The 57,671-nt window shown below is 65.5% G+C and carries 42 protein-coding genes (1 of these 42 running past the window's edge); 13 read left to right on the top strand and 29 right to left on the bottom strand.

What is annotated here, in order from left to right; translation table 11 throughout:
* The 6 genes from ACQR03_RS24380 to ACQR03_RS24355 form a co-directional block, all read right to left on the bottom strand.
* Positions 1 to 1,110: the 5' portion of a PepSY-associated TM helix domain-containing protein gene (locus ACQR03_RS24380; RefSeq protein ID WP_316175874.1), read on the bottom strand. It extends 21 nt beyond the left edge of the window; the window shows 1,110 of its 1,131 coding nt (coding positions 1–1,110); the start codon lies at positions 1,108 to 1,110; its stop codon lies beyond the left edge, outside the window.
* A gap of 339 nt (positions 1,111 to 1,449) precedes the next feature.
* Positions 1,450 to 2,901: an aldehyde dehydrogenase gene (locus ACQR03_RS24375; protein WP_316202736.1), complete on the bottom strand. Its 1,452-nt coding sequence runs from the start codon at positions 2,899 to 2,901 to the stop codon at positions 1,450 to 1,452.
* 8 nt (positions 2,902 to 2,909) lie between these two features.
* Positions 2,910 to 3,659: an ABC transporter ATP-binding protein gene (locus ACQR03_RS24370; RefSeq protein WP_434841994.1), complete on the bottom strand. Its 750-nt coding sequence runs from the start codon at positions 3,657 to 3,659 to the stop codon at positions 2,910 to 2,912.
* Positions 3,652 to 5,319 (bottom strand): branched-chain amino acid ABC transporter ATP-binding protein/permease, encoded by a 1,668-nt coding sequence (locus ACQR03_RS24365; RefSeq protein ID WP_315752512.1) that lies wholly within the window; start codon positions 5,317 to 5,319, stop codon positions 3,652 to 3,654. Before ACQR03_RS24365 ends, ACQR03_RS24370 begins: the two co-directional genes overlap by 8 nt.
* Complete coding sequence (locus ACQR03_RS24360; protein WP_315752511.1) at positions 5,316 to 6,191, bottom strand: branched-chain amino acid ABC transporter permease; 876 nt, start codon at positions 6,189 to 6,191, stop codon at positions 5,316 to 5,318. Before ACQR03_RS24360 ends, ACQR03_RS24365 begins: the two co-directional genes overlap by 4 nt.
* 77 nt (positions 6,192 to 6,268) lie before the next feature.
* Positions 6,269 to 7,483: an amino acid ABC transporter substrate-binding protein gene (locus tag ACQR03_RS24355; RefSeq protein WP_315752510.1), complete on the bottom strand. Its 1,215-nt coding sequence runs from the start codon at positions 7,481 to 7,483 to the stop codon at positions 6,269 to 6,271.
* Positions 7,484 to 7,645: 162 nt separating this feature from the next.
* Here ACQR03_RS24355 and ACQR03_RS24350 point away from each other — a divergent pair, with 162 nt between their 5' ends.
* Positions 7,646 to 8,596, top strand: coding sequence for a helix-turn-helix domain-containing protein (locus ACQR03_RS24350; protein WP_315752509.1), 951 nt, complete (start codon positions 7,646 to 7,648; stop codon positions 8,594 to 8,596).
* Positions 8,597 to 9,658: 1,062 nt separating this feature from the next.
* Entirely contained in the window at positions 9,659 to 12,727 is a 3,069-nt protein-coding gene (locus ACQR03_RS24345) for an ATP-binding protein (RefSeq protein WP_315752508.1), read from the top strand.
* An 8-nt stretch (positions 12,728 to 12,735) separates the two neighbouring features.
* Here ACQR03_RS24345 and ACQR03_RS24340 read toward each other — a convergent pair whose 3' ends face one another.
* The 3 genes from ACQR03_RS24340 to ACQR03_RS24330 all read right to left on the bottom strand — a co-directional run bounded on the left by ACQR03_RS24340 (position 12,736) and on the right by ACQR03_RS24330 (position 18,314).
* Positions 12,736 to 15,855 carry an NAD(P)-binding protein gene (locus ACQR03_RS24340; RefSeq protein WP_434841995.1) on the bottom strand — a complete coding sequence of 1,040 codons (3,120 nt, stop codon included), beginning with the start codon at positions 15,853 to 15,855 and terminating at the stop codon, positions 12,736 to 12,738.
* Positions 15,856 to 16,212: 357 nt separating this feature from the next.
* A complete protein-coding gene (locus tag ACQR03_RS24335; protein ID WP_315752601.1) occupies positions 16,213 to 17,592 on the bottom strand; it encodes a sensor histidine kinase in 1,380 nt (459 codons plus the stop codon).
* Complete coding sequence (locus tag ACQR03_RS24330; RefSeq protein ID WP_315752505.1) at positions 17,592 to 18,314, bottom strand: response regulator transcription factor; 723 nt, start codon at positions 18,312 to 18,314, stop codon at positions 17,592 to 17,594. Before ACQR03_RS24330 ends, ACQR03_RS24335 begins: the two co-directional genes overlap by 1 nt.
* Positions 18,315 to 18,728: 414 nt before the next feature.
* On the opposite strand from ACQR03_RS24330, the gene ACQR03_RS24325 reads away from it, so the two are divergent.
* Positions 18,729 to 21,008, top strand: a complete 2,280-nt coding sequence (locus ACQR03_RS24325) for a polysaccharide biosynthesis tyrosine autokinase (RefSeq protein WP_316202730.1) — start codon at positions 18,729 to 18,731, stop codon at positions 21,006 to 21,008.
* A gap of 66 nt (positions 21,009 to 21,074) precedes the next feature.
* On the opposite strand, the gene ACQR03_RS24320 is transcribed toward ACQR03_RS24325, so the two are convergent.
* The 3 genes from ACQR03_RS24320 to ACQR03_RS24310 all read right to left on the bottom strand — a co-directional run bounded on the left by ACQR03_RS24320 (position 21,075) and on the right by ACQR03_RS24310 (position 23,848).
* Positions 21,075 to 21,335 carry a hypothetical protein gene (locus tag ACQR03_RS24320; RefSeq protein ID WP_315827765.1) on the bottom strand — a complete coding sequence of 87 codons (261 nt, stop codon included), beginning with the start codon at positions 21,333 to 21,335 and terminating at the stop codon, positions 21,075 to 21,077.
* 119 nt (positions 21,336 to 21,454) lie between these two features.
* Positions 21,455 to 22,489, bottom strand: a complete 1,035-nt coding sequence (opgC, locus tag ACQR03_RS24315) for an OpgC domain-containing protein (RefSeq protein ID WP_315827764.1) — start codon at positions 22,487 to 22,489, stop codon at positions 21,455 to 21,457.
* Positions 22,490 to 22,657: 168 nt separating this feature from the next.
* Entirely contained in the window at positions 22,658 to 23,848 is a 1,191-nt protein-coding gene (locus ACQR03_RS24310; protein WP_434841996.1) for a WecB/TagA/CpsF family glycosyltransferase, read from the bottom strand.
* Between the two features lie 312 nt (positions 23,849 to 24,160).
* On the opposite strand from ACQR03_RS24310, the gene ACQR03_RS24305 reads away from it, so the two are divergent.
* On the top strand, positions 24,161 to 25,552 hold the full coding sequence (locus ACQR03_RS24305) for an O-antigen ligase family protein (RefSeq protein WP_315729371.1): 1,392 nt from the start codon (positions 24,161 to 24,163) through the stop codon (positions 25,550 to 25,552).
* A 30-nt stretch (positions 25,553 to 25,582) separates the two neighbouring features.
* Here ACQR03_RS24305 and ACQR03_RS24300 read toward each other — a convergent pair whose 3' ends face one another.
* On the bottom strand, positions 25,583 to 27,634 hold the full coding sequence (locus tag ACQR03_RS24300; RefSeq protein WP_316193680.1) for a right-handed parallel beta-helix repeat-containing protein: 2,052 nt from the start codon (positions 27,632 to 27,634) through the stop codon (positions 25,583 to 25,585).
* 181 nt (positions 27,635 to 27,815) lie between these two features.
* Between ACQR03_RS24300 and ACQR03_RS24295 the strand changes: the two genes are divergently transcribed.
* The 3 genes from ACQR03_RS24295 to ACQR03_RS24285 all read left to right on the top strand — a co-directional run bounded on the left by ACQR03_RS24295 (position 27,816) and on the right by ACQR03_RS24285 (position 31,090).
* On the top strand, positions 27,816 to 28,766 hold the full coding sequence (locus tag ACQR03_RS24295; protein WP_316170935.1) for a glycosyltransferase: 951 nt from the start codon (positions 27,816 to 27,818) through the stop codon (positions 28,764 to 28,766).
* A 76-nt stretch (positions 28,767 to 28,842) separates the two neighbouring features.
* Positions 28,843 to 30,114, top strand: a complete 1,272-nt coding sequence (locus tag ACQR03_RS24290; protein ID WP_316170936.1) for an acyltransferase family protein — start codon at positions 28,843 to 28,845, stop codon at positions 30,112 to 30,114.
* Positions 30,115 to 30,313: 199 nt separating this feature from the next.
* On the top strand, positions 30,314 to 31,090 hold the full coding sequence (locus ACQR03_RS24285) for an SDR family NAD(P)-dependent oxidoreductase (protein WP_316170937.1): 777 nt from the start codon (positions 30,314 to 30,316) through the stop codon (positions 31,088 to 31,090).
* 46 nt (positions 31,091 to 31,136) lie between these two features.
* On the opposite strand, the gene asnB is transcribed toward ACQR03_RS24285, so the two are convergent.
* The 11 genes from asnB to ACQR03_RS24230 all read right to left on the bottom strand — a co-directional run bounded on the left by asnB (position 31,137) and on the right by ACQR03_RS24230 (position 44,981).
* Entirely contained in the window at positions 31,137 to 33,077 is a 1,941-nt protein-coding gene (gene asnB / locus ACQR03_RS24280) for an asparagine synthase (glutamine-hydrolyzing) (protein WP_434841997.1), read from the bottom strand.
* A gap of 112 nt (positions 33,078 to 33,189) precedes the next feature.
* Positions 33,190 to 34,221: an NAD-dependent epimerase/dehydratase family protein gene (locus tag ACQR03_RS24275; protein WP_315717399.1), complete on the bottom strand. Its 1,032-nt coding sequence runs from the start codon at positions 34,219 to 34,221 to the stop codon at positions 33,190 to 33,192.
* Positions 34,218 to 35,276 carry a Gfo/Idh/MocA family protein gene (locus ACQR03_RS24270; RefSeq protein ID WP_316200841.1) on the bottom strand — a complete coding sequence of 353 codons (1,059 nt, stop codon included), beginning with the start codon at positions 35,274 to 35,276 and terminating at the stop codon, positions 34,218 to 34,220. The genes ACQR03_RS24275 and ACQR03_RS24270 overlap by 4 nt, the downstream gene beginning before the upstream one ends.
* The gene (locus ACQR03_RS24265) at positions 35,276 to 36,616 is read right to left on the bottom strand and encodes a glycosyltransferase family 4 protein (protein ID WP_316200840.1); all 1,341 of its coding nucleotides are present in this window, start codon (positions 36,614 to 36,616) and stop codon (positions 35,276 to 35,278) included. The genes ACQR03_RS24270 and ACQR03_RS24265 overlap by 1 nt, the downstream gene beginning before the upstream one ends.
* Before the next feature lie 101 nt (positions 36,617 to 36,717).
* Positions 36,718 to 38,217, bottom strand: a complete 1,500-nt coding sequence (locus ACQR03_RS24260) for a lipopolysaccharide biosynthesis protein (RefSeq protein ID WP_316200839.1) — start codon at positions 38,215 to 38,217, stop codon at positions 36,718 to 36,720.
* 187 nt (positions 38,218 to 38,404) lie between these two features.
* On the bottom strand, positions 38,405 to 39,562 hold the full coding sequence (locus ACQR03_RS24255; RefSeq protein ID WP_316200838.1) for a glycosyltransferase: 1,158 nt from the start codon (positions 39,560 to 39,562) through the stop codon (positions 38,405 to 38,407).
* A gap of 61 nt (positions 39,563 to 39,623) precedes the next feature.
* Positions 39,624 to 40,943, bottom strand: coding sequence for a DUF4910 domain-containing protein (locus ACQR03_RS24250; protein WP_316200837.1), 1,320 nt, complete (start codon positions 40,941 to 40,943; stop codon positions 39,624 to 39,626).
* A gap of 24 nt (positions 40,944 to 40,967) precedes the next feature.
* Positions 40,968 to 41,936 carry a phytanoyl-CoA dioxygenase family protein gene (locus tag ACQR03_RS24245; RefSeq protein WP_316200836.1) on the bottom strand — a complete coding sequence of 323 codons (969 nt, stop codon included), beginning with the start codon at positions 41,934 to 41,936 and terminating at the stop codon, positions 40,968 to 40,970.
* Between the two features lie 103 nt (positions 41,937 to 42,039).
* On the bottom strand, positions 42,040 to 42,582 hold the full coding sequence (locus ACQR03_RS24240) for a dTDP-4-dehydrorhamnose 3,5-epimerase family protein (RefSeq protein ID WP_315752493.1): 543 nt from the start codon (positions 42,580 to 42,582) through the stop codon (positions 42,040 to 42,042).
* A gap of 41 nt (positions 42,583 to 42,623) precedes the next feature.
* Positions 42,624 to 43,886, bottom strand: coding sequence for a methyltransferase domain-containing protein (locus ACQR03_RS24235; RefSeq protein WP_434841998.1), 1,263 nt, complete (start codon positions 43,884 to 43,886; stop codon positions 42,624 to 42,626).
* A 57-nt stretch (positions 43,887 to 43,943) separates the two neighbouring features.
* Positions 43,944 to 44,981 carry an NAD-dependent epimerase/dehydratase family protein gene (locus tag ACQR03_RS24230; RefSeq protein WP_315717391.1) on the bottom strand — a complete coding sequence of 346 codons (1,038 nt, stop codon included), beginning with the start codon at positions 44,979 to 44,981 and terminating at the stop codon, positions 43,944 to 43,946.
* A 378-nt stretch (positions 44,982 to 45,359) separates the two neighbouring features.
* Between ACQR03_RS24230 and ACQR03_RS24225 the strand changes: the two genes are divergently transcribed.
* Positions 45,360 to 46,460, top strand: coding sequence for a hypothetical protein (locus tag ACQR03_RS24225; RefSeq protein ID WP_315717390.1), 1,101 nt, complete (start codon positions 45,360 to 45,362; stop codon positions 46,458 to 46,460).
* 97 nt (positions 46,461 to 46,557) lie between these two features.
* Here ACQR03_RS24225 and ACQR03_RS24220 read toward each other — a convergent pair whose 3' ends face one another.
* Together ACQR03_RS24220 and ACQR03_RS24215 are read right to left on the bottom strand one after the other, a co-directional pair.
* Complete coding sequence (locus ACQR03_RS24220) at positions 46,558 to 47,211, bottom strand: PIG-L deacetylase family protein (RefSeq protein ID WP_315717389.1); 654 nt, start codon at positions 47,209 to 47,211, stop codon at positions 46,558 to 46,560.
* Positions 47,208 to 48,005, bottom strand: coding sequence for a glucose-1-phosphate cytidylyltransferase (locus tag ACQR03_RS24215; protein WP_315717387.1), 798 nt, complete (start codon positions 48,003 to 48,005; stop codon positions 47,208 to 47,210). Before ACQR03_RS24215 ends, ACQR03_RS24220 begins: the two co-directional genes overlap by 4 nt.
* Positions 48,006 to 48,509: 504 nt before the next feature.
* On the opposite strand from ACQR03_RS24215, the gene ACQR03_RS24210 reads away from it, so the two are divergent.
* The gene (locus ACQR03_RS24210; RefSeq protein WP_315752488.1) at positions 48,510 to 49,982 is read left to right on the top strand and encodes an undecaprenyl-phosphate glucose phosphotransferase; all 1,473 of its coding nucleotides are present in this window, start codon (positions 48,510 to 48,512) and stop codon (positions 49,980 to 49,982) included.
* A gap of 207 nt (positions 49,983 to 50,189) precedes the next feature.
* Here ACQR03_RS24210 and ACQR03_RS24205 read toward each other — a convergent pair whose 3' ends face one another.
* Both ACQR03_RS24205 and ACQR03_RS24200 read right to left on the bottom strand, forming a co-directional pair.
* Positions 50,190 to 50,573: an H-NS histone family protein gene (locus ACQR03_RS24205; RefSeq protein ID WP_316170943.1), complete on the bottom strand. Its 384-nt coding sequence runs from the start codon at positions 50,571 to 50,573 to the stop codon at positions 50,190 to 50,192.
* Positions 50,574 to 52,418: 1,845 nt separating this feature from the next.
* A complete protein-coding gene (locus tag ACQR03_RS24200; protein ID WP_434925368.1) occupies positions 52,419 to 52,703 on the bottom strand; it encodes a hypothetical protein in 285 nt (94 codons plus the stop codon).
* Between the two features lie 689 nt (positions 52,704 to 53,392).
* On the opposite strand from ACQR03_RS24200, the gene ACQR03_RS24195 reads away from it, so the two are divergent.
* From ACQR03_RS24195 to ACQR03_RS24180, 4 genes are all read left to right on the top strand, one after another.
* A complete protein-coding gene (locus ACQR03_RS24195) occupies positions 53,393 to 54,502 on the top strand; it encodes a polysaccharide biosynthesis/export family protein (RefSeq protein WP_434841999.1) in 1,110 nt (369 codons plus the stop codon).
* A 223-nt stretch (positions 54,503 to 54,725) separates the two neighbouring features.
* Complete coding sequence (locus ACQR03_RS24190; RefSeq protein ID WP_434842000.1) at positions 54,726 to 55,028, top strand: hypothetical protein; 303 nt, start codon at positions 54,726 to 54,728, stop codon at positions 55,026 to 55,028.
* 118 nt (positions 55,029 to 55,146) lie between these two features.
* Entirely contained in the window at positions 55,147 to 56,028 is an 882-nt protein-coding gene (locus ACQR03_RS24185; RefSeq protein ID WP_434842001.1) for a sterol desaturase family protein, read from the top strand.
* Positions 56,028 to 56,918: an alpha/beta hydrolase family esterase gene (locus ACQR03_RS24180; protein ID WP_315717379.1), complete on the top strand. Its 891-nt coding sequence runs from the start codon at positions 56,028 to 56,030 to the stop codon at positions 56,916 to 56,918. The genes ACQR03_RS24185 and ACQR03_RS24180 overlap by 1 nt, the downstream gene beginning before the upstream one ends.
* Before the next feature lie 62 nt (positions 56,919 to 56,980).
* On the opposite strand, the gene ACQR03_RS24175 is transcribed toward ACQR03_RS24180, so the two are convergent.
* Positions 56,981 to 57,400 carry a DOPA 4,5-dioxygenase family protein gene (locus ACQR03_RS24175; RefSeq protein WP_316164856.1) on the bottom strand — a complete coding sequence of 140 codons (420 nt, stop codon included), beginning with the start codon at positions 57,398 to 57,400 and terminating at the stop codon, positions 56,981 to 56,983.
* Positions 57,401 to 57,671: the final 271 nt, after the last annotated feature.

Raw genomic sequence — 57,671 nt, 5'->3', positions numbered from 1 at the left:
CGCTGCCGATGTCACGACGCCAGACACCTTCCTGCGGAAGCCCCAGCGCTTGGCGGCCCACAGATAGAGTCCGCTGCACAGCACGATGATCGTGATGAGATCGAGAACGGCCCAGATGATCTTCAGCGGCAGTCCGCCGTAGTCACCGAAGTGCAGCGGCCGCGACACCTGCAGCGCGGTGAGATACCAGGCGAGCTCGGGCGCGACCATCTTGCTGCTGTCCTGGGCGTCGACCAGGACCGGCTTGAACATGCGCGCGGTGAATGGCGTGCGGCCCTTGGTCCAGATCATCAGATGCTGCGGGCTGCCGAACCGCGTCGTCGTCGGCAGGGTGATGGACGTCACCAGCCGATCCGGAAACGCGGTGCGGACGGCGCCAACGGCGGCCTCGATCGATTTTGCTTCCGCCAGCGGCTTGCCCTGATAGGGCGCGAGGAGTGCCGGCATGGTCTTCGCGCGCCAGAGGTCGAACAGCGGCACCGCCAGCGTGTTGATGGTGCCGGTCAAGCCGACCGCGAGCGCCCAGCTCACCGTGACGATACCGAGCAGATTGTGCAGGTCGAGCCATTTGAGCCGCGCCGAGCGATCCCGCACCGTGCCGAACTGCAGGCGACGCATGAACGGCCAGTATACGACGACGCCCGAGACGATGGACGCTGAGAACACCAGTCCCATCAGTCCGAGAAAGAGCTCGCCTGGCAGGCCGGTGAACATGTCGCGGTGGATGCGCAAGATCACGTCCATGACGTCCTGATGCGGCGCTTCCTCGCCGAGAACGACGCCGGTGCGCGCATCCACGGTGAGCCGATGAAACTGCCCAGGCACCGGAATGGCGGTCGGCGACATCGCGACCACGATCAGCGGCTCCGCCTGCTTCAGGCTCACGAACAGCGCATGCTGCTCCGGCAACTGCTGCTTGGCCGCCGCGATCAGGCGGTCGAGCGGCAACAGCGGCGTGTCGGCCGGCATCGCCGGCGCGGCGATCTCATCCTCGAAGAGATGATCGATCTCCTCATGGAAGATCAGCGGAAGCCCGGTCAGGCACAGTATCAGCAGAAAGATCATGCTGATCAGCGACGTCCACGTGTGAACCTGAACCCACAGCCGCATGCGCCCGAACCCACCCTTCGTCATCGACGTTGCACGTGATGAGCCGAACGTCCGGCAAGAGAAGGGCCGCAGCAAACTGAATCGGTCTAAAGCCGTTGGAATTTCTTTAAGGTAGCGCGCCTGTCCGCCGCAACCAGCGGAGCTGCAACGTGAATTTCGATCGCACCTCGCACCGTCGGTGCTCACGGACGGCGCGTGTCGCCGCCGTGAGGGCGCGCGCCGAAGTCGCCCTTGCGCGATGCCCGGATACATATGGAATCGCTTCCGCGTGGCCGCGCGGAATACGACCGGCTCTGGCTGCATCCGACGATGCGCCAGGGCCGGGCCGCAAACGCCATCTCAGAATGGATAGTGCCGTTCGCCAGTCTGCACCGTGATCCAGCGCAGCTCGGTGAACTCGTCGATCGCGGCCTTGCCACCGAAGCGGCCATAGCCGGAGGCCTTGACGCCGCCGAACGGCATCTGCGGCTCGTCATGCACCGTCGGCGCGTTGACGTGGCAGATACCGGACTCGATTCGCTTGGCGACAGCGAGCGCGCGGGCGATGTCGCGGCCGAACACCGCCGACGACAGGCCATATTCGGTGTCGTTGGCGACGCGCACGGCCTCGTCGACGCCGCTGACGCGCACGATGGTGACGACGGGACCGAAGCTCTCCTCGCCATAGATGCGCATCGCCGGCGTGACGTGATCGACGATGGTCGCGGGCATGATCGTGCCGCTGCCGCGGCCGCCGGCGGCCAACACGGCACCCTTGGCCACCGCGTCCTCGATCAGGCCGCCGACACGGTCGCAGGCGGCGGCGCTGACCAGCGAGCCCAGCACCACATCGCCCTTGCGCGGATCTCCGTAAGGCAGGCTGTTGGCCTTGGCCGCGAACTTTGCGACGAATTCATCCGCCACCCTGTCGTCGACCACGATGCGCTCGGTCGACATGCAGATCTGGCCCTGGTTCATGAAGGCGCCGAACGCGGCGGCATTCACCGCGGCGTCGAGATCGGCATCGTCGAGAATGACCAGCGGCGCCTTGCCGCCGAGCTCGAGCAGCGCGCGCTTCAATTGCCTGGCACAGGCCATGGCGATGAGACGGCCGACGCGGGTCGAGCCGGTGAAGTTGACGCGCCGGATCGCGGGATGGGCGATCAGCGCCTCGACCACGGCCTGCGCATCCTCGGGCGCGTTGGTCACGACATTGACGACGCCGTCACCGAGACCGCCTTCGGCCAGGCACGCGCCGATCAGCCGGTGCACGCCCGGACTCATCTCCGAGGCCTTCAGCACCACGGTGTTGCCGCAGGCGAGCGGCATCGCCACCGAGCGGACACCGAGGATGACCGGCGCGTTCCACGGCGCGATGCCGAGTACGACGCCGACCGGCTGGCGATGCGCCAGCGCAATGTTGTCGGGCACGTCGGTCGGGATCACCTCGCCCGCGATCTGCGTCGTCATCGCCGCGGCCTCGCGCAGCATGCCCTCGGCGAGATGCACGTTGAAGCCGGCCCAGCCCGCGGTGGCGCCGGTCTCGGCCATCATCAGCGCGATGAACTCCGGGGCGTTGCGCGCCAGCGCATCCGCAGCCGCATTGAGCCGCTTGCGGCGCTCGCCCGGGCCGAGCCGGGACCACGCCGGAAACGCCGCCGCGGCGGCATCGGCGGCGCGCAGCGCGTCATCGATCGACGCCGCCGCAACGATGGTTGCGATCTCGCCGCTGATCGGATTGAGCCGCTGGAAGGTGCGCTGATTGGTGGCGGACTGGTCCTTGCCGCCAATCAGGAGATTGATCGCGTTCATGGGCGCTCCTAGGTCGATGGGGTTGTTGCGGTTGCGGAAGCCGGGGCGCGCGACTGGCCGAGATAGGCGCGCTGGATGTCGGGATTGTTCTTCATCTCGGGCGCCGGCCCCTCGCCGGCATTGCGTCCCTGCTCGATCAGGTAGACGCGGTCGGCGATGTCGAGGCTGGCGCGGGCGTTCTGCTCGACCATCAGGATGCCGACGCCGTCGCCGCGGATCGTCCTCAGCGCCCGGAACACCTCGCGGCTCAAGAGCGGCGACAGGCCGAGCGACGGCTCGTCGAGCAGCAGCAGATCGGGCCGCGACATCAGCGCGCGGCCGATCGCGACCATCTGCTGCTCGCCGCCGCTCATGGTGCGCACCGCCTGCCCCATGCGCTCGGTCAGGCGCGGAAACAGCGCGAGCACGTGCGCCAGCCGCGCGGCCTCGCCGTCGCGGGCGCGCGAAGGATAGGCGCCGAGCTGGAGGTTCTCGGCGACGGTGAGATCGCCGAACACGCCGCGGCCTTCCGGCACCAGCGCGATGCCGCGCTCGACGATCAGATGCGGCGCGAGCGAGCCGATGTCCGTCCCGCCGAGCCGGATCACGGCTCCGGGCGACGGCTGGATCAGTCCCGCGATCGCCTTCAGCAACGTCGACTTGCCGGCGCCATTGGCGCCGAGGATGGCGACGATCTCGCCGCGCGCGACCTCGAGCGCGACATCGGTGAGCGCCCGGTGCTTGCCATAGGCGTGCGACAGCCGCTTGATCTCAAGCATCGGGCTCTCCGAGATAGGCTGTGATCACCGCGGGATCGGCGAGCACCTCGTCCGGCGTGCCGCGCGCGATCACGACGCCCGCGCTCATGACGACGCAGCGGTCGCACAGCGCGCGGATCGCATCCATCACATGCTCGACCATCACGATGGTGATGCCGCGGTCGCGCAGCGAGGCGATCAGCCTGATGCCGGTCTCCAGCTCGGTCGGATTGAGCCCAGCCAGCCATTCGTCGAGCAGCACAAGCCGCGGATGCAGCGCCAGCGCGCGGGCGAGCTCCAGCCGCTTCTGGTCGATGTAAGTGAGATCGCCCGCCGGCATCTCCGCCATGCCATCGAGGCCGACCAGGGCGAGCAGCTCATGGATCGATTCTGCGGCCGCACCGGTCTGGCGCGTGCGGAACAACGCCGCCGCCGCGACATTCTCGGCGACCGTCAGGTCCGGCATCACCCGCACCAACTGGAAGGTGCGGGCAAGCCCGAGCCGCGCGATCCGGTGCGCCGCGAGGCCGCTGATGACGGTGCCGCCGAAGCGGATCGTGCCGGCCGAGGGCACGAGCGCGCCCGAGAGCATGTTGAGCAGCGTCGTCTTGCCCGAGCCGTTGGGGCCGATGACGCCGAGGATCTCGCCGGCGCGGACGTCCAGGCTGACCTGGTCGACGGCGCGCAGGCCGCCGAAGGATTTGCCGACAGTCTCGGCCGTGAGCAGCGTTCCGCCCTGCTCCGGTTTGGCGCCGACCACCTTGGGCTCGCGCCGCCAGACCCGATCGACCAACCCGATCACGCCCCTCGGCAGCACCATCACGATGCCGATGAAGATGAGGCCGAGCACGATGCTGAAATGGTTGGGCAGCGCGGCTGTCAGCACCTCGAACAGCAGCACAAGCGGGATGACGCCGAGCACCGGGCCGATCAGCGAGCCGGCACCGCCGAGCAGCGCCATGATCACGACCTGGAACGAGATCATCGGGTTGAACGCGATCGCCGGATCGATATAGGTCCAGCGCGGCGCCATGATCGCGCCGGTCACCGACATGAACACCGCGCTGAGGATGAAGACCCCGAGCTTCACCGCGGTCGCATCGATGCCGGAATGGCGCGCGGCGGTCTCGTCGGCGCCGATCGCGCGCAGCGCGAGGCCATAGCGCGAGCGCGTCAGCAGAAAGCCGGCGAGGAAGACCAGCGCCGTCAGCGCGCAGAGTTGCCAGTACAGCATCTCCTGGGTGATGTCGCTGAACAGATAGCGGCCGACCGATTTGTGGATGTTGACCTCGTACCAGATCACGAGCTGGCGGATCAGCTCGGCCAGGCCGAACGAGAAGATGATGAAGTAGATGCCGGACAGCCGCAGCGTCGACAGGCCGGTGATGGCCGCGACGACAGCGCCGACACCCGCGGCGGTCATCAGTTGCAGCGGCCAGCTCAGCGTCTCGCCGGTCACCGCCGCCGTATAGGCGCCGATGCCGAAGAACGCAGCGGTCGCCAGCGAGACGTAGCGGGTCGGCCCGGAGAACATGGCCCAGGCGGTTGCCAGCACGGTGAAATAGAGAATGCTGATGCCGAGCGCGAGATAGTAGCCGTTGGCATAGAGCGGCAGCGTGACCGCCGCGGCAACGCCGACGAGCCCGATGCACCAGGCCAGAATCTTGCCGGGGCTGATCACGACGCCGCCTTTCCGAACAGTCCGGTCGGCCGGATCAGCAGCACGGCGAGAAACATCGCAAACGTCGCGGCCAAGGTCAGCCCGGGATCGACCAGCCGCGCCACCGCGGTCTCGACGACGCCGAGCAGCAGCCCTGCGGCCAGCGCGCCCATGACGTTGCCGACGCCGCCCATGATCACGACCACCAGCGCCTTCATCGTGAATACGACGCCCATCGAGGCGTTGAAGGTGAGGAACATGCTGACCAGCACGCCGCCGGCCGCGACCAGTCCGCCGCCGAACGCAAACGCCAGTCCTGCGAGCCAAGCGACATCGATGCCGACCAGCCGCGCGGCATTGGCATCGACCGCGACGGCGCGCACGGCCGTGCCGATCCTTGTCCGCGTCAGCGCGAGATAGACGCCGGTGCCGATCAGTGCGGCGAAACCAAGCGCGACCAGCCGGTTCACCGCGAGCGTCGAGCCGAGCACTGTCACGGGAATGGAGAGATAGCTGTAGCTGTAATACTGCCCGCCGAAAGCGACCAGCATGATGCCCTGGATCACGAACAGCACGCCGAAGGTGACGAGGATGCTGTCGACCTCCTGGGCACCGGCGTCCTTGCCGCGGCGGATCAGCCGCTGCAGCAACAGCCTGTAGAGCAGCCAGTTCAGCAGTCCCGCGGCGGGCATCGCGAGCAGCAGCGCCAGCAGCGGACTCAGTTGCAGCCCGGAATAGAGCGACAGCGTGCCGAACGCGGCCGCGACCAGCGACTCGCCATAGGACAGGTTCATGATGCGCGCCACGCCATATTGCAGCGTCAGGCCGAGCGCGATCAGGGCATACATGCCCCCCAGCACCAGACCGGGCAGCAGGATGTCGAACAGCAACATGGGATGGTGCCTCTTGCGCGAGGCCCGCGGACGCGCGCGCCTTGACGCGCGTCCGCAAGCTCACGACCTCGTTCCGGCTATTTCCACTCGGGCTTCGGCACGACCGCGGCGCGTGCGCCGGGCAGCGAGGCCGGCGCCACGGCGTAGAACTCGCCGTTCTGCCACTGGCCGACGCTCCAGACCTCCTGCAGCAGGCCGTCCTTCAGCTTCACCTTGCCGATGATGGTGTCGAAAGAGCCCTCGCGGATCTCCTTGGCGACCGCGGCACGGTCGACCTTGCCGACCTTTTCGATCGCCTGCTGCAGCACCTGCAGGCTGGCATAGGTGATCGGGCTCGCCCAGCGATCCGGCTCCTGCCCGGTCGCCGCCTTGTGGCGGGCGAGATAGTCCTTGAGCGCGGGCGAGTCGGCGTTCCAGCCGCCGATGCCCATCACGCCGTCGCTGCCTGCCCCGAACTTGCCCTTGAACAGCGGGAACGCCGTGCCGACGCCGACATAGAAGACCTTCGGATTGTACTTGAGCAGTTGCGCCTGCTCGGTCAGCCCGATCGTATCCGGCGGATAGCTGAAGGCGACGAAGGCATCGGCTTTGCTCGCGATCGCATCCTTGAGCAGCGGCTGCAGGTCCTGCGAGCCCATCGGATAGGTCTTGTCGTAGGCGACGGTCAGTCCGGCCTTCTTGAAGGCCTCGCGCCCGGCGGCGGCCAGCTCGATGCCGAACTGGTCGGCCACGCTGACCATCGCGACGGTGCCGCCGATCTTGCCTTCGCTCTTCAGCTTGCCGAGCAGTTCGGCGAGCCCATTGGAGATCTGCGCCGACGTGCCGAGCCAGAAGGTGGCATTGGCCCAGCGCTTGGCGAGTTCTGGCGCCTTGTCGGTCACCGACGTCACCGCGAGATGCGGATAGCCGAGCCGGTTCAAGGTCGGACCGACCGCAAGGTTGAGACCGGTGCCCCAGGGCGGCAGGATGAAGTCGACCTTGTCCTGGTTGGCGAGGCGCTCGATCGCCTTCACCGCCTCTTCCGACGAGCTGCGGTCGTCATATTCGACGATCTCGATCGGCAGCCGCTTGTCGCCGAGCTTGATGCCGCCGGCCGCGTTCACGTCCTTCACCCAGAGCTGATAGTTGGGCAGCGTGGTGATGCCGGCGCCGCCGGCATAGGGGCCGGTCTTCGAGATCGCATAACCGATGCGGATCTTGTCCTGCTGGGCCTGGGCGGCCGATACGGCAAAGCCGGCTGCGATCGCCGCCCCCGCGATCCGCAACACCTGACGACGGTTGGTCGAAGTCATCTCTCTGTCCTCCTCCCATGTTCACGCGCGCGGACCGCGCGGGTGAATCGGTGACGTTCCTCTGCCCCGGCGTCGTCCGCGGTTTTTTGTTTGCGGTCGTCGGGACTTGACGAGGGAAACACCGCAGGCTTGGGTGGCGCAATGGACAGTTCCGGTAAAAGAGTGCACTTTTCTGGGGCGACGACCGCGCGTAACGCCGCGCCTCGGACGCTGCCGCCGGCGGCCCGTGGCACCCCGGCAGCGCTCGGGGCCGAAGCCATCCCCTCGCATTTCGAGGCACGGCGCTGGGCCCTGCGCTCGGATGCCGCGCGGCCGTTCGTCCACCTGCTCTGCCTGACCGCCGGAACGGCCTCGGTGCGCTTCGCCGAAGAAGAAATCCAGATCTGGGCCGGTGCGGCGCTGGTCTGGGTACCGGCGGGAGGGGCCGAGCATCTCGACGTCGCGGCAGGTTCCGCCGGGCATCTCCTGCGGCTGCGCTCCGGGCTCTGGCACCGCCACCTGCCCTCCTCGGCCGAGCCCGCCTATCTCGACCTCGCAGGCACCGAGGCCGTCCTGGCCTTCTCCGTCACGGCTGAGTTCGCCGCGGTCATCGCGCGCTCGATGGCGGCGATTGCAGCGGAGATCGAAAATCCCTCACGGCGCGGCGCGGCCTCGATCATGTCATCGGAGCTGACCCTGTGCGTGCTGCGCTTCTGGCGGCTGTTTGCCGACGAGAGCGCCGGCGAGGCACAAGGCTCCAGCGCCGAGATCCTGAGCCGCTTTCGCCGGCTCGTCGAGGAACGCTTTCATCAGCAGTTGCGGGTCGCCGACTACGCTGCGCTGCTCGGCGTCACGCCGGATCGCCTGCACGCGCTGTGCACCCGGGTGCTGCAGCGGTCACCGAGCGCGCTGATTCAGCAGCGCGTCATTCAGGAGGCGGCGACCCGGCTCGAAACCACCACCGCGACGATCAAGCAGATCGCCTTCGCGCTCGGCTTCAAGGACAGCGCCTATTTCAACCGCTTCTTCGTCAGGCACACCGGTCAATCACCGGGCGCCTGGCGCAAGGGTGTTTCGTCGCAGCGGACCAAAGGCCAGTCACGGACCATGCTCAACTTCGCCGACTGGCCGTGACGGTGCGGCGCGGCCAAGCGCCTCGGTCATCCTCTTTGTCAGTCCAGGACGACGTGTCAGCGTCGGACCAGCAAATCCCGAGTTCGGACGGGCGGCGCAACCGCTGGATGCTCAGTGCGCCGGGAAACTGATTTCCGCTGCGCGATCAAGCTGATTTGGCCTGTCCAGTCCCCGCGCCGAAAATATTTCTCTTTCGTTTTTCCGGAAATCATGGTTCTATTCCCGCATCCCGTCTCGAGCTGAGGGGCGTATCGCGGTCGTCACGAGACGCGAGGCGGGGAGCGGTGGGCGTGGTGGATTGCAGCGCGGGTTGCTCGCGCCGACGAACAATTCGCCACGCACGGTCAAGTCGCGCGGTCCTGATATCCCGATGCTGATATCAACTCACGTTGAGGCTTCGCTTCGCGTGGGGATGGTGGCCAGAAAGCCCGGCGCACCAGGGAGAACGCGAAGCAGCCGTTCAGCCGTCGCGCAGGGAGGGCCGGGTTTCCGGCTGACCTGTGGTACCTGCCGCCTGCATTTTTTTCGCAGGCGGGCCACGGGCCTCAGTCGAGGTCCGGCCTTCCCTGCGCCCTCACGCGTCGCGAGGGCTTCACGATGCATCACCCGGACGGGTCGCCCGCCGCGGGATCGCGCGATCACGCGCGCCTGTCCGCAAGGGAGGCGACCTGATGTTTCACATTGATGTCAAATCGTCGCAGGCTTGAACGGTCCCGCCAGCATCGAGGACACCCGGGGGAGCCGTCCGATATCGTCCCCGCTCCCCGGAGCCATCGCGAGTATGGCGGCACCGTTGCTACCCTGCCACGAATGCGCTATGAGTTGAATATGATCAGCCGGTCCTGGTCGCACGCGAAATGCCAGTACCGCAAACCGATGCTTCGCGCTCGGCGCGCGACGTCGGTCGATACGGGCGCCGCGATCGCGCCCGCATCGCCAGCTCCGCGCTTCGCGCTCATTCGCATTCCGTAGCCGTGTCCGGGAGCCCGAACGCAGATGGATTGTGAAACCTGTGGCCGGCCCAATCCACCGGGCTCGGATGTCTGCGGCGGGTGTGGCGGGGTGTTGCGACAGCCGTCATCCGATACGACGACGAGTTCGCGCCTGCTCGGCATGCATCGCGCCGAGCGGCGGCAGGTGACGGCGCTGATCTGCGATCTCGTCGGCTCCGTCTCGCTCACCGTCAGGCTCGATCCGGAAGATATGACCAGCGTCATCGACGCCTTCCTGACGACCTGCGAAAACGTCATCGGCCGCCATGGCGGCGCCATCACGCAATATGCCGGCGACGGCGTGCTCGCTTATTTCGGCTATCCGCGTGCGGGGGAAGACGATGCGGCCACCGCGATCCGCGCCGCCATCGCGCTGCGCGACGCCGTCGGCCGGCTCGATGCCGCGCAAGGCCAACCACTGCGTCTGCGCATCGGCATTGCCACCGGCCTCGTCGTGGTCAGCGACCTCATGCCCCGCGCCGACGGCCGCCCGGTCGACATCGTCGGCGAGACGCCGAATCTCGCGGCGCGGCTGCAATCGATCGCCGCCCCCGACAGCATCGTCGTGGCCCGGACGACCGAGCGCATCGCGCGCGGCATGTTCGACTTCCGCGATCTCGGCACGTTCGCGCTGAAGGGATTCGCCGCACCGGTCGAGGCGTTCGAGGTGCTGGAAGAAGCCGCCGTCGCGAGCCGTTTTCACGCCCGCATTCGCGGCGAAAGCTCCCCCCTGGTCGGACGCGACCAGGAGCTGGCGCGTCTGTTCGATTGCTGGGCGGCGGCGCGGTTCGGCAGCGGACAGGTGGTGCTGCTCCATGGCGAGCCGGGCATCGGCAAGTCGCGGCTGGTCGAGGAGCTGCGGCGGCGCGTGGCCGACGTCTCCCAGCTGCAGATGATCTGGCACTGCAGCCCCACCCGTTGTGACAGCGTGCTGTATCCGATCTCGGAACAGCTCGCGCTCATCGCCGGCTTCGACCGCACCGACGGCGCAGCGACGCGTCGCGACAAGCTCGATCGCTTCATGAACGCGCACGGCGTCACCGACACCACCGCGCGCGCCGTGCTCGCCGACGTCCTTGGCGTCGCGCCCGAACCGGACAATCCGCTGCAGACGATGACCGTCGAGAAGCGCTCGGAGGTCACGCGGGAGACGCTGCTCCGGCTGATCGACATGATGGTGCCGACCGGGCCCGCGCTGCTGGTGCTGGAAGACGCGCATTGGAGCGACACGACCACGCTCGAGCTGCTCGATCGGGCGATCCAGCGCGCCGCACAACGCCGCTGGCTGATCGTGGTCACGGCCCGGCTCGAATATGAGCCGCCCTGGGCCGCGAGCCCGAAGGTCACGCGGCTCCCGCTCGGGCGATTGAGTCAGGGCGACGCCGAGCGGATCTGCACCCATGTGGCCGCTTCGGCCGCGCTGCCGGCAGCGACGCTACGCCAGATCGTCAACCGTGGCGAAGGCATTCCGCTGTTCCTGGAGGAGCTGGCGAAGTACGTCGTCGAAGCCTCCGCGGCGCCCGCACGGGACGGCCATGCGAGCGTGGCCATTCCCGCCTCGCTGCAGGACTCCCTGGTTGCGCGGCTCGACCGATTGGGGCCGGCGCGCCGGATTGCCAATCTCGGTGCCGCCATCGGCCGCCGCTTCAGCTACGATCTGTTGTCGGCCATCGTGGCGGAGCCCGAAGCCAGGCTCGGCGAGAGCCTGGATCAGCTCGTCAAGTCCGGCCTCGTGGAGAGCAGCGGCGCGCCGCCCGACAGCCTCTACACGTTCAAGCACGCGTTGATCCGCGACGCCGCCTACGAGTCCCTGCTCCGGCGCGAACGCCAGACATTGCACGGCAGGATCGCCGCGGTGCTGCGCGATCGCTTTCCCGAGACGCGGGACACCGAGCCGGAGTTGCTGGCCTATCATTTCACCGAGAGTGGCGCGATCGCCGAAGCCATCCCGCTATGGGCGGACGCGGGCCGGCGCGCCGCCTCGCGCGCCGCGCATGTCGAAGCGGCGCGACATCTGCAAACGGCGCTCGACCTGCTGCGTCATCAATCCGCCGACGGCGAGCGCGCCGACTTGGAGCTCGAGCTCCTGATCGGGCTTGCCGTCAGCCTCGCTGCCTCGCGCGGCTACACCGTGCCCGAGGTCGGCAAGGCGCTGTCCGAAGCACGGGCGATTTGCGACGCACTCGGCAACACCGCCGGCCTGTTCGCCGTGCTGCGCGGCATCTGCAGTTTCCTGATCATCGCGGGCGATCTCGATGGTGCCGAGGAGATGGCGCATCTGTGCCTGGGAATCGGCGAGCAGACCGGCCTTCCCGAGCATCGCATCGAGAGCGGCGTTGCGTTGGGCTACATTCTCTTCGCCAGAGGCGACCTCCCCGCCGCGCGCCGGCTGCTGGCCGCCGCGGTGCAGCTCTATCAGGCATCGGACGGCGCGCGGCTGCCGCAACTGTCCTCTCAGGATCCGCTGGTCGCCGGCCAGGCCTCGCTGCTGCAGGTGCTGCATGCGATGGGCGACGATGCCGGCGCGGCCGCCGTCGCCAGCGATCTCATCGCACATGCGCGCCGGCTCGGACGTCCGTTCGACCTCGCCTGGGCGCTGTCGTGGCTCGCCTTCTATCAGCTCGCACGCGGCGACTACGAGGATGTCCTCCTCGCCACCGAGGAGGCCCTGCGCATCTGCCGTGACCATGGCTATCCGCTCTATCAGCTGGTGGCGGGCAGCCTGCAGGCGCATGCCCGCGGCCATCTCGGCAGGACTCCAGACGAGGCGCTGGCGGCGGCATCTGAGGCGTTGCCGGCGTTCCAGACGCTCGGCATGATGCATTTCTCCTGCTTCTATCTCGGCGAGGTCGCCGGTCTGCAACTGATCGTCGGCAAGACGGCCGAAGCGATGCAGACGATCGACGCGGCGATCGACGCCGCGCGGCGCTATGGCGACGGCTATTTCCTGTCGCCGCTGCATCGGCGGCGCGCCGAGATCCTGGCCGCCCTCCCCGACACCGCACCGGGCCAGGTGACGGCCGCGCTACGCGAGGCCGTCGCGGTCGCCGAGGCGCAGGGCGCGTCGGCGTTCCTGCGCCGCGCGGCGGCGCGACTCGCCGCCATCGACGATGACGCGCCGAGGCGACAATCGGCGTGACGACCTGCTCAGGCCATGGGGCAGGCCCTTGCGACGGTGAAATCGATCTCGGCCCAGATGCGCGTGGTCGCGGTCAGCACGAGCTTGCCGTCGACGGGCGTGCCGAGCCCGAGATCGCGAATGAACGGCAGGCTATCGAGCGCGCTCATCTCGATCGACCAGTTGCCCGACTGCAATTGCCAGCCGCGCAGCCCCGTCAGGTCGAGCGCGCCGTTCAACAGCGTCTTGTAGCTCGCCGCGGTGAGACTGTCCGCCGACCGCGCCTGCTTGAGATAGAACACGGGGATAGGCAGGCCCCAGACGCCGCCCAGGAACGACGCCATGCCCGGCCCGGTCGTGAGCTGCTTCATTCGCTCTTGGTCGGCCCCGGCACAGAGCTGCCGGAATGCATCCGCCGGAGAGGCCGCCGCGGTCGGGGTCGATCCCGCCGTGCCTTCGATTCGGATGATGCGCTGCTGGGAGGCATGGGCCTCCGGCCCGTAGCTGGCAATCACCAGTCCCGAGACGTCGAACGGATCGTTCGATGGCGCGCTGATCGGCTGAACGATGGTCGCGTGATATTTGGGAAAGCCCCAGACCTCCTGCCCCGCAACCACCGACCAGGCATTGTCGACGAACAGATAGGCCGGCACGAAGCCGATCGTTTTCGGCAGCACCGCGCCGCGCTCATAGCTGCCGACCAGGAGCCACAGCCCGACATCGGTCTCGGACATCGTGCCCTGCTCCGCGAACGGCGGCGTGGCCGCCTGGCTCTTGCGCACCTGGATGACGTTGACGAAGGCCATGTCCAGCATCACGCGGAACTGGTCGCGGCCCGCGACGCGGTTGAAGGAGCGGTCGAGGAAACGCTGGCACGCGCCGAGGTCGGCCGGTACGGCGAAGCCGTAGAAGGTCGAGTCGTTGCAGATATAGGGCGCTGGCGGAAGCGTGATCCATCCGGCGTAGTTGACGTAGGCGTTGGTGATGTACGGCTCGGGGCTGGTCGAGACGATCGGAATGTAGACGCCCGACAGCGCCGAGGCAGCGGCAAGGCCGGACATCGCCGCGACCTCCACGCATCCGGCGTTGATCTCGGGCACACGGGTCCAGTCGCCGGCGAGGAAGAGATTGTCGTAGCCGGACTTGCCGGGCTCCATGCGATGCCGCAGCGTGCCCGGCAGGCTCAGCACATAGCGCTCGCTCGGATTGATGTTGGCACGCCAGAACTGGAAGTCGAGCCGCGCCGATCCGCTGATGTCGCTCGGCGCGTGCAGGAGATCCCAGCGGAACGTGCTGCCGCTGCCGATGTTGGTCCACAGCGTATCGAGCCAGGACGTCATCCAGTCCTTGGATGCGTTCTTCACATAGTCCGCGGCAAGCTGCTCGTCGTTCGGCGCGCTGTCGTCACTCATGATGGCGCAGTAATAAGCGATCGAGCGTGGCCCCGGCGCCGGCCAGTCCTCGGCCGGCAGCAATTGCGACATGTCGGAATAGGTGTCGAGCGGCGGCTTGCAGGTGGTGACGATCGGTCCCATCGTCTCGAGCGACGGTCCAGGCGCCACATAGGGACCTCCGAGATCTCCGACCGCGCAATCGAGCCAGAGTTGCAGCGCCATCGTGCGCACGGTTGGGAGATTGCCGACCATGTCGGCCCAGGCCGGCTTCTGCTGCGTCAATGGCCGGCAGATCTCATCGAGCGCGCCGACCGAGATGCCGAGGACCACCTGGTCGAAATCCTCGCCGAGCTGCAGGCTGAGCCGGGCCGCCGGGGGCGGCTGCGGCGGGTTGGGGGGACCATAGGCGTTCTCGAAATTGTAGCCCTTCAGCGCGTAGTACTCGCCATTCTCGATCTCCTGCCATTTGGGCTCGGACGGCCAGCACCAGTAGTCCTTCACCAGGACCAGCGGATCATATCTGCCATCGACGAACTCGACCTGCTTGTCGATGTGGATGGTCGCGATTTTGTTGCCGTCCTTGGTCGGCTCGAGACTCGTGACCTTGTGAAAGAACTTGAAGTTCACGCCGCGCCGCGCCAGGAGCTGGTAGATCGGCGTGCAGATCGTATCCCCCATTCCGACGACGGATTTATAGAAGAACGCCCCCTTGTAGGTGAAGAACAGCCGCAGCAGTCCCTGAACGGCCGAGCAGGCCGACACCTGCTGCTGCGACGGCTCGCGGGAGCCGTTGCGAAAGGCGAAGATGTATTCGTAGAGAGCGGTCACGATGGCGTTGTTGGCGGCCTCTTCATCCTGCTGCGCCAGAAAGCTTCGGAATTCGTATCTGTCGAGAACCTCCAGCCCGTCCGTCAGGCAGTCGTTCTCGATGATGCCGAGCAGCATGCAGATGCCGAGATTGGCGAGGATCAACAGCCGGCGCAGGCCTTCCTCGAGGCCGTCGATCGTCTGGTGCTCCTTGGCGATGCCGCGAAACGCATGGAGCAGCGCCGCCATGTCGCCCTGGGCATCGCGGCGGATCGCTTCGACGTCACTGTGCAGCTTCTCGCCGACGCGGTGGGCCAGCAGCAGCAGCGGATGGCCCTTGCCATCAGGCGAGACGGCCGCCAGCCGGGCCCGCCGCTCGGCGGGCATGGCGGCGATCGCCTTCGCCAGCTCGGCATTCTGGTCGCCCGGCCAGTCCTCGATATAGTAGTTCAGGTTGAAGATGATGCTCGCGATGGTCCGCAGCAGCAGGGTCGAGAGCGGTGGCACGATGTTGTCGGCGGGCGCCCACAGGCTATCCCTGCCGGGATAGACCGATTCATCGACATCCGGCTGAAACCAGAACGGCCAGGGCAGCCATTGTCCGTCGGTATACTCGGCGTAGAAGATCTCGTTCTGCCGCTTGAACGCGTCATCGATCGTCCTGATCGGATCGTTCGGCGGTGCATCGAGTGCCTTCAGCGCGGCACGCAGGATGGTGAAGGCATTCTCGTAGAAGCCGGCCCAGATATGCAGTCCGTGCTCCTCGATGCGCTGGCCCTGCTTGGCGTTGCGTCCGCTGGCGGTCTTGCCCCCGAGACGCCAACCGAGCTGATAGAGAGTGATCTCGTAGCGCTCGCCGCGCGGATCGATCTCGCTCAAGGCGAAGGCCGCGCTCAACGCGCCGATGCCGCCGCCCAATATCGCCACGCGGGTCTTTGTTGCTGCCATGTCGATGATCCCCTGACCTCGGACGTTCTCGCCCGGGCGAGCCGGAACGACGTCGTCCATCGGCGCACGGGTCCGCGATCCGCGCGGCCCGTGCGGTTGAATGACATTCGGTACTATGGGTTTACAAAATCGGCGCCACGCCCAGTTCAATCCGCGTGGCGATGGAATGAGGATGCATCGAATACCTATCACAATCTCCACGCGATCATCAAGCGGGCGCATCGTCGACATCGCGTCAGGCGAAGACGAGGCCGCCGCATCGTTCCCACCGGCTACGTCGTCGTCTCAACTTTTACGAGAAGAACGACGGGCTGCCACCGTTTAAAGACAGCGCCCCGATCGCGACGCTGCCGTCGATCACGTCAGATCGGAATGCACGTCGCCGGGCCCGTCGAGAAACAGCGGCAGCCGCACGACGATGCGGGCGCCGCGCGGCGCGTCGGTGATCGCGATGCTGCCGCGATGGGCCTCCACCAGCGTCCGCACCACCGCCAGTCCGAGCCCGGCTCCGCCGGTGCCGCGATTGCGCGACGTGTCCAGGCGCGTGAACGGCTCCAGCATGGCCTTGCGCTGGTCGCGGGGAATCCCCGGCCCTTCGTCGTCGACCGTCAGCACGGCGTGCTCCGGCTGGCGTTGCAGCGAGACATGCGCCGCCTCGCCATATTTGAGCGCGTTGTCGATGATGTTGGCGACGATACGACGCAGCGCGACGCGGTCGCCCAGCATCAGCTGCTCGCGCCCGTCGCCTGCATGGTCGAAGCGCACCCGCGCCTGATGCGCGCGGCGATCCTCGACCTCCGCGCGCACCAGTTCGTCGAAGGCAACGAGCTCCTGCGGCAGTTCGCCGGCACCCGCCCGGCTCGCAAGCAGCGCGTCGTCGAGCAGGCGGATCATGTCGGAGATATCGATCACGGCGCGCTGCCGCTCGGCGTCATCCGGGATCTGGTCGACGCGCAGCCGCAGCCGCGTGGCAAAGGTGCGAACGTCGTGAGCAATGCCGCCGACCAGCGCCATGCGCGCCTGCATCAGATCGGCAAGCCGGTCCTGCAGTCGCCCGAACGCCGTCACCACGGCGCGAACCTCGGGCGCATTGCGGCGAACGTCCGGCAGCGGCACCGCCGCCCCGCCGGGGTCGACCCGGTCGACGGCGGCCGCCAAGCGCGCCAGCGGCCGCGTCTCACGCTGCATGATCAGGAGCGCAAACAGCGCGACCAGCGTACCGAACAGGCCCGCGCCGAAGCCGATCGGCAGCCCCTGCTGGGTCAGCACCAGCGACGCGCGCGAGTCCACGACGAGAACATCGCCGCCGTTCAGGCCAATGCGAAACTCCAGGGCATTCTGCGGCGTCCGCGCGAGCCTGGGCAACCACCGTCCCTCCGGCTCCGGCACGAAGGTGATTGTCAGCGGGCGCGCACCGAGCGCACCGGCATAGGCGTCGCGCAATCCGGACCGGACCGGCGCGGGCTCGGTGCGCGGAAGGCGGACCGCCGCGTCGGGTCCGACCAGCCGGACCTCGAAGCGGTCAGAGGACACGGCATCGACGACCCTGCCCCGCTCAGCCCCGGGTGTTCGTTCGATCAGTTCGGCGAGCGCGGCCAGCCGCGTCGGCGGCGGCGTCGCGCCTTCGAGGTCCGCGGTCCGGGCGCGGTAGAATCGCGCCAGGGTGACGATCCAGATCGCGAGCAGACCAATGATGACGATGAGGCCGATACGCATCGCAAGCGTCAGCCGCATCATCACGCCACCGGCCTCACCGTCGCCGTGAACAGGTATCCGCCGTTGCGGACGGTGGTGATCAGGTTCGTTCCCGGGCTTGCGGCATCGAGCTTGCGCCGCAGCCGCGAGATCAGCATGTCGACGGTGCGGTCGAACGGCTCGGCGGAGCGGCCGCGCGTCCAGTCCAGGATCTGGTCGCGGCTCAACACCCGCCGTGGCCGCTGCACGAAGCAGGCGAGCAGGTCGAACTCCGCCGAGGTCAGCTGGATCGGCGCGGCCTGCGCATCCACGATCTCGATGCTGCGGGCATCGACGTCGAGTACGAACCGGTCGAAACCGAAACGCCGGCTCGCGTCACGCGGTGGGCTCGCCTGGGTGCGCCGCAGCAGCGCCCGAACGCGGGCCAATAGCTCGCGCGGCCCGAACGGCTTGACCATGTAATCATCGGCGCCGAGCTCCAGCCCGACCACGCGATCGATCTCGTCGCTCTTGGCCGACAGCATCAGGATGGGAATGTCGTCGCTCTGCCGCAGCCGGCGGCAGATCGAAAGCCCGTCCTCTCCCGGCAGCATCAGGTCGAGAATGATGAGATCGGGCCGCAGCCGCCGCAGCACGGCATCCATCGCCGGCGCCGTGGCGGCGACCTCGATCTCGAACCCTTCCCGGCGCATGAAATCGCTGACGAGCCGGCTGATCTCCGGGTCGTCCTCCACCATCAAAAGCGTGGCCGCAGGCATGCTCATCGCCAGGACTGATGCCCAAAACCCGTAGCTTGGCAATGGGCCGGGAGCGACTGTTACAAGCCGTTACGCGGCAGCCAAATACCGGTATGCGGCCGACCGCGACGCCGGCATTGGCCGGCCGAGAAGGCCGCCGCAAGCGCAAGGCATGTCCTGCACGCCGGCGACATTTAATTTTGCAGAGCCACTTGCTGAGCAAAATCAGATTTAATATAAATTAAATCGCGCGGCACTCCCAGATCATTTAATGGTTATAAAACAAGATCCTCGTTCTCGCAGGCAAACCGGGCGGCTCTGACGTCCGAAGCGCAACTGAAAAGCCCCACAAACATGCTGCACAATCCCAACGCGAGCACGGTTACCTACCCCTCCCCACAGGAGCAAGGTTGGGAACGTAGCGGACCCGGACCGTTCGACATGGCGCTGGGATTCCTGCGCCGGCACTATCTGGTGATTGCGATCACCACCGTGCTTTCGCTCCTGGCGAGCTTCGCCCTGCTGAAAATCCTGCCGCCCACCTACTCGGCCGACGTCAAGATCATGCTGGGCACCACCTCGAAGGCCGCAGTCGTCCAGCCGCAACCGCCCGTTCAGGACGAGCCGCCGCTCGACATGGAATCGCAGATCGAGATTCTCAAATCGAAGTCGATCGCGACAGCGGTCATCGACAAGCTCAATCTGGCGGACGATCCCGACTTCAACGGCAAAGCCAGCCCGCTGCATGGTGCGGTTGATGCGGTTCGCCGCCTCGTGGGTTCGGCGCCGCAGCCGAACGCGCCCTCGATGGACGATCTCCTCGACGAATTCCAGCGCAGAATGAACGCCTTCCGAATTGGCACGAGCACGGTCGTCGAGGTCGATTTCAGCGCCAGCGACCCCAATCGGGCGGCGATGATCGCCAACGCCATCGTCAAGGAGTATTTCGATCAGCAGTTGAAGGCGGACGCGAACGAGCACCGCACAATCACCGCCTGGCTTCACGACCGCCTGCAGGATCTCGGCAACGACGCGACCGCGACCGAACGTTCCGTGAACGAGCTGAAAAGCCGGTACAACATCGTCTCGGCCGACGGCAGGTTCATGGACCAGCAGCAGGTCACCGAGCTCACCAACCGCCTGGTGGCAGTGCGCACGCGTACCGCCTCGCTGATGACCCGGCTCAATCGGTTCGACGACATGCTCGCGACGAGCAGTGCCGATATGACGATCGACCGCGTAGCCGCGGTCTCCGACTTCTCCCCGGCAGAGCTCAGCGGCAATGTCAATCCGCCCGACGGTCTCTCCTTGAGCAATTCGAACAGCACGCTCATCATCAACAGCTTGCGTCAGCAATACCTCGATAACGCCAAGCGCGAGTACGAGTATTCCGCCAAATATGGCAAGGATCATATCGCGGTCGTCAATATTCGCGCGACGATGAAGAGCATCCGCCAGGCCATCGTCGACGAGGTGCGGCGCCTTGCCGACGTCGCCAAGCACGATTACGAGGAGTCCAAGCAGCAGCAGCAGGAGATCGAGAAGCAGCTTGCACAGGCCGTTGTCCGGTCGCAGGATACCAGGGCGGCCGAGCTCAGCCTCCGCGAGCTGGAGACCAGCGCCAAGAGCTATCGCACGCTCTACGACACCTTTCTTCAGCGCTACATGGGCTCAGTCCAGCAGGGCTCCTTCCCGATTGCGAAGGCGCGGGTGATCTCAGCGGCCACGCCGCCGAAGAAGAAGATCAAGCCGAAGTCCATCGTGCTGATGGCGCTCGGCCTGTTCGGGGGCCTGGCGCTCGGCGGCGGCCTCGGCCTGCTCGCAGAAGTCAAGGACCGCAGCTTTCGGACGACCGACCAGGTCGAGGATCGCCTGCGCCTGCCCTGCCTCTCGGTCGTCCCTCTGCTCAAACGAGGCGAGGTCGACCGGTTCACCAAGAAAGCGACCGTCAACGCCGTTTCCAAGGTCGAACCCGATTCCAGCCCGCGAATGGTGACGAGAAGCCCCGGGACCTGCTGGGCCGCATCCGCCATGCCCACATCGCGCTTCGCCGAATCCATCCGCTCGTTGAAAGTCGCCATCGACCAGGATCCAAGCCCGACGTCGCGGAAGGTCTTCGGACTGACGTCCGCCCTGCCCAACGAAGGCAAGTCGATCATCGCCGCGTCGCTGGCTCAGCTCATCGCAAATTCAGGCAAGCGTGTGATCGTGGTCGATTGCGACCTCAGGAATCCGTCGCTTTCCGCCATGCTGGCCCCCGATGCCAGCACTGGGATCGCCGACATCGTCCTGGGAGGATGCCAGCTCGCAGACGCAGTCTGGACCGACCCGCTGACGCGCCTGGATTTCCTGCCGGGAACGGGTGCCACGCAGCGCGACACCAGCGACATCCTCGGCAACGAGCAGATGCGCAAGCTGTTCGAGCAGCTGCGGGCAGCCTATGACTACGTCATCGTCGATCTTCCGCCGCTCGCGCCCGTTGTCGACGCGCGCGCCATCTCCGCGCTGCTCGACAGCTTCGTCCTCGTCGTGGAATGGGGGCGCACGCCGGCCGAGGTGGTCGAGCACGCGCTGAACACGGCTCCCAACGTCTACGATGCTCTGTTCGGCGTCGTGCTCAACAAGACGAACATGAAGGCGCTGAAGCGCTACGCCAATCATTTCGGCGACTACTACAACCACAAATATTACGCCCGTTACGGGAGCGTGATGGCCGAGTAGGTCGATCAGCGCGCGCCGGCCGGTGCGCGCCATAGGCCGCGGCCGGCAACGGAAATCGATCGACGGTCAGCGCTGGTGCTCGGGGCGAATGGAGGGATGGGCGATGCCGGCACGCTCCAGAGCGCTGCGGACATAGACGCCCGAGAGATAGCCCACCTGGACTGCAATCAGACCGGCGCCGGCATAGAGCGCGGCCGGTAGCCCGCTGATGATCGACGCCGCGATGCACTCCATGAAGACGATCGCGGCGAGCGCCAGCAGCGTGCGAACCGTGAACATCGTCCCGGCAACCACCCCGGCTGTAAAATGAAGCGCGATCACCCACATCAGTTCATGCCTCCTCGGGCGTTTCGAGAGGCTAGCGGCCATTGGTTAGCGATGAGCTAAGCCGCCCGGGAGGATTCGAACAAGCGCATCAGGGCAACACTTTCAGGCGAAAGATGCGGCTACGGCCCGCTGAGCGGGTGCAGCATTGTCTGGCGGTTCAGCCAGTGCGCCCGGTAGAGCCAAAGCACCGCGGTGACCAGGACGACATCGAACAGGCCCATCACGGTCTGGCCGTAAACCTGCGGGTGGACGCCGCCCAGGAGGAGCGCGAGCTTGACCGATTGCCGCACCACCTCCGACCCGAGGAACGCGATCAGCGAGTTCTGGCCGACGTTGAGGATGAGCGCGACCGCCGGCGATCGCCGGGTGCGCGCGAACACCGCCCACAGCAGCGCCAACAGCAGCGGCAATGTCCAAAGCAGGTTGAGGAGCTTGTCGAACCGATAGGGGTATTTTTCGCCGTTGCTGGGAAAGCCGAGGCTGTAATCGAGCAGCAGCCCGAAGGTGAAGATCCCCGCCAGCGCCGTATAGAACGCGGGTCCGATCAAGCGGTTGGACCGATGGAGATCTCCGAGCCAGATACCGATCACGAAGAACATCTGCGCCTGGAGCGAGAACAGCAACAGAATGATGGCGGGACTCTCGAGCTTGGCTGCCGTGCTCGTGTTGCTGAACCAGGTGGAGGCCACGAAGATCGCAGCCGACAACGCGAGCACCAGGAGCCTGCCGCGCTTGAACATCGGCAGGATCACCGGCAGCAGCAGGAACATCAGCCCGTAGAACTTGAGGATTGTGATGGCGGTCGGCTCGGACTGAAACGTCAGCACGTCGAAAATCGCCTGCCCCACCGGCTCTCGCTTGTTCCCCAGAACAGCCATGCCGACCGCGACCGGCACCGAGATGACGAAATAGGCGGCGAGCACCTTCAAGCCGCGGGCGAGGAGCTCTCCGTGCCTCTCCTTGTGCAGATAGACGTACCCGACCATGAACCCCGAGATCACGACGAACAGCTCGGCGAAGGGGTTGAATTTCGTGAACAGATCGACGGAGTCCGGAAAGACGTTGGCCGTGTGATGATAGAACACGAACAACATCGCGCAGCTTCGATAGAAGTCGATCAGAAGCTCGCGCCTCTTCTGGCCTGCTGCGCTCACCGCTCAATCTCCGAACACACGTCGCTCCATGGGCGACGGTCAGCCGATGGGCGCCGGTCGGACTGACGGCTCAGGCAATCCTTCGCAACGCGGGCAAGCGTCGCGGCGGCGATCATCGAACCACCGACTGCTGAAGCCGTGATGCGACCGATGACAGGCCTCCCTCTCTCATTGCTGGTCCAGACCGCCGAAGCGGAAGATGCGGGCCATCAGCGGCGAAACGCCCACGAAGGTCGCGGTACAGCCCTGGGCTTCCAATTGCTTCCTCAGCATGAGCAACAATCCAAGGAAGCGCGCATCGATGGCGCAGACGTTCGAGAAATCGATCGTGACCGGCTTGCGGGACGCCGAAGCGGCGCGGAACACCGGAATGGCCCGGTCTACGTGACGCGCATCGGCGGGCCCCGACAGGCTGAGCGTGACCGCGCGCGTCCCATAGTCCTGCGTGATGGTCAGCGCCTCACCCCGCTCATGCGTGCGGCGCATCCACCAGGTCCACACCACGAACGGCAACACGTGGGTGAGCATGAGGCCGAGCATCGCCGTGCCATCGTTCCAATAGCGGCGCCAGAGATAGGGCTCCTCCTTGATGCGCCACAGCCACTCGAAGCCTGATTGGCGCAGGATCGCCGGTGCGCGCTTCACCGTCCCGGCCTGGAAGTTGAGCGCGGCGCCGAGGTGGGCGCGAACTGGAATCTCGAGGCACTCATGATTGCGCTGCAGCCATGATTGTCCCTTCACGCTGCTGAGCGAGGCAACCAGGAAGTCCGCCCCGCTGGCATTGATCTCGTCGATGATGTGATCCCGGCTCAACTCCTCGGCCGACAAATAGCCGGGGTTCAACCAGCCCACGCACTGCAATCCCGCCGACTGGCCGTTCAGCGTCCGGGCGGCCCGTTCGGCGGCCCCCTCCGGGCCACCGAAAAGAAAGAGCTTCAGCGCGTTTGCCGGCGCGGCCTCCGACTTCAGCGCGTCGAAGATATCGGCGCCGGCCGTCCGGCTCTTGATCGGAATCCCAAGCAGCCTAGCGATCCAGACCACCGGCATGCCGTCCACCGTGCAAAGATCGCTCAGGATCAGCGACTCCCTGAAGCTCCTGTTCGACTGGCTGGCGACCAGGAAGTTGAGATTGGGAGTCGAGATGAGAAGCCGGGTCCTGCGTCGGGCAGCGTCGCGGATGCGGCGCAGTACGCCGCGCATGCCGATGGCATCGACCGGTATTCCGAGGACGCAATAGACGTCGCGCGCGAGGTCGTCGGGAATCGCGGCGTCGGCCAGGGCGGCAGCATCGACCTCCGGCCGATCGCGACCCGCCCCGGAGCGCCCCACGCGATAAAGGGGGGATCCCGGCTCCTGCAATTCATGCGTGGTCAGCATCCGCCGCTCTCCCTCAATCTGCCCGCCGCACGAGGATTCCGGGTTGCGGATCCCTGCCGCACCTCCCCGACCGAATAACGTGCGACCCAAAAGCCACTATTTAATTTTAAATCATACCATTTATTTAATACGGTTTATTTGTAAATGCCAGGGCAGATTTGCGGCGCGGCTGCAGCAATATCTTCCCGGCGCACGTCGAAGTCCTTTTATTTAATTGCATCTCCGGATAATGTTCACGGACGGTATTCCCGGCGGCTGCCGGGGCCGCGCCGTTCGAATATCCTGGTGAGATCGATGCCGAGAATTTCAGCGACGACGTCGATGTCGGCCGGGCCGCGCGCCTCCGCGGGGACGTTCGATGTCTGTGCGCTGATTCCGGTCCTCGCCTTCGCCTACTCGTCCCTCATTCAGCCGCTGATCTATTTTGGCTTCCCGCCGTCGCCCGGGCTCCAGGGCCTGCTCGAGAGCCGGATCGAGAACCGGATCTTCTGGCCTGTCCTCGCGGCCATCGCCATCGTCGTTGCGATGCAACGCCTCGCCCGCGGCGAGCGGCTTGCCGCTGCGCCCAACATCATCAGTCTCTGCGTCTATTTTGGATTGGCCGGCGCCAGCATCGCGTGGGCATTCAAACCCGAATTCGCCTTCGTCCGTTTCGTCCAGGAAGCGATGGTCCTCACCGCCATCGTGCTGCCCGCCCTGCTATCGAGGCCGAGCGCCGACATCCTGCGCGGCGTGTTCCTCTGCTTTGCAGCAGGGGTGATCCTCAATGTTCTGCTGATCCCCGGCGGTTACGCGACCTACGCGCAGTACGGCAACGCGCTGGTCGACATCGGTTACCAGGGCTACTTCTCGGGCAAGAACCTGCTGGGCGAGTTTGCCGCCATTGCGTTCCTGCTCTCGGTTCACGAGTTGCTCTATCCCGGAACGCGCCGCGCGCTCGGGATCGTCGTTGCCGTCGGTGCCATCGTCCTGATCTTCTTCTCGAGCTCGAAGACCGCGCTCGGCCTCGCTCTGGTCGCCCCGATCCTGGCCATCCTGACGCTGGCGCTTGCGAGAACGCTGCGGGTTGCACCGCTTCTGATCCTGGTGGCGATCATCCTCGGCTACTTCGTGGTCGGCGAGCTCGCGGGCTTCACGACCAGCCGCATCGCCTATCTGCTGACGGGTGATTCCAGCTTCACCGGCCGAACCACCATATGGGCCTTCTCTAACTTGGAGATCGCGAAGAGGCCGCTCCTGGGATGGGGCTATCAGAGCTTCTGGCTGGTCGGTGCCGACGCACCAAGCATCACCGATGCACCCGGCTGGGTGAAGGCCATGCCGAACTCCCACAACGGCTACTACGATGCGATGCTGGAACTGGGCTATGTCGGTTTTGCCTTTCTCCTCGTGTTTCTGGCGGCCACCGTTCACGTCATCGGCCGCGTGATGAAGCACGACTACAAGCGGGCGTGGATCCTGCTATCCGTCGCGCTGTTCGTCATGCTCTATAACCTGCTCGAAACCCTGTGGCTGCGCGCGTTCGACGTGACCTGGGTGGTATTCGTGCTCGTCACGGTCGAGGCCGCGCGATACTGGCGGAGGTCGCAACAGAGCATGCCCGCCGCTCAGCCGGCGAACAGGCGGTCGGCTCGTTGGAGCCGTACACGGCCGGCTTGGCGGCCACGGCTCGGCGTCCGCACCTGACGGGAGGCCCGTTGAAGCGTCACGCCAGCGCTATTGCGTTGATCCCGGCGCCGCCGCGAATGGCGCGCCCGCATCGAATCTCGCCTTGGCCGGTAACGTATGCAGCTTGGTATCCCCGGTTGGGTCCACCCAGGGCCACGGATGACTGCCGAAAAAGCCGGGCTTGGCTCTCAGATACAGCGACGCCGGCAGCGGCTGCGCCGCGAGAGCGTCCGTCCAGACCACCTTGCCGGTGAGATAGTCGAAATTGCCGCCGCGGATCACCGTGGTCAGCGTCTTCGGATCAGGCGCCATGGTCCATCGCTCCGGGTCGTAGCCAAGCACCCAGACGTTGCCGACACCGCCCTGCCCCCAAACCGCCGTTCCGGCCCGCATCGATGGATCGTCGTAGCTCCAACCGCTCATGCGTCCAGGTCGGCCCAGCACATTGCCGGCGAACGAATCCCACCACGAGCCATAGGCGAGACCGACGGCTCGAACGCCCGAACGATCGACGAAGCGCTGGCGTTGGCCGGTGAGATGGTTGCGGAAGAAGGTCAGATAGATCGCGTTGCCATGGGTGTAGTCGCTGTCGGCATTGTGGGACAGATTGCCTTCGAACAGGACGTGATGGGCGCCGGCCATGTGCGACGCGTTGATGCCGACCTCGACCCAGCCGGGATTGTCGAAATCGAACGAGTCGTCGGCATAGTTATAGCCGACGACGCTGCCGGCGCCGGACGACCGGAACACCATGTTCTTGCAGACGTCGACGAGGATGTTGTTCTCGATCAGGACCTCCGAGGAGCCCGTCGCCAGGCTGATCGCGTATCCGGCGCCGCCCGGCTGCGGCCACGAGCCGGCGTGGATGTAGGAGTCGCGGAGCTCGACCCGGAACGAATTGTCGATCGCCACGCCCTCGCCGAGCCATTGCGTCACCTCGACGGATCTGGCCCAGGAATAAGCAGCGGCTTCGAACCGCAACGCGCCGTCCGCCCCGCCGACGATGCTCAGATCTTCGACGCCCACCTTGGCAACGTGGATGTCGCGATTGTTGGCGGCGTGGCGACCGCTGTTCGGGTCGGTGCTATAAGGCGTGAGCTGCGCTTGGTGATCCCGGCGATAGCTGATCGTGAGCGGCGAGGTGAATGTCACCGTGCTGCCGGTCACCGAGGCGATCTCCTTGATCTCGGCGGTCGCCCGGTCGGTCCGGGCAAACCACGACATCGACTTCGGCAACACGCCGGGAGCCTGGTCATAGGGACCTCCGGCATTGGCACCGGCATTGTCGTCGCCCGGCTGAACCGGATAGTGCATGTTCCAGGCGACGCGGTCGCCTTGCCAGACCTTCGCTCCCGCTGGAAAACCCGCCGGCGTCGCCTGCCACGATGCGCCTGAGACCTCGTCGAGCAGAACGAAATCGCCCGGCTTCAAGGCCGCGGCACTGGCGAGGGCGACGGTCGACGTCCCCTGATCGCCGTCCGCCAACAGGTCCTGCGACGCGCTGCTGTCGGGGCCATTGTTCCAGCGCGAAGGTCCGACGATGATGACAGGCTTGGCGTCGTAGCTGTACGAGCTCGGGTCGACCGGCGTCAGGATTCCCTTGGTGCCGGCAATCACGACCGGCGTTCGTGCCCGCGCACCGTTGGTTTTCACCAGCCTGGTCGCGCCTGCGCCGGCGCCGCGCAGCGTCACTGGCCGGCTGATCAGGAGCGGCTCGTTGACGATGAACGTCCCGGGGCCGAGCATCACCACCTGGCCAGCGGGTGCAGCGGTCAAGGCAGCCTGAATCGCGCTGCTGTCGTCTCTCCCACTCGGAGACAGCGTGCGGTAAATGATGGTCCGGTTCGGAATACCGCCGGCTGACATCAGCCCGGGATTCCAGGCGGCGAGACGCTCCACCGGCAGCAGATTGCCGGCCAGTGACGGCCCGGTGGACGCGGTCGGCTCGGCGGCCGCGGCAACGCCGCGAAGGAACAGCAGGGCAAGCGCTGCCGTGAACAGCGCCCGGATGCAGGCGGCGTCGATCCGGCGCGTCACGCGCGCGACCGGCCGGGACGAAGCCTGGGTGCAGCCGGGGATCACGAGGCCGATGTCATCCATGGGAACCTCTCGCAGGACCGGTCACACAGCCAAAACGGGCGCCGATTTAAAAACACCATGACTTTGACACGCGCCATGACATAATATTAATTCACGATTTAATTTATTGAAAGGCGGCCGGCGACGCCCTGCTCGGCAGAGCTTCGTCCCAATCTTCCGCCTTCGGCAAGGGATTTGATACGTGACGCCATCGCGCCGCTACCTGCTCATCTCGCCCTGCCGGGACGAGGCCCAATATCTCCGCCGGACTCTCGACAGCGTCGCTGCGCAATCGGCGCCGCCGGCGCTGTGGATCGTGGTGGATGACGGATCGACCGATGACACCCCGGCCATTCTCGACGAGTACGCCCAGCGCCTGCCCTATCTGCGCGTGATCCGCCGCGCCGACCGCGGCGGACGCAAGGTCGGACCCGGCGTGATCGAGGCATTCTATGCCGGCCTGGAGAGCGTGCGGCTGGAGGATTTCGACTATCTCTGCAAGCTCGACATGGACCTCGATCTGCCCGCGCGCTACTTCGAGCTGCTGATGGAGCGGATGGAGAGCGATCCGCGGGTCGGGACCACCTCGGGCAAGCCGTGGTTCGTCCACCCGCAGACCGGCGCCTTGGAGCCGGAGGTCTGCGGCGACGAGATGTCGGTCGGGATGACCAAGTTCTACCGCGTCGCCTGCTTCCAGGAGATCGGCGGCTTCGTGCGCCAGGTCATGTGGGACGGCATCGACTGCCACCGCTGCCGCATGCTCGGCTGGATCGCCGAGAGCATCGACACCGAAGCGCTGCGCTTCATCCATCTGCGGCCGCAGGGCGCCAGTCACAAGGGCATCTGGACCGGACGGCTGCGCAAGGGTTTCGGCCAGTACTTCATGGGAACGTCGCCGCTGTATCAGCTCGCGGTGGCGGTCTATCACCTGCCGGCCTATCCCGCCCTGATCGGCAGCACCGCGATGCTGTGGGGCTATTTCCGGAGCTGGCTGACGGGCCTGCCGCGCTACGACGATCTCGAATTCCGCCGCTTCCTCCGCGCCTATCAGCATGCCTGCCTGCGCCTGGGCAAGCGCGCCGCCACGGCCCGGATCAACGCGGAGCGGGCGCAACTCTGGCGGGCCAGCCACGCCGCGGCAGACACGCGATGACGCTCGGCGGCCGATCGCCGCGGCACTGACACGACGACGACGAAGCTACGTGTTTCTCCGACCCCGTCTGGACAGCATGGCCAAGATTCTCGAGCTCAGCCGCCTTCGTGCCGCTTCCGCCGTGCCGCCGATAACGGCGCCTGGCGGCGAGGCGACCGCGCCAGCAGCGTCCCGCAGCACGAACGCCCCGGGCAGCGCATCCCCGCTCATTCCATCACTCGACGGCATCCGCGCGCTGTCGGTGCTGATCGTGGTCCTGGGTCATTCCGGACTTCAGGCCCTGGTCCCCGGCGGCTTCGGCGTCACCATCTTCTTTTTCCTGAGCGGCTTCCTGATCTCCACGCTGATGCTGGCCGAGCATCAGCGCACCGGCGCGCTCGACGTTCCCAGCTTCTATGCGCGGCGCGTGTTCCGGCTGATGCCGCCTCTGCTGCTGTCGTTGGCGATCGCCTACGGCCTCACCGCCGCCGGCCTGCTGGACGGCGGGATGACCGTCAAGGGCCTGGCGGCCCAGGTGCTGTATTTCGCCAACTATTACGGTCTGTTCTTCGATCCCGGCAATACGGTGCCCGACGGCACCGGCATTCTCTGGTCGCTCGCGGTCGAGGAGCACTTCTACATCGTCTATCCCCTGCTGATGACGCTGCTGCTCGGATCGGCGCTGCGGCCGCGCACCATCGGCGCGCTGCTCGGGCTCGTCTGCCTCGGCGTCCTCGCCTGGCGCATCCATCTCGTGCATGCGCCTGGGTTCTTCTCCGACCGCACCTATTACGCCTCGGACACCCGCATCGACTCGATCGCCTATGGCTGCATTCTGGCGCTGGTCATGAACCCGGTGCGGCAGCGCTCTGCCTCGGGGCGGATGTCGGCGGCGCAATGGGCGCTGCTGGCCGTCGCCGCGGCGGCGCTGCTGGTCTCGCTGGTCTACCGTGATGCGGTGTTCCGGGAGACCGCCCGCTACAGCCTTCAGGGGCTGGCGCTGATGCCGTTGTTCTACTTCGCAGTCCGCTTCGCCGACGCGCCGCTGTTTCGTCATCTCAACCGCTCCTGGGTGATGACGCTCGGCACCTATTCCTATGCGATCTATCTGGTCCACAACGTCGTGATCCGGACGATCGACAAGAACCTGCCCGCGATCGCTGCCAAGCCCTATCTGCTGTTTCCGCTCGCGCTCCTGATCTCCGTCATCTACGCGGCGGCGATCGAGCGCTTCATCGAGCCGTATTTCAGACAGCTCCGGCGCAAGTTCAGGCCGGCGCCTGCTGCGAGAGCAGCGCAGGACGCGTCCGGCGCAGACTGGCGGCTCGGCAACCGTCTCGCCGAGAGTCCGACGCCGCGCGCATCCTGAGCGCATCGGCACCGCTCCATCGCCTGCTGCACAAATGCGTCAAATTGTGCAGTTTAAATAATTAGTCCCGCATTTAATACTGCGACCCCGACCAATGAATACTTTCGGGGACGGGTGGATGCGGATCGCGAGCGCAGTTGCACGACGAATTCGACGACATACGCTCGGTCCCCTGCCGGACGATCCGGCACTGCGACCGTTGAGGTCCCCGCTCCAGATCAATCTCTCGGGCAAGGTCGCGCTGGTCACGGGAGCGGCGGGAGAGCTCGGCCGCCCGATCGCCCGGACACTGGCGGCCTGTGGTGCAAAGGTCGCCATCCATTATCTGACGGCGCGCGCTGCTGCGGAGAGGCTGTGCGAGGAGCTGAACGAGCTCCAGCCGCAGCACGCCTGCACCATTTCGGGTGACGTTGCCGAGCTCGAGGATGTGCAGGCCATGCGCCGCGTCACCGAGGGTGTGCTCGGCCCTGTCGACATCGTCGTGAACAATGCGGTGACATGGTACGACGAACGTCCCGTCGTCGAGCAGACGCCCGACCAGTTCGACAAGGTGTTTCGCTCCTCGGTCCTGCAGGCCTGGGCGACCGCGCGGGTGTTTTCCGGCCCGATGATCGAGCGAAAATGGGGACGTCTGATTTCTCTCGGCACGGAGATGACGAGCCTGGCCTTGCCCAATCGCGCGCCCTACACGGCGGCCAAATGCGCCATGGACGGCATGCTGCGGTCCCTGGCGCGGGAGCTCGGACCGCATGGCATCACGGTCAATCAGGTCGCCCCGGGCTGGGTCGTCTCCGACAAGGACCGTCGTGACCGTGACGAGGTGGAGCCGCTCTACGAGCGGTCCGTGCCGCTCGGACGGCGCGGCTACGATCAGGACGTCGCCAACATGATCGCGTTTCTGGCCTCGGACCTCGCCGGTTTCGTGACCGGCGTTCGCGTGCCGGTGTGCGGCGGAGTCGTCATGCCGGAGGCCTGAGCACGCGCGCCTCGATGCGGCCGATTCTCGTGATGTCGATCGCGCGTCAGCGGAAGACGCGGTGACGGTGGCACCAGCGCACGAACACGTAGATCGACCATATGCGCGACCAATAGATCCCCGGCGCCCCATTGAGGAAGGCGCGCCAGAGGCGCTCCACGGCCGTGGGGTCCAGCCCCGCCGGCGCAACGGCCTGCGGGTCCCGCAGGGTCCGGTCCATTGCATCCTGCAGGCCGCGCCGAATCCAGCGATCGAGCGGCAGCACGAAGCCGCTCTTCGGCCGGTCGAACAGCGACGGATCGAGGCCACGCAGGCCGATCCGCCTGAGCATCGCCTTGCTTCGCAGCGGCGCGCAGCGCGTCGCATCGGGCAGCCGGTCGACGCTTTCGAACAGCACCTGATCGACCAGCGGCACCCGCTGCTCCAGCGAGGCCGCCATGCTCGCCACGTCATTGTCGCGCAGCAGGCGCTCGCCGAGAAACAGGCGCTGCTCCATGACGCTGATCGCCGACAGCGGAGTGCGCGCGCGCGTCTCCGCGGTGATCTTCGCTCTCATCGCGGCCGGCAGCCCATCTGTCAGCGTATCGACGAGATCAGGCGCGAGCAGCTCGCGCTGAAAACCGGGCAGGAACAGCGCATAGGCCATCTGGTAGAGCGCCAGAAGATCGTCGCCGCGTCGAACCATCTCCGGGAGCTTGGCCCAGCGTGTCTGCGGCGCCACCGTGCCGCGCGACGGCGACAGCATCTGCACGGCCAGCTTCGCCGCAGCGGCTTTGACGCCGGCCGGCACCCAGGCCGTGCGCTCCGACCATCGCTGCAGGATCGGCAGGTCGCGAAACGACGTATAGCCGCCGAACAGCTCGTCGCCGCCGGTCCCCGACAGTGCCACCGTGAAGCCTGCGCCGCGGATGGCGTGCGACATGAAGTATGAGTTCAGGCCGTCGAAGGTCGGCTGGTCCAGGCTGTCGAGCGCGGCATCGAGGTTGTCGACGAAGTGCTGCTCCGTCAGCACCACCTCGTGATGCTCGGTGCCGATGGCGGCGGCGATCTGGCGCGCGATCGGCCCCTCGTTCAGCTCCTGCTCCTCGAAAGCCAGCGTGAAGGTGTGGATCGGACCCGTAGCCGCGCGCTGCGCCAGATTGGCCATGACCGAGGAATCGATGCCGCCCGAGAGAAACACTGCGAGCGGCACGTCGCTGGCGAGATGCAGCCTCAGCCCCTCCTCGAGGATCTCGGCAAGCTGATCCTCGTCCATCGTCGGGTCCGGAGCCCGCTCCGGGATCGACCAGAAATCCTCATCGCGGATGATGTTGCCGACGCCGTCGAACGTGGTGAGATGGCCTGGAGGCAGCAGTTCGACGCCCTTCACCGCCGTGCCGGGACCGACCACGAAGCCGTTCCAGACGCCGCTGGCGACGGCCTGTGGATCGAGCTGGGCCCTGCCCAGAAGGCCGGATGCCAGGAGAGCACGCAGCTCGGATGCGAAGGCCACCGACCAGCCCGCGTCGGGTTTCGACGCGCGGGCGACGTACAGCGGCTTGATACCGAGGGGATCGCGCGCCAGCAGCAGCCGGCGCTCCTTCGGATCCCAGCAGGCGAACGCGAACATGCCGCGCAACCACGCCACCGCCTCCGGCCCATGCAGGCCGAGCGCGCGCAGCATCACCGCGGTATCGCCGGTCGAGCTGAACTGCTGGCCGCCGGCGACCAGCCGCTGCCGCAGGTCGGCAAAATTGTAGATCTCGCCGTTGAAGACGATGACATGCCCGGTGACCGGATCGGTCATCGGCTGCACACCGGCGGGCGACAGATCGAGGATCGCGAGCCGGCGGTGCGCCAGCAGCGCGCCCCAGCCACGCTCGTCCGCGGGCGAGGTCCAGACTCCCCCGGCATCCGGACCGCGATGGAGCATGGCATCGTTCATCCGCCGCAGCGCTGCGCGGTTGTGGTCGTCAACCCGTCCGATGATCCCAGCGATGCCACACATCAGAACATTCCGTTTGAGACGCGCGACGTCAAAACGACCGACGACACGGAACGGCCTCGCGCGCGAGATCGCGTGCGACCAGACCTCGGGCATCGCAGGACCATCTCGGCCCTCAAATGGAAGCAGCCGTTCCGGACGACCAGGACGCCGGCGCTGGCGCCGCAGCCGGCAGCGGACCGTAGGTCCGCGCCAGGCATTGTTCGTAGTCGAGCGGCGGCGTCCAGCCAAGCGTCTCCCTCAGCTTGCGGTTGTCGAAGCGCAGCGGCTTGAGCATCGCGTCGAACTTCTTGGGCGTCAGGATCGCCGGCACTTTGGTCGCCCGCCTGAACACGGTCGCAAACGCCAGCCGTACGATGCTGCTGGCGAGCCAATGCGGGATGGGCAACCGGAGGCCGCGCTCGCCGGTGCCGCGCATGTAGTCCGACAGATAAGTCCAGACCCGCTCGCCGGGACCGTCGACGATGTTCAGCGTCTGGCCGATCGCCCGCGAATCCGTCGCCGCCAGCGCGAAGACGTCGGCGCAGTTCTCGACATGGGTCATGGGGATGCGGGTCAGCGGCCCGATGACGACGTGGTGGCGTCCGATCTGCTGGCCGAGCGCGGCGAGATAGCCGTGGCCGCGTCCCCAGATGAAGCCGGGACGCAGCACGGTGAGATCCCAGCCGTTCTTCTCGACGTAGCGGCGCGTCACCCGCTCCTGCCACCATTTGGCGACGGTGTAGCCGCCACGGGTGTAGACGTCGGGCGTCTGCTGCAGCGGCGCGCTTTCGTCGAGGACGTCGCGGGTCGCAGTGTAGTCGTAGACCGAGAAGCTGCTGCACAGCACGAGCCTGCGACAGGCGCTGCCTGCCATCGCCTCGAGCAGCCGCTCGGTGCCGCCTACCGTGCCGGCGAATTGCGCGTCCTCGCCGCCGGCGACCACGGCCGCCAGATGGATCAGCACATCCACATTCTCGAACGCGCGAGCAAGGTCGCGCGAGGTGCGCAGGTCGGCCCTGACGATGTCGACCGACGACGGCCAGCCAAGGGCGTCAACGCGCGTCGCCGGACGCACCATGGCGCGAACCTCGATGCCGCGGGCCAGCAGCGCATCGACGACATGCCGGCCGAGAAACCCGTTGGCGCCAGTGACCAGGGCTTTCATATCGCCAGCTTCCTCATGTCCGCCTGCTCCGTCGGCTTCATCGCTTCGACCATCCGATTGACGGCCAGGACGTCCTCGATCGTGATCGGCAAGGCCGTTCCCGAGCCGAGCGCCTGATAGGTGCGCGCCAGGCACTCCCACAGCCCCTCATAGGCGCCTGGGCCCTTGAACTTGCGCAGCAAGGTCGAAAGCGCCGCGCGGCGGATGTCGCGGCCCTCCTCCAGTCCGCTGAAGAACGGGCGCAGCGGCTTCGGCACGTTGCGCGGGCCATCGAAGGTCAACCGCGTTTCGAACAGATTGGCGGTCGCCTGCATCCGCTCGCCATAGACCCGCAGCCAGAACGCATCGGGCCGCGCGCTCGCGCTGAAGCCGAGCGTCGCCGTGCCGCGCTCGGCCTCGACCACACAGCGAAACTCGTCGAACGGCAGCGGCGAGGCCTTGCGCTTGCTCCAGACCGTCTCCGCCTTGCGGTGTGGGCCGACGAAGGCATGCGACAGCGAGGCGAGATGCGGCAGGAAGTCGGCGATCGCACCACCCGCCAATTTGAGCGCCGGATGCGGCGAATTCGGATCGGCAAAGCCGTCGGGGCCGAGGATGTCGAGGCAGATCAGCACGTCGACATGGGTCACGGCACCGAACTCGCCGGTCTCGATGCGACGGAGTATCTCCTGCGGCGCCCGGTTGAAGACGTAGTTGTAGTCCTCGACGACATGGCGGCCGGTCTGCTTGGCGCGCAAGGTCAGGGTCTGCAGCTCGTCGAAGGTCGAGGTCGCGGGCTTCTCGACGATCACATGCGCGCCGGCCTCGAGCGCGTCCATCGCGAGTCGAAAATGCGAGGTCGGTGGCGTCGTCACGTGCACCACATCGGGCCGCACCGTCTGCAGCATCGTGCGATGATCGGTGAACCAGGACGGGATGGCGTAACGCTCGGCCGCGGCCTCCGCCGTTGCCGGCGACAGGTCGCAGATGCCGGCCAGTTGAACGCCCGGCAAGGTGTTGAGGCAGGCGAGATGCTGGCGGGCGATCTGCCCTGCCCCGATGAGCACGGCCTTCATCACGAACGGGTCTCCAGGATCTCGCAATAGAAGTCTTCGAGCGCCTGTGCGGCCGCGCTCCAGGCATATTTCTCGACCGCGACCTGCCGCGCCGCGCCGCCGATCCGCACCGCAAGATCGGGCTCGGCGAGCAGCCCGTTGACCGCATCTGCAAAGGCGTCGGGCTCGTCTGCGATGAGGATGTCGCGTCCGGGCATCGCCTCGATGCCCTCGGCACCCAGGCTGGTCGAGACGATCGCCTTGCCCATCGCCATGGCCTCGACGATCTTCAGCCGCGTGCCGCCACCGAGCCGCAGCGGGACGATCACCGCCGCCGCCGCGGCGAGGTGCGGCCGCAGGTCCGGCACGAAGCCGGTCAGTTCGATCCGCGGCCCGGCCAGCGCCGTCAACGCCGGCGGCGGCCGGCCGCCGATGATCTTGCAGCGCGCATCCGGGTGCCGGGCGGCGATACGAGGCCAGATGTCGTGTACGAAATGCGTGACCGCATCGATGTTGGGCACCGTCGACAGCAGGCCGAAATAGACCAGCGTACGGCCATCGGGCGCGGGATCGGTGCTGCGCGGCTGGTAGAACTCGACATCGGCGGCGTTGGGGATGACCGCAGTGCGGGCGTTCGGAATGTCGTCATGCAGACGCTTCTCGTCGTCCGCGCTGCAGAGATAGACGCCATCGGCTTTTCGATAGGCCGCGATCTCCTCGCGGCGCAGCTTGCGCCAGTTCGCACCGGCGTAGAGCCGGCGGCCCAGGCTCGCGCCGGTGGCGGCGAACTGCCGCGCCAGATCGTAGGCGATCTCATGCGAGTCGATGATCAGCCGCGGCGGCGTCGCGCCAGCCGGCGCCTGACGGAACAGGCAGTGGCCCAGATAGGGAAATTCGAGATTGACGACGTCGAACCGCGTGGTCCGCAGCACCCGATCCAGCACCCGCTGCAATTCCGGCAGGGCCACGCGCAGCCGGTCGAAGCTCCGCACCGAGACCAGCGAGCGCAGTTGCAGCAGCCGCTTCGCAAGACCGTCGCGGCCGTAAGGGTTCGGCACCAGCACCACGTCGCGGCAATAGGCCTGCATGGCCCGCCGACACTCCTCGATGTCGAAGGCGTCATCGACCATCATCACCGCCGTGAGGTCGTGGCGGCGCGCGAGCTGGGTCATCAGCCCATGCATGCGCGCCTGTGCCCCGAACCGCGGCGGGCTCGCCGGCATGTGCGAGACGCTGAGGATGCTGAGCCGCCGGCGATCGGCGAAACCGGACGCGGACCATTCGGGGTCGCGCTGCGCCGACGGCGCAGGCTCCGCCTCCATCACATCCAAGCCTGGGTGGTTGTCGCTGGTCATGACCATTTAAAACATTTAAATCACGGGATATTTTATATGTGGCATTTAACGATTGCGATAGTTAATCGCGGCACGAGGGCGGGGTTCCGGGCTCCTTTCGCTCCCTCTCAACGCTTGCCGATGAAGTCCCGGACGATCGTACCTGCGATCCTGAGCGGCTCGCGGACCCGGAACACGCCGACAACGATCGCGAGATAGAGACAGCCGCAGAAGCAGCCGGACAGGATCATGCGCACGAGCGCGGGATAGGCTCCGAGAAACGTCGCTTGCAGCCACCAGCCGGTCGCTGCGGTTGCGACGGCGCCGATGGTCTGCGCTCCGACGGCCCGGACCACGAGCTCGGCACCGATCCCGATCGGACGTCCGGCATACATCACCGACGGCAAAGCGATCAGCGAGTATCCGACCACGACGCCCCAGGCCACGCCGGCCGGCCCAAAGGGCAGCCCCACCAGCACCGCAACGACCTGCGCGACGAGCGAGATGATCCCCCAGGTCTGCCACCGGTCCGCCCGTCCGAGCGACAGATGCAGCCAGCCCTGCGAGCCCTCGACGACGTGCGAAATGCCGCGCAGCGCGATGATGCTGAGCAGCGCTCCCGCAGCCTGCCATTTCTGCCCGAGCAGGACGACGGTCAGGTCCTCCGCCGTGACGGAGAGGATCGCCGCCGCCGGCATCAGGAAGAACGCCAGGATCGACAGCGCCGCCTCGTACTTCTGCCGGAGCGCGGCCGGATTCGACTGCAGCTTGCTGAGCGCCGAGCTTCCCACCGCATGCGTCTGATTGAGCGCCGCATAGATCGAGTTGTCGTACAGGTTCATCGCATTCTGGTAGTACCCAACCTGATCGGGCCGGTAGAGCAGACCGAGCGCGATCCGGTCCACCGCCCGCGACAACGTATAGGCCACAGTGAATCCGACCACGTGGAGGCCAAAACGCACCATCGATCGCACCTCGGCGTCGAACACCGGCGCGCTGGGCCGCCAACGGCAGGCTGACCACGCGGCGACCACGACGCAGATCGATGTCACGACGGGGCGAATGACCAGCGCCCAATAGCCGTAGCCCTCGAATGCCATGGCGACGGCGGCAACCGTCCCCGCCAGCGTGCCGAACAGCTGGATCCGACCGATGCGGCCGAACTGCAGCGTGCGCCGGAGCAGCGCCATGTGCTGATTGGTCAGCCCGGACAGCACGAAGGTGATCGCGACGCAGAGCGCGATCGGCTCCAGTCGCGGATCACCGTAGACCCAGGCAATCAGCGGGCTAGATGCCGCGACGACGATCGCCACCGCAACGCCGATGCCGGTGCTGACCCAGAACAGACCGCTGACCTGGGCCGGAGTGATCCTGCTGCGCTGGGCAGTGGCATCGAGCAGGCCGAAGTCGATCAGCAGCGGCGCGAAGCTCGTCAGCACGGTGACGATGGCGACGAGCCCGAAATCCTCCGGCGCAAGCAGCCGGGCCAGAACGATGGCCGCTCCGATCTGAAGCACGGAATTGCCGTATTGGATGACGATGGAAATCAGGCCGCCGCGCAGCGCGCGGCGTCCGAGATCGCTCGACTCCCGATGTTCCTCGAAATAGGCGGCGACGGCTTCCGACATTTCCGTTCAATCGCTTTCAATCATCGTAACCAACCTTCCGATTCCCAGTCACGGGCCAAACAGATCCGTCCAGGGCCATGAAAATCCGACCATCGAAAATGCAGCCGGTATAAAATCGTTCGCGGCCGAGATCGGAGGCCGCGGGGAGCGATGACGTCTCCTTGTGGCGGAGAAAATGATTGAAACGTCACTGCGCCAACAATACCGGCTTGCGATTTAACTCCTGCTCGCGCGTGATCCCTGGACCGGCCGCCATCGCGGCCAGCCTCTTCAGCCGATCCTTGCGGGCAGCGAGGCCCGGCATCGGCTGCAGACCCGTGGCCTCCAGGATCGTCTCCCACCGATACACCCAGTCATGCCGCATCAACGTCTGGGCCATGCCGGTTCGCCGCATCCGGTCCTGGCGGACCGGATCGTCGTCCAGCTCCCTGATGACCCGGTCGATGTCGGGCGATGTATGCGGCACGTCGATCATCACCTCGGGCCAATCGAACAGCCGCGGAAACAGCTCGTTGTCGGGACGCTCGCCGAGCATGATGGCTCCCGCCGCCGCGCCCTCGAAATACCGATAGCCGAACTCGACCTGCCGCCCGGTCTCCTGCGGCTCGTCGAACTTGCCGGGATTGACCAGAAAATACCTGCTCCTCTTGGCGAGGTTTGCCATCTGCGTCCGGTGCTCCCGGAGATCGATGGCCTGGCTGCCGCCGATCGTGTCGTGGAGATAGAACAGGCCGCTGTCCCGCGCCATCGCGAGCAGTGATTGGTGCGTGACACGGGAGCGGCGCCCCATGCTGAAGACGTCGATGACCCTTGCGGGCGGATCGGGATAGGGACAAAACCGGATCGCATCGATGGCGAGCGGAAGATGCACGCATGCCTTGCCGATCTCCTCGCTGAGCGGCTTCACAGTACTGATCTGGAACGGCATCACGACGTCGAACTTGGCGAGGATCTTCAGGAAATGCCGGTGCTTGGCGATCTCCTTCACCCAGAGCTCGTCCAGCAGACACACCGAGGTCCTGCACGCGCCTCTCAGATCCTCGATCGCATTGAACATGATCAGGTCCTGCGGGAATCCGCAGATCGCGAACAGAACGTCGTATTGCTGTTGCGGCTCGATCCGCGCCAGCCCGGGATTCAACAGCACGGGCGCGTGGTAGCCCAGCCGGGTGGCGAAGCTCGCCCGTCGGCTCGACGGGTCGAGCACGGGTGCAAACATCTCGGCTGAATCGACCTCGCAGATGATGTCCTCGAACTCGACGTGAGGACCGCGATTGAGGGCTTTGCCGAAGATGTTTCGGAGTGAGAAGACGGCGATGCGGGGCTTGGCCGGCTGCGAACTCATGACGCCTCGCTCTGGTGTTGTTGGATCACTTGCACGGTGCTGTGCGGAGAAGGCGGCGACGTCACGACGATGAAACCGGCGTTTGGATGAGACCCGCGTCCAGCGCGATCCGTGCGGCGGCATCGATGCGCGCGAACGGAACGTCGGCCCGGACCGCCATGTCGAGCAGGCTATGCTTGCCATCCGCAAGGTTGAGGACCCACAGGAGGTCCATCTGCGTCGCACCGCCTGCCTCGCGCTGGCCGGCAATCGCGCGATACAGGCCGCGCCGTCCCAGTTGCGGCTCCCCTCGCCCATCGACGCGCTCATAGATGCAGTCGCGATCGAGCAGATCCAGCACCTCCTCGATGACCGCGTAGGATTGGTCGAGACAGTCCGGCTTGACGAAATTCAGATTGTCGGCCGAGGTGTGATATTCGGGGAACGTGCCGTGCACGCCGCGCATCAGGCACCCGACCGGCAGATCGAATCCCGGTGAGCAGAACTGCCGCTCGTCATATCCATAGGGGCTGAATGGCAGAATCTCATGCGGATGGCCGGCGTGCTTCAGGACATGGGCGACGGCGCGATCGATGCTCGCTCCGCTCCGGCTCTGCTTGTAGTGAAATCCACTGGGATCGCCGAGACAGGTGAGGACGAGGCCGTGTTCGACATGGCCGAGATTCCGCTCGTTGCGGTCGAGCCATGCGAGCGCGCCGATCGTTGCCGGCAGGAACAGAAATCGGTACCCGAGCCGGTGTGTCCGCTGCGCCTGCCGCATCGCCAGCGCCGTCATGACGGCAATCCCTGAGAGATTGTCGTTGGCGAGACTCGGGTGACAGATGTGACAGGTGATCAGGACTTCCTTGTCCGTCCGTCCAGGGACGAAGAATTCGCCATAGGTCAACGATCCCTGCGAGAGCTCGCTGTCGATCTCGACGCGGTAGCTGTCCTCCGTCATTTCCCGCCACAGACGGTCCGGCAGGCAGAAGCCCCAATCGTCGGCATAGTAGCCGGTCCGGTATGGAATGAGATCAGGCTGATCCGGCAAGCTATGGACGTGCTTGGCAAGCTCGGCACGGCTGAGCACCGCCTGGACCGGCTTGCTGTAGCCCATCACGTGCAGATTGTTGTCGGCGAAGTCGACGAGAACGCGGCCCGACAGGGTCGAGATCGTCGCGCGACGAATGTTCCACTCCGCCGGCACATGCCAGTCCAGGACGGGCGTCCCGGAGGGTACCTCGTGAATCGTAAGACCCACATGACGCGCGACAATGCCGAGCGTCTGCCGGACACCCGCCCCGGTGAGGCTGCGATTGATCGGAAACAGCTCAGCGACCAGATCGTGGAGATCGATCGCCGGCATTCTCGGACCAGCCGTGGATTTGAGGATGTCCAACATGGCGCGTCGACCCTACACCATCATTCAGGCCGACGCCTGGGCGGCATCGGCTGCGAGATCGCCGGTCGGCAGCGGCACGATCGTCGGCTGGTAGACCAGATACTCCGCGGGAGCTTCCACCTGATCGTATGGCGCGACGACCTCCTCAGGCAGCCGCGCAAGATCGGTCACCCGCAGGAAGTCGCGCAGGCTCGTGCCTGTCGACTCCGAATCGACGTTGATGGCGCCGCGCCGGCCGCTGACGTCGGCAAAATGCACGGTGCGGAAATCGATGCTGAACCGCGTCACGCCCGAGGTGTTCGGCACCGACGAATGCAGATGCGCTCCGGAGAAGATCGTGACGCCGCCGCTCGGCGCGACCACCCGGATCTGTGGATCCAGTGCAATCTCCTGCTCCGGCTTCGGCTGCACCCGTGTATCAGTCTTGATGTGCCGCGCCGCCGATGCGCGTGAGGTCCGGTTCCACTCGTAATAGTTATAGTTTCTGGAGCCGTTCTTGATCGCCTCGTCGAAATAGCGCGGGTGGAATGCAAGGCCGTTGTCCGGCGCAATGTCATACACCGGCAGCCACCAATTGAGCTGGCACGGCGGCGCCGAGTACCAGGTGTCGCGATGAGGGTGGAATGCGAATGCGATCCCGGTGGTGAGATAGTCGTCGCTCGTTGCCGACCGCAGCCGCGGCACGTCGAAATAGGTCAGCTCGGGATCGCAGCCAAGCTCGCGGAGCGCTCCCTGCACCAGCTCCTTCGACCGGGCGTGATGAATGAAGAATGGCTTCAGCCTGACGAGAATCTCGACGTAGCGCTCGACAGGAAGCTCGAATTGCGCCGTCCGCGGATCGTAAGGATGAAACGCCTCCTCGATCAGCTCCCTGGCGAACGCCACCAGCGCATCGAGCGAAGGCGTCGGCGAGTACAGGAACAGCGCACCCTCGTACAGTTTCTGGCGCCGCTCGTCATCGGGCATGATGGCATCAACGAAAATGTTCGTCATTCCGTGATCCTCCTCGACAAATCGTCAGAACCTTCGAGGCGATCGGGCCGCTCCGGAGCCGCCAGATTCCTCCCCCAAGACACCTCGCTGCCGCCGTGCTGCTTCACCACAGCCCCCGTTCGGCAAGCGAGGGCCAGGCAGCATCCTTGGCCGACAACACCGTCACCGGCTGCGGCCATCGGATGCCGATCATCGGATCGTCGTGCCGGAAACCGTCCGAGAGCTCCTCGACATAATCCTCGCCCATCAGATACTCGACCGTCACGTCGTCGGTCAGCGTCTGGAATCCATGGGCAAAGCCCGCGGGGACGTAGAGCATCCGCGCCGTCGAGGGACCGAGCTCACAGGCATAGACCTCGCCGCGCGTCGCAGACTCCGGCCTGATGTCGACGATGACGTCGTGGATCAAGCCGGCGCTGCAGCGGACGATCTTGGCGTCAGGCTTCGGCGCACGCTGGAAATGCATTCCGCGGACGGTGCCGCGGCGTCGGGTCACCGAGCTGTTGCCCTGCACCGGGACAAACGCGATGCCCTGCTCCGCAAAGGTCTTCGCGCACCAGGTTCGCGTGAAGCTGCCGCGCTCGTCGGAGCGAACGGTCAGCTCGATCAGCCGCGCATCCGAACGTCCCAGCTGGACAAACCTCATGGCTCAAAACTCTTCGCGCAATCGTGCGGCAATGCCTTGCTCTACTCCTCGATGGTGGCCTTGGGGACCGGCACGATGAAGCGGCCGCCCCAATCGCGAATGGCCGCCATCTGCGCCTTGATCTCGCTCTTGATGTTCCACGGCAGGATCAGGACGTAGTCGGGCCTGGCTTCGAAGATCGCCTCCGGCGGCAGGATCGGAATGCGCACGCCCGGCATGTAGCGGCCCTGCTTGGACGGGGCGCGATCGACCGTGAAGTCGAGAAAATCGGTGCGGATCCCGCAATAATTGAGCAGCGTCACGCCCTTCGCCGGGGCTCCGTAACCGACGATCTTCTTGTTGTCGCGCTTCAGCGCCGTCAGCAGCTCGAGCAGCGCCCGCTTCGTCTCTTTGACCTGCTCGTTCCAGGCCATGTAGATCGCGTCGTCATGCAGCCCATAGGCCCGCTCTCGTGCCAGAACATCGGCGACGTTCGGGCTCTCCGCATGAGCGGCGCCCGCGTGGCAGACGAAGAACCGGATCGAGCCGCCATGCGTTTCCGGGAGCTCGACGTCGAACACCCGCAAGCCCGCTTGGGCGAAGATGCGCAGGCCCGCGATCAGCGACAGATAGGAGAAATGCTCGTGATAGATGGTGTCGAACTGATGCCGCTGCATCAAGGTCAGCAGGTGCTGAACCTCGAAGGTCGCGACGCCCTCGGGGGCCAGCAGGATTTTGACGCCGCCGACGAAGTCGTTGATGTCGGGAACGTGCGCGAGCACGTTGTTGGCCGTGAGGAGATCGGCCGACCAGCCCTCCTCCCGGAGGCGGGCCGCATAGTCGCGGCCGAAGAACTCGACCCGGGTCTCGATGCCCTTGGCGCGCGCGGCCAGCGCAACGCTTTCGCAGGGTTCGACGCCGAGGCAGTCGATCCCCTTCTGGAGGGAGTATTGCAGCAGATACCCGTCATTTGACGCGATCTCGACATGCCGCGAGGCCGGACCGAGCTTGAAGCGATCGGCCATGGCTTCGACGTAGCGCCGCGCGTGCTCGAGCCACGAGGTGGAGTGCGAGGAGAAATAGGCATAGTCGGCGCGGAAGATCTCGGACGCGGCCAGGAGGTCGCGTGTCTGCGCCAGACGGCACTCGCGGCAGACGAAGGTCTCCAGCGGATAGAACGGCTCCGCGCGCATGTAGTTGGCCGGATCGATGTAGTCGTTCGCAACCGGCGAGGCGCCGAGGTCGATCAGCTTGAGGGTCAGGTCGTCGCCGCAGTGCCGGCACTTGGGCGCGACGCCGACGGCGGTGGGAAGGGTCAGTTCCATGATGTCTCCGTCACTACTGTCTTTGCCGGCTGAGGCGAAGCGTCCGCCCCGGCGCGATCACGTCCATTGCAACCTGTCGTTGATCCTGGCCGTCTCCATGTGGTCCTGCAGGACCTTGAGACGGATCAGATCGGACGAGCGAAACTCGGCATCCTTGAACTGCATTCTCTTGAGACCATCGACCAGGTTCTGGATCGACTGGTCCAGGGTGACCTGCGGCTGATGATCGGGGGCGAGGGAGCGGTACAGGCCGAAATCGACCTTGTAGGAGCGGCTGTCCACCGGCGCGGAGGTGTTGATCGACACGCTGGTCCCCGGCACGCGCGCAGCCACCGCGTTGGCGAGATCCTTGACCTGGTAGTTGCGGTCGTCCGAGCCGGCATTGACGGTGAGGAAACGGCCGCCCGTCGCCGCCGGCCTGTCGATGGCCCAGTCGATCGCCCGCGCCATGTCGGCGACGTCGATCAGAGGACGCCACGGGGTGCCGTCGGAGAGCACGCTGATCTGGCGACGGGTGAGCGCGCAGGCCACGAAATCGTTGAGGACGAGGTCGAGCCGCAGCCGATCCGACATGCCGCAGGCCGTCGCAAAGCGCAGACAGGTGATGGTCATGCCGGTGTCGATCGCGGCGAGCTCCTGCTCCGATCCGATCTTCGACTTGGCGTAGGCCGTGATGGGATTGAGCGGATCGCTCTCCTTGCGCGGCGGTCCGTCGGCGATGCCGTAGACGCTGCAGCTCGACGCGAACACGAAATTCTTCACGCCGGCCGCCGCAGCCCTCCTGGCGAGCGATACGGTGGCATTCTGGTTGACGTCGAGCGTCACATCCTGGAAGCGATTGCCCATCGGATCGTTGGAGATCGCCGCCAACTGGACCACGGCGTCATAACCGCGGAGGTCGAGCGACATGTCGCGGACGTCGCCATGGATCTGCTCGTCGAGACATCGCTCCGGAACAACCGGCGCTCCGGTCAGGCAGTGCGCGAAATAGGCGTTGTCGAAGCCGTGCAGCGTCGCATCCGGGCGCTGCGCCCGCAGATGCCGCGCGACGACCGGACCCACATAGCCCATGTTTCCGGTGATCAGTACCTTCAAAATCGCACCCTCTATGCCACAAGCCAAAACAAGAATTTAAATCATCCTGTAGTGGATTATAATTTAATATTCTAGCCAGCGTCCAGTGAATCCGTCGGCAAGCGACGCCGCCCGCCGATTTCTCCGGCACGGCGCACAAAACTCCGGGAAAACCCGTGTATTTACCCCGACCCGCCTGATGTTACGATCATCCGGCCGGCGCGGCATCAGGCCCCCTCTTGATTTAATTAATTCGCTCAATTAAATAATGCCGCAAAAGGAACAAATGTTGATCGCAGACCTCGGCAGCTTTAATTCGATCCCTGCAAATGAGGCGTCCCGCGCGGGATGCCCCGCCCGCCTCGATGACGCATTGATTGAAGCATTGAAAGACAGAGCATGACACTATCCGCCGGCGACTGGGTCGAAGTGCGCAGCAAGGAAGAGATCCTGGCGACGCTCGATGCCAACGGGCGCCTCGAAGGGTTGCCGTTCATGCCGCAGATGTTCAAATGGTGCGGCCAGCGCTTCCAGGTCTACAAGCGCGCCCACAAGACCTGCGACACGGTCACCGGATACAACACCGGAGAGTGGCTCGGACGGCGCCTCCCCAACGCGGTGCATCTCGAGCATCGCTGCGACGGCGAGGCCTATGGCGGCTGCCAGGCGGCCTGCCTGATCTTCTGGAAGGAGGCGTGGCTCACCCCGGTCGATCCGGCCAAACCAGCGTCGGCCGGCCCGGATCGCGCGGCTCCCCTTCCGCCGCCCGGCGGCTGCACGGTGCGCGCGGTGTGGGATGCGACCAAGTCGCCGGACCAGCAGCCGGGAAAGGGCCCGCGCTACGCCTGCCAGGCGACCGAGCTGCCGACCTACACCCAGCCGCTCAAATGGTGGGACGCCCGGCAATACGCCGAGGACATCGCGTCCGGCAATGTCTCGCTCGCGAAGATGTTCCGGGGCTTCCTCTACTTCGCCTATGTCGGCGCCACCATGGCGCGTCGTCCCCGGCTCGGCCGGCCCGCGCGCTGGATCTACGACCGCGTCCAGTCGCTGTGGGGCGGCGTACCGTTTCCGCGCAAGCGCGGCGATCTCCTGACGGACAAGGACGCGCCGATCGCCGATCTCGGGCTGCAGCCCGGTGATCTTGTCCGCGTGCGCCCGCACCAGGACATCCTGGCCACCATCGACAAACAGACCAACAACCGCGGCATGGGCTTCGACGCCGAGATGGTGCCCTATTGCGGCAAGGTGTTCCGGGTGCGAACGCGGGTCGAGAAGTTCATCGACGAACGCACCGGCTACATCCGGCGGATGAAGACGCCGGCCGTCATCCTCGACGGCGTCTATTGCCAGTCGCGCTACAGCGAGAACCGGTTGTTCTGCCCACGCGGCATCTATGCGTGGTGGCGCGAGGTCTGGCTGGAGAAGGTGCCGGCCACCGCAATCGAGCGCCCGCCGGCAGAGGAGATCGTCGAACTTCCCCGACGGGCGGCCGGCTGACCGCCGGGCGCAGCGACGCATCGCGGTCAAGCGCCGATCATCTCCTCGCCGATCGGATATCGATGCGCCCTTCGCGGCGAGCGCCTTCGGCCGCCGTTCACCCCAGTGACAGCTTGCGCGCGACGAATGCCTCGGCATAGCGCTCGGCGGCGCGGCATTCCATGCCCCGCAGTCGCGCCAGTCCCATGAACGTTTCCGGGTCGAACCATTGCTTGGAGCGCTGGCTGCCGAAATGCGCCATCAGCAGCGCGACCTTCCGCTTCATGATCCGCTCGGAGACGGGCATGTAGACATTGGGCCGTCCGAGATCGCCATCCCATTTCGGAATCTCGTACTCCAGGACGAGATGATCGCGGAACGTGTTCCAGACCAGGCGGTTGACCTGCCGATGGTCCTGATGGGCGTCGTCGCGGCGGTGGGCGAGGATGACGTCGGGATTGATGCGGCCCTTGAGCTGCTCGAACCAGGCCTTGATCTCCTCGCCCTGCTCGGGGAAGAAGCCGTCGCGGAACTGCATGATCTCGAGATTGCGGCCGGCGGCCTCGGCGAGGAAATCGTCGGCAGACGCCCGCGCCTCGACGCCGCGCTCGCCATTGCCGCTGAGCACGCACCAATGAACATCCAGGCGGATGCCCTGGTCGAGCCAGGACAGCAGCGTGCCTCCGGCGCCGATCTCGATGTCGTCGGAATGCGCACCGAGGCACAGGACCGACAGCCGGTCGCCGCGACCGGCGAGCTGCAGCGCCCTCATCCGTTCACCACAGCCGGAAGGCTGGAGCCGAGATGCCAAGGCGTGTCGCCGCGCTCGATCATCTCCTCGAGCACCTGGCGGTCGCGGAGCGTGTCCATGGCCCGCCAGAACCCTTCGTAGCGGTAGGCCATCAGCTCGCCGCGGTCGATCAGCCGCTTGAACGGCTGTACGACCAGCTCATCCCCCTCCTCGATATAGTCGAAGATCTCCTTGCGGAAGATGAAGTAGCCGCCGTTGATCCAGATGTTGGAATCATTGCTCGCCGCCATGCGGCCCACGGTGCCGTCGGCGTCGAATTCGGCGAGGTGGAAGCTGATCGGCGGATGGATGGCGATGAAGCAGCCGATCTTCCCGCTGCGCTTGAAACGATCGATCATCTCCGGCAGCGGCGCGTCCGTCAGGCCGTCGCTGTAGTTGGCGAGAAAGATCTCCTCGCCCTCGACCATGTGCCGGACGGCCCGCAGTCGCTGGCCGATGTTGCGCCAGATGCCGGTGTCCACCAGCGAGACCCGCCAATCCGGTGGGCGATCGCCCAGCAGCTCGACCTTCCTGCCGAACTGCGAGATCGTACAGTCGGTGGTGGACGCCTGATTGTAGTTCAGGAAATACTCCTTCACCACATTGGCCTTGTAGCCCAGGCACAGAACGAAATCCCGGTGCCCGTACTGGCTGTAATACTGCATGACATGCCAGAGGATCGGCTGATGGCCGATCGGGATCATCGGCTTCGGAATGCTGTCGGAGTATTCCCGGATCCGCGTCCCGAGTCCTCCACAGAACAATACGACCTTCATGGCGCGACGTCCTTCGGGTTCTCGATCGTTGAAATGAGCATCATTATCTTCCAATCTCGCCGGCCGGCCTCGGAGACGGCTCGCCGTGCCCTCGTTTCGCCCTCCCGACTGCGCGAGGAAAACCTCCCCTGCATTCGGTCTGCTGCGGACGTCACCCGCGTCGCGGGCGCCCGGCTCCGGATTAATAATCCAATTATATTTATTTTTAAATGCCGTTCTTGGCGTCCGGCATTGAAATATCCGCCGCACGAACATTAATCCGCCACACCGGCATTTGCCGGGACCGCCTGGAGGGCGCGCGCTCCGCATCGTTTCCGCGCTTCAAGAACCGCCATTCCGGTGTCATCGGCCTCGTCGCGGTATCGGGAGATGATCCGCGGTATCGGGAGATAATCCGGCGGCGCGAATAAATCCCAATGGCAATTTTTAACTGTTTAAATTAAATACCAAAACATATAATGACGGCTAACCGCTATTTAACCGAGTTTCGAACACCGACATCCCATGCATTACGTGGATCAGCCCGAGACTCTCGACCGAAACGGAATGCCGACCGTCCTCGTGGAACGGCAATTCCAAGGGCGCAAATGGCCCGTCCACTACGACTCGGTGGAGCCCTTCGCGATCGTGGCGGACATCGCAACGATCACCATGTCGAGCGTCCTGTCCGGGTTTCTGTATCACCTGCAGGATGCGGCGGGCGCCAACGACGTCAGTAAATCGCTCGGCCTGGCGATCCTCGTGTCGGCACTGTTCGTCTCGCTGATGAAGATCCGCGGGATGTACCGGCCGGCCGAGCTGCTGATCCTGCCGCGCCAGATCCGCGCGGCCTGCCTGACCTGGGTCACGGCGTTCCTCGTGTTGGCCGGCGCGCTGTTCGCGCTCAAGATCGGGAGCGAATTCTCACGCGGCAGCAGCATCGTATTCGCGATGCTCGGGCTCGTGGCGCTGATCCTGCATCGCCGGACCACCGCCTATCTGCTGGCAAAGGGGCTGGCGGAGAGACGGTTTTCGGGCCGCAACATCGTTCTGATCACCGATGAAGCCAGCAAGGACAACCCTGGACTGACCCAGGTGCTCACCGACACCGGCTTTCGCGTCCAGCGACACTTCCTGCTTCCCGAGCCCGACGCGGATCCGGATCAGCGACAGCGGATCGTCTCCAGCGTGATCGACTATGTGCGCGGCTCCGACATCGAAGAGATCGTCGTCGGCGCCAATCCCGAACCCTTGTCCGACCTGCGCACGCTCGGCGCCGAGCTGAGAGTCCTGCCGTTTCCAGTGAGTTTCGTGCCGCTCGGAACGGCGTCGGACCTCTTCAAGCGGCCGTGCCGCGAGCTCGGCAATGCGGTCTGCATCGAGCTGCAGCGCGGCCTGCTGAGCCCGCTCGAACACGCCACCAAGCGGCTCATGGATGTCATGCTGGCGGGCATCGCGCTGGCATTGATGTCGCCGCTGCTGCTGCTGGTGGCGATCGCCATCAAGCTCGACTCGGCCGGGCCAGTGCTGTTCCGGCAGCAGCGCTGTGGATTCAACGGCCGATCTTTTCAGATCTACAAGTTTCGCACGATGTCCGTTCTCGAGGACGGGCCTTCGATCGTCCAGGCCCAGATCGGCGACAGCCGGTTCACCCGGCTCGGGACCTGGCTGCGCCGGACCAGCATCGATGAGCTGCCGCAGCTGCTCAACGTCCTGGACGGCAGCATGTCCCTGGTCGGTCCCCGCCCCCACGCATTGGCGCACGACAACGAATTCGACAAGCTCGTGCGCAACTACGCGTTCCGTCGCCGCGTCAAGCCCGGACTGACCGGCTGGGCGCAGGTGCATGGCTGCCGCGGCCCGACGCCCACGCGTGCGTCGATCGAACAGCGCGTCGAATTCGATCTCTGGTACATCGACAATTGGAGCCTGTCGCTCGACATCGCGATCCTGCTGAGGACGCCGATCGAGCTGATCCGCGGCAACAATGCCTATTAGGCGCATTCGCAACGGATGATGATCGCGAGCCCATCGGCGGAGCCGTGCGGGCAGATCGGACCGATTTCAGGGTTTTGGCCGGCGGATCGCAACATGGGCGTCAGACCGCTCACATGTCGCTCCCCAATGCAGACAGGGCGAATCAGGCGCCGCATCGACGCGGCACGTCGCTCAAACTAGGAACGGGCTTGACTGAAGCTACCTCGATCAGGCGCGCTGACGGCGACTTTTCGAAGCGGCAGCCCCATTGATCGCAAACTCCTCGATCCGATGCCCGGTCTTGATCGCCGCCACCAGCCAACGCGGCTGCTTGCCTCGGCCGGACCAAGTCTCGGAGGTCTGCGGATTGCGATACTTCGGCAGCACGCGGGGATATTTGCGCCGCGCCTTGCCGCTCGTGGTGTAGGACTGCCCACCCTCGCTGCCGGCACCTTCGATGGCACCGCGGCTGCGGTTGAGAACCGCCAGTCGACGTTCGAGCTCGCGCTTCTCCGACGTGATCCTCACGGCGAGGATCTGACTGATCTGCTCGTGGAGAGACCAGAGGTCATCGAAGGACATCGCCTCGAAATCGATCTTCTTGGTGGACATACAGCGACCTTTGTCTGTGATCTCTATCCTGCCGGATTAACGTCATATAATTCGGTATTTCGTTCCGCAAGTGGCTCGTGGTCGGAAAAACTGAATATTTGAGTTATACCACCCCGGCCAAGCCAAATGGTTGTAACTCAAATAAAGTGCAACCTGCAACCCCGTTTCCGAAACGATGTCGCGCCGCCTTCGAGATTGCGGCAGCATTCGTCTGCACACCGGAAGAAGCCGCCGAATCAACACGATTCTGCGACGAATTCGCAGCATATTACGGCAAGACCGCGTCAAAGTGACGTAGTTTCGATGATCGAACTTGCGCGTATTTGATAGCTGATATTCTCCCCACGCCATGGTTTTCAAAGCTGCCGCGGCGGACTTACAACCTATTCGAGCGAGCACCCTGATAACCCGGACCGAGATATTTTTGCATGCGCACAAAATGTCGCGAGCGAGTTTAATTGAGCACGCCATCGTGAATATGCCGCAAAGCCGCCGACATTGTTCCGGCGAATCAAACGCCTTCCTCAAATATTGGATCCTTCAGGTGCGTTCACGCGAATCAGACTCGCCCGCGTCGCGCCGACGGCATCCGGGGGCGCGCGGCGTCAGACGGGCACACCATCGGTAGCGGAACTAACTGCGCTGCGATCGGCCGTGATGTCGAGGACGGCTGCGGACACCCGGCGGCCGATCCGGGCACCCGTTGTCCAAAGTCATCGCTCGTGAGGGCAACGTCAGAGGCCCGTGCGCCAGGTGAAACGGCAGCATCGCATGGTTCGCCGGCGATATGGTTTCCGGCCCGTCTCGGAGCGCTGTCTTGCGGGACACGACGGCTGAAGAACGTCCAGATGACATCCGGCCGTCGAGCGCCACCGACAGCCGCACTGGGCGACCTGATGCGTCATCAGGGGTCAATGCCGAGCGGCTGTCGCCTCGCGCCGGCAACCGGCGCGGCCATGACGGCCGGCCGGCGCGGCGATCAAATTCCGATGCGATTATTTCTGCTGCCTGGTTCGACCCGGCACCGCCGGCCGGGGCGGAATCAAGTGAGCCGTCCCGCGGCCGCGCCGCGTGGCCCTCGGGCGACGCCTGGGAGCCGTGGACTTCTTCGCGCGTTTGCCGAGGCTGCTGCTGATGGATTGGATCTCATCGAGCAAGGCATCACAAAGCTCGATCTGCGACCGCAGCACGGATTGCTGCGAACGGCCTGACGTTCGCCGGCCGAAACGTAATTTGGCAAGGCGTATTCTATTCAACGATTTCAGGACGGCCTTCAAAGCGCTACCGCCGCCACCCATCTCAATATCCTCAATCAACGCGGCACCAAGCTCGTCACACAAGGACGGACCCCACTCGTTGGCGAGTTTCGAGGGCTTCTTCGCCGAATGCCGCCGAACCGTCATCGCAACGATGCACGAATTCGATTTTCGGCATTAAATTAACCACTCGCGACAAGTTAATTTACCATTTGACAGCAAGACATTAAATACTTCTAGCGCTCGCTGCGGTTTGCAGTAAAATGCTACCGCATTGCCAGAAAGGTATTTTTAAGTACCTTTCGTCCGGTACAATTGAAGCTTTAGTTTGTTCAGTCTACCCTTTTATGTCTCCGACCGTGCAGAATCGTCTCTACACAATTAATTTAATTCTAGATTACGTAAGAATACGGTGCGGAGCTGCCCATTTAATCGTCTGCGCGATGATCGACACTCCCCGAACGCGGCTGGACCGGCCGAGCACCGCCCTTATCGGCCATCGCGGCCGCCATCTTGCGCCGAGCTTGACCATGACTCGATAGAGCGGAGCGTCCAGCGCCGTTCGGAGACGTCGAGGAAGGGGCCCAGGTTACCACAACATGGGCCGCGCCGGCGCCCCGCACACCAGCGCGCGGCGGTACAGCACGCCCCGGGGCGTCTCGACGGCGACGCGCCGAATGCATCCGGGATGAATCGCGAGATTGTAATGAAACGGAGTGGCCTCGAATGCCCCGTGCAGCCGGCAGAGTCGGCTGAGATCCGGCCCGCACTCCGTCAGCGGATAGAGGCCGCGCGCCGACGCGGGATCGGATAGGCCCGTGAGGGCGATCGCGAAAGCGCCTGCGGCGATCCTGATCACGTTCGACAATTGCATGCTCCGTTGCAAACAGCCTCAAAGGCTGGCGCAGCAGCATAGACTTGATCGGCGGCCTTGGACAACCGGCCCGCCCGCACGGCCTTCGAATCTCACCGATTGCAGAGGGCCTTGGCGGCGCAGGTTCGCCTCCCTCGGCTGTCCGGCTGCCTCGGCTCACCGACGCTCTGCGCGGACTGCGAGGTCGTCGGTCCCTGCCCGAGCGAAGCGACTCGGGCTAACCGTTGCGCAACGGCTTTGTGCTTAAAATTGCTCGGGTTCTGTTAGGTCGAATGGATCATCCCTCCACCGTGGGACCCTCCGGCGGCGTTGATAGCTTAGAGTGGTAATATGGTAATGTCAGAGTGTGACCTAATTGGCACGGCCGGGCAAAAGCGGACCAACCGGAATGGCGGTGCGCTTTCGCCCGGTATGGCCGCCGGGTAGGTTGAAACAAGTGGGACGTTCTCCCTTCTTGGTGAGGGAGCAGCGTGGGGAACGTATTTTTGCTGTATTTGGGGAAGCGTTTGAAAGCCTTGATCAAGCCGCCCGGGTCGACCGGTGGCGGGGCTGCTGTGCGCAAGAGCGCAGCGGGCCCGAAGGGCTTTCGTGGCCTTCGCCGTGGCCCGCGCGCGCTCTTAACTCTGGCGATCCTGGCGCTTCTGCCAGCCTGCTCCCTGCTTCCCGGGACGGGGCCGACCAGCAACGCAGTGAGCGACAATGCCACGGCCAGCGTGCGGTCGAATACGGCGCTCCCCTATGCGCTGGTCGACGTCAGCCCCGAGACGATCGGCTTCCTGTCGCAGCCCAACATGGTCACGTTCCAGGGCGTGTTTCCCGACAAGCGGCCGAAGCCGGTGCAGCTCGCCGGAATCGGTGACGTGCTGAACGTGTCCATTTTCGAAGCCGCCCCAGGCGGGCTGTTCACGCCGGCCACGGCCGCCGGCGCCCGACCTGGCAACTTCGTGGATCTGCCGGCGCAGGCGGTGGACCAGCAAGGCAATATCCGCGTTCCCTATGCGGGCGAGATCGCCGCCGCCGGCCGGACGCTGCCGCAGATCGAGCAGGAGATCGTCCTCCGGCTGCAGAAGCGCGCCCTCGAGCCGCAGGTCGTGGTCAGCCTGAACCAGCAGCATTCCAGCGTGGTCAGCGTGCTCGGCGACGTCAACACGCCGGGCGTGCTGGCCCTCAACAGCGTGGGTGAACGCCTGCTGGCGGTGATCGCGCGTGCGGGCGGCCCGAGGCACGAGGCGATCGAAAGCTACGTGACCCTGCAGCGGGACGGCAAGCGCGTGCGCGTGCTGCTCAGCCGCGTGGTGCAGGATCCGCGCGAGAACATCTTCATCCGCCCGAACGACGTCGTCTACATTACGCGGGAATCCCCGACGTTTACGGCCCTCGGCGCCCTCAACCAGAACGTCTTCGGCTTCAATTCCGAGATTGCGTTCGATACGGAGACGCTGACGCTGGCCCAGGCGATCGGCAAGGCGGGCGGCCTGAACGACCAGCAATCGGATCCCGCCGAGGTCTTCCTCTATCGCTACGAGGAGCGCCCGCTGCTGCAGAAGCTCGGCATCGATACCAGCCGCTTCATCTACGACCGCATTCCGACCATCTACCACGTCAACCTGCGCGATCCCTCCGGCATGCTGCTGGCTTCGGGCTTCCAGATGCGCAGCAAGGACGTGATGTATGTCGCCAATGCCAAGGTCGTCGACTACTACAAGCTTCTGACCCTGATCAACAACACGGCGGCGACGACGTCCAACACGGCCACCGCGGTGATCAACGTCAACACGGCGACGAAGACCCGGTGGTGAAGCGCAACGGCGGGCCGGTAGCGGCCTGACCGGGGGCGGCGGGCCGGAGAGTCCGCCCCGCTCGAGGTTGCGGCATCGGACGGCCGTCGTGTGACAAGCCGTTACAATCCAGCCAATCACCGCGACCAAACGACACCGGCGGTGCATCCGGCCGTGACATCGAACGCGCAGTATCCCTCTGCAGGCGACGCGATCGCCCGCGCGAACGAATTGGGAGACTGACGTGAAGACACCCATCGCGACATTTCTGCTCGTGGCAGTCCTTTCGGCGGCAGCAGCGGTCGACGCGAATGCCTGGACCCGCAGCGGCTCGGTCACCGGACCGCGCGGCACCACCTCATTTGGCGGCTCCGGCAGTTGCTCCGGGGGTGCCTGCGCCTGGCAGGGTGGCGGCACGGGTCCCGCCGGCCGCAGCTGGTCGCGCTCTGGCTCCGCCAGCTGCAGCGACGGCAGCTGCACCCGGCAGGGCCAGGGCACCGGACCGCGCGGCAATTCCTACAGCTACAGCCGCACCGTCACGCGCTGAGCGGACGCCGCGGCGCCGCTGGCCATGGTCCTCCCGAAGCAATTGACATCGCCGGTCCGCTTGCTGTTCCGGAGCGGACCGGCACGCCGTCTCCATCCGATGACGCCGGACACGCGCCATGCCCATCCTCCCTTCCCTGCCCCCGTCGACCCGGATGATCGTGCTGCTGACGGCGGTCGGCTTCATGACGCTGGAATATGGGCTCGGCCGGCTCGCCGGCCGCGAGACTCACGACCTGCGCGAGACCGCAGCCTCGTTCGCCATCGCGGTCGGACAGCACCTCATCCGCGCAATGGTCGCGCTCGTCGCAGCCGTTCCCTTCATCATCGCCTATCGCCACAGGATCTTCGATTTCGATCCCAGCCGGCCGCTGGCCCTGCTCGCATTGTTTCTCGCCAGTGAGTTCGTCTATTATTGGCACCATCGCGCCTCGCATCGGGTTCGCTGGCTGTGGGCCACGCATGCCGTGCATCACTCTTCGACGCATCTGAACCTGACCGCGGCCATTCGTCTCGGCTGGACGAGCGAGATCTCCGGTCATTTTCTGTTCTATCTGCCGCTGGCGCTGCTCGGCTTCCATCCGCTCGCCATCATCGCCATGCTCGGCGTCAATCTGCTCTACCAATTCTTCATCCATACCGAGCTCGCACCGCATCTCGGTCCGCTCGAATATGTGCTGAACACGCCACGGCATCACCGCGTCCACCACGCTGCCAATGAGTCCTGTCTCGATCGCAACTATGGCGGCGTGCTCATCATTTTCGACCGGCTGTTCGGTAGCTTCGCCGAGGCCCCGGCCGGCGAGACCTTGCACTATGGCCTCGTCGGCGTTGAACCGAGCGTCAATCCGTTGCGGATCGCATTTGGCGAATGGATTGCGATCGCCCGCGATCTCGCGGCAGCCCGGAGCTGGGCCATGCGGCTGCACGTGCTGACCGCTGCGCCCGGAGAGAAGCTCCACCGAGGGGAGTCACCCGCCAGCCGAGAAGGATGCTCATGATGTCACATCGCCGATCGTTCATGGCCGCCATGGCGGCCGCTCTGCTCGTGTCGACCACGGCGCTCGCCGCCGAGCGCGGCATCATCCTCGATACAAGCGACGGTCCACGTCATGCGCTGGTGATGACCACGGGCAGGACGCCACAGCCGACCGTGATCGTGCTCCATGGCGCGCTCGGCAGCGGCGCCGGCACCGCCCGCACGACAGGCTTTGCCGAAGCCGCGAGAGCCCATGGCTTCGCCGCGGTCTTTCCCGATGGCGTCGACCGGCAATGGAATGACGGCCGCGACGGTCGCTCCGGTGGTCCCGATGATGTCGGCTTCATCCGCAACCTGGTGCGGCAGCTCGTCGCCGACGGCACAGCCGATTCCCGGCGCATCTATCTCGCCGGCATCTCGAATGGCGGCATGATGAGCTTCACCCTGGCCTGCAAGGCGCCGGAGCTATTTGCCGGCATCGGCACGGTGATCGCCAACATGCCTGAAGGCATCGAGCCCTGCACCGCGCGGCCGGTGCCGGTGGTGATGATCAACGGCACGGCTGATCCCATGGTGCCCTATCGCGGCGGCGAGGTCGGGCTGCGCGGCGGGCGCGGCCGGGTGTGGAGCGCTGAAAAGACGGCGGAGTTCTTTGCGCGGCGCGACGGTTGCAGCGCACGGCAGGCCGTGGCGCTGCCGCATCGGGATCTCGCCGGCGACACCTCCGTCACGCAACTCAGCTGGCGCGATTGTCAGGTGATCGGCGGCGTGTCGCTGTATCGCGTCGAAGGTGGCGGACATGCCCTGCCCGGCCGCCGCCCGCTGGCGCCGCGCCTGCTCGGCCCGAGCAATTTCGACATCGATGCCGCCGAGGTCATTCTCCGCGCGTTCGATCTCGCGCGCACGCTGTAGTCCCGCAAGTCTGAAGGCTCCGAGCGTGCCGAGACGGAGCGGTCACCAATGGGCACGCGAGCTCAGGCGGCGATCGTCGGCGTGGTGTTCGGTTCGCGCGGCAGCTCTGCCTCGCCGTGCGAAGGAAGATTCTCACCGCGGATGCCGAGCGGCGGTCCGATCCACAACGCGTGCGCGGTGTGATCGGCCAACGGCTCCGTCGTATTCGGATGCACGAGCACGCTGAGGCGGCCATGATTGAGCATCAGCCATGGCACCAGCACTGGAAACACGTCGACCGCGAAGGCAACTTGATACATCGGCCGCTCGTGAGGCCCGACCAGCGCGTCATGCCAACGCCCGAGCGTCACGAGGAAGCGGTCGGCCATCCACTGCCGCAGCTGTGCCGCTTCGGCTCGAGTGGCATCATCGAAATAGATGTGGGCATGAAAGCTCGCAATTGCGCTCAGGCGATGCGGCTGCGCTGCCGAGGTCGTTTCCATCCGCGCCTCTCGATCAATTCAACCGCGTTGGCCGCACAGGCGAACCGATGCGGCGTGGTCATCCTAGCATCGCAGCCTGCCCTCGGTCGCGCCGCGAGTCATCGCCGGTGGACTCTGGCCTCGAGATCTCGGCGGGGCTCGAGCTTCGACCCCGGCAGCATGTCGCCGCGCGAACGACCGCACCATGACAAACGACAACGCCGCGCTGAGGTTTCAGCGCGGCGTTGTTGTTTTGGGTTGTGAAGAGGGGATGTCCTTTGCAGGCCTGGCA

This window comes from Bradyrhizobium sp. HKCCYLS3070 (genome assembly GCF_051167575.1).
GTDB lineage: Bacteria > Pseudomonadota > Alphaproteobacteria > Rhizobiales > Xanthobacteraceae > Bradyrhizobium.
Note: the sequence above shows the minus strand (reverse complement) of the source record. Positions and strands in the feature narration are given on the sequence as shown.

Excerpts from the sequence above, each read along its gene's own strand:
- ACQR03_RS24375 (WP_316202736.1), bottom strand. The coding sequence starts at position 2,901 with ATGAACGCGATCAATCTCCTGATTGGCGGCAAGGACCAGTCCGCCACC.
- ACQR03_RS24370 (WP_434841994.1), bottom strand. The coding sequence starts at position 3,659 with ATGCTTGAGATCAAGCGGCTGTCGCACGCCTATGGCAAGCACCGGGCG.
- ACQR03_RS24360 (WP_315752511.1), bottom strand. The coding sequence starts at position 6,191 with ATGTTGCTGTTCGACATCCTGCTGCCCGGTCTGGTGCTGGGGGGCATG.
- ACQR03_RS24355 (WP_315752510.1), bottom strand. The coding sequence starts at position 7,483 with ATGACTTCGACCAACCGTCGTCAGGTGTTGCGGATCGCGGGGGCGGCG.
- ACQR03_RS24340 (WP_434841995.1), bottom strand. The coding sequence starts at position 15,855 with ATGGCAGCAACAAAGACCCGCGTGGCGATATTGGGCGGCGGCATCGGC.
- ACQR03_RS24335 (WP_315752601.1), bottom strand. The coding sequence starts at position 17,592 with ATGATGCGGCTGACGCTTGCGATGCGTATCGGCCTCATCGTCATCATT.
- ACQR03_RS24330 (WP_315752505.1), bottom strand. The coding sequence starts at position 18,314 with ATGAGCATGCCTGCGGCCACGCTTTTGATGGTGGAGGACGACCCGGAG.
- ACQR03_RS24325 (WP_316202730.1), top strand. The coding sequence starts at position 18,729 with ATGGCGCTGGGATTCCTGCGCCGGCACTATCTGGTGATTGCGATCACC.
- ACQR03_RS24320 (WP_315827765.1), bottom strand. The coding sequence starts at position 21,335 with ATGTGGGTGATCGCGCTTCATTTTACAGCCGGGGTGGTTGCCGGGACG.
- ACQR03_RS24305 (WP_315729371.1), top strand. The coding sequence starts at position 24,161 with ATGCCGAGAATTTCAGCGACGACGTCGATGTCGGCCGGGCCGCGCGCC.
- ACQR03_RS24300 (WP_316193680.1), bottom strand. The coding sequence starts at position 27,634 with ATGGATGACATCGGCCTCGTGATCCCCGGCTGCACCCAGGCTTCGTCC.
- ACQR03_RS24290 (WP_316170936.1), top strand. The coding sequence starts at position 28,843 with ATGGCCAAGATTCTCGAGCTCAGCCGCCTTCGTGCCGCTTCCGCCGTG.
- asnB (WP_434841997.1), bottom strand. The coding sequence starts at position 33,077 with ATGTGTGGCATCGCTGGGATCATCGGACGGGTTGACGACCACAACCGC.
- ACQR03_RS24275 (WP_315717399.1), bottom strand. The coding sequence starts at position 34,221 with ATGAAAGCCCTGGTCACTGGCGCCAACGGGTTTCTCGGCCGGCATGTC.
- ACQR03_RS24270 (WP_316200841.1), bottom strand. The coding sequence starts at position 35,276 with ATGAAGGCCGTGCTCATCGGGGCAGGGCAGATCGCCCGCCAGCATCTC.
- ACQR03_RS24265 (WP_316200840.1), bottom strand. The coding sequence starts at position 36,616 with ATGGTCATGACCAGCGACAACCACCCAGGCTTGGATGTGATGGAGGCG.
- ACQR03_RS24260 (WP_316200839.1), bottom strand. The coding sequence starts at position 38,217 with ATGTCGGAAGCCGTCGCCGCCTATTTCGAGGAACATCGGGAGTCGAGC.
- ACQR03_RS24255 (WP_316200838.1), bottom strand. The coding sequence starts at position 39,562 with ATGAGTTCGCAGCCGGCCAAGCCCCGCATCGCCGTCTTCTCACTCCGA.
- ACQR03_RS24250 (WP_316200837.1), bottom strand. The coding sequence starts at position 40,943 with ATGTTGGACATCCTCAAATCCACGGCTGGTCCGAGAATGCCGGCGATC.
- ACQR03_RS24245 (WP_316200836.1), bottom strand. The coding sequence starts at position 41,936 with ATGACGAACATTTTCGTTGATGCCATCATGCCCGATGACGAGCGGCGC.
- ACQR03_RS24240 (WP_315752493.1), bottom strand. The coding sequence starts at position 42,582 with ATGAGGTTTGTCCAGCTGGGACGTTCGGATGCGCGGCTGATCGAGCTG.
- ACQR03_RS24235 (WP_434841998.1), bottom strand. The coding sequence starts at position 43,886 with ATGGAACTGACCCTTCCCACCGCCGTCGGCGTCGCGCCCAAGTGCCGG.
- ACQR03_RS24225 (WP_315717390.1), top strand. The coding sequence starts at position 45,360 with ATGACACTATCCGCCGGCGACTGGGTCGAAGTGCGCAGCAAGGAAGAG.
- ACQR03_RS24220 (WP_315717389.1), bottom strand. The coding sequence starts at position 47,211 with ATGAGGGCGCTGCAGCTCGCCGGTCGCGGCGACCGGCTGTCGGTCCTG.
- ACQR03_RS24215 (WP_315717387.1), bottom strand. The coding sequence starts at position 48,005 with ATGAAGGTCGTATTGTTCTGTGGAGGACTCGGGACGCGGATCCGGGAA.
- ACQR03_RS24210 (WP_315752488.1), top strand. The coding sequence starts at position 48,510 with ATGCATTACGTGGATCAGCCCGAGACTCTCGACCGAAACGGAATGCCG.
- ACQR03_RS24205 (WP_316170943.1), bottom strand. The coding sequence starts at position 50,573 with ATGTCCACCAAGAAGATCGATTTCGAGGCGATGTCCTTCGATGACCTC.
- ACQR03_RS24200 (WP_434925368.1), bottom strand. The coding sequence starts at position 52,703 with ATGCAATTGTCGAACGTGATCAGGATCGCCGCAGGCGCTTTCGCGATC.
- ACQR03_RS24185 (WP_434842001.1), top strand. The coding sequence starts at position 55,147 with ATGCCCATCCTCCCTTCCCTGCCCCCGTCGACCCGGATGATCGTGCTG.
- ACQR03_RS24180 (WP_315717379.1), top strand. The coding sequence starts at position 56,028 with ATGTCACATCGCCGATCGTTCATGGCCGCCATGGCGGCCGCTCTGCTC.
- ACQR03_RS24175 (WP_316164856.1), bottom strand. The coding sequence starts at position 57,400 with ATGGAAACGACCTCGGCAGCGCAGCCGCATCGCCTGAGCGCAATTGCG.